Genomic DNA, 57,671 nt, shown 5'->3' on the forward strand with positions numbered 1-57,671 from the left:
GCCAGAGCCAGAGCCAGAACAATCAGACGTCACAACCCTGTCTCTAGGTCAAACCGTTACCATTAGTGGACAAGCCTACAGTGAGCACCTGTATCAAATTGACCTTACCCAACCTGCTAGCGCGCTGACATTTAGCCTTGAAGGACAGGGCAATGCCGATCTCTACGTGGCGAAAGATCGTCAAGCGCACTATTACGATTTTGACGCCACCGAGTGGAACCAGACGAGTAATGAAACCGTGACCCTTAACGATGTAGAGCCAGGCCGCTATACCTTAAGTGTCACCGGGCGTGGTGACTTTACCGATGTCACCGTCAAAGTGAATGCGGAAGGCCAAGTACAACCCGAGCCAACGCCAGAACCACAGCCTGAAACGCCAGCTGGCACCGATGACTTGCGCCCGATGCAACTTAACGTCGCCAGCCCCAACAGTATTAGCGTTTATCAACGTCGCTACCTATATGCCGATGTGCCTGAAGGCGCAACCAAAGCGCAAGTGTGGGTCATGGCGGACGGTGACGCGGGCGATCTGAGCGTATTCGCCGCCGAGGATTACTGGCCAACGCAAGCGCAAAATCAAGCCGTTTCAGACGTGCCGGGCAGCAACCAGTATATCGAGGTCGATTTACGTGATCAGCAACGTCTGCACCTACTGCTCACGGGCGATGGAAGCCGAAGCCAAACCGATGTGCGCGTTTACTTTCGCTGATCGCTAAGCACTAAGCACTAAGCACTAAGCACTAAAAAATGCTACCAAGCGCCACTGCCGAGTGGCGCTTTTTTGTTCGATTTCCATAGGAGGAGGAAAATAATAGAAAGAGGAAAAACGCTTAAGGAATGATTTCTGTTTTCACGCTCCCACAAACTGAGATAATGCCGCGATGACAGGCCTTGTATCACTGTTCACGATTAATAAGGAGAAACCATGACCGAATGGGAAAAGATGTGCCAAGGACTTGTCTTCGATGACAGTGATGGCTCTATTGATATCAGGCGAGACCATGCCACACGAACCTTACTGGCATTCAATCAAACAATAGAGGCGACGACAAGGCAGCAACTGCTGCGCGAGTTACTGAGTGCTATCGGCGAAGGTTCGGTGATCCAACCGCCGTTCTATTGCGAGTTTGGTGAGACCATTCGGGTTGGCAGCAATACCTTAATCAATATGAATGTCACTATGCTCGATGGCGCTCCGATCACGATTGGTCACCATGTGCTGATTGGCCCCAATACCCAGTTTTACACCCCTACCCACTCTCTCGATTATCAAAGCCGGCGCGCGTGGGAGACTTGGTGCAAACCCATCGTGGTGGAAGACGATGTGTGGATTGGCGGCAATGTGGTGATCTGTCAGGGCGTCACGATCGGGGCGCGCAGCGTCATCGCCGCCAACTCGGTGGTTAAGCACGACGTGCCGCCTGACAGTCTATACGGAGGGACACCTGCTCGCCACCTCAAAGCACTGAGCAGCAAGCAAGAGGCGTGAGCAAATTCAACGCGTCAATATTGCGCTAATGAATTAGTCTATGAAAGCACTGTTCTGCAACTATCGCACAAGTTCTTGAGGTCGGACGCCCCCCAACAGCCATCTGAAAAGAAAAGCCGCACCTCTTGGTGCGGCACGTTTGCTAACAGCTTGCTGCTTCGGCTTACTGAGCAGGCTTAATCGTCAACTCAGCATTGTCAAATCCGAGCGCGGCCAACTCATCCGAATCAAAGTTAGAAATAAGCTCCACCCCATTTACGCGATCATGGCTTGCCATGAGGGGCGCAGACCGCTTGCTACGCGTAGCGTGGTGAGAAGTAAACGATTTGGCTTGTCCAACTTCAATGGTGCCCGCATATTGAGATTCTGCATAGAAGTCGCCAGACACATACGAGTAGAAAGGACGCAAGCTCTTTCCTGTCGCCCACTGCATACTTTGCAGTCCGTATTTTTCAATGGCCCAGCTCCAGTCCCACCATTTGACTTCACCCGGGATATAGCGGTGGTGCCACTGGTAAGCAATATCGTGCTCAGGCTTACTGCTGCGTCCCATCGTAAAGGTATGTCGTGAAGTAGGACGATTTTCAGGGTGCGAATGCCATGCGTTGCCGTTCCAACGCAAGAAGCCGTCAAAAGTCACGTCATAACTAACATCGGCGCCAAAGCGATACGGATAAGAAATGCTTGAGCGATATAACTCAACGCGGATTGGGATCTCTGAGTGTGCTGGAACGAAAGGACGGGCTTGCAAGGTCACTTGCTCACTGCTCGAGCCACCATTGCTGTTAGCAAAACTTTGATTCGCCTCAAATGAAATAGTGAGCTTGGTGTCGCCGACCAATGGCCACTTAAATTCGTTTTCTGTCTGTACTTTTTGCGCAAACCCATAGGTGTTGGTTTTCTCCCAATTGGTGGCCTCATCGACTTTAAGATCAACGACAACCTGTTGATCAACATCGGTATTATTCCGTGCTACCGCTGAAACCGTTTTAACTAACTGGCGATCAGACTCGACCACATCACCATGCCAAAAATCGCTGTCATTTAAGGTGTAAGCAAAGTTATCCACTTTGATGGTGGTTTTATCGTCACAGCGGTAGCCATCACATCCACCATCATTGTTGCCGCGGATCAACCATTGATCGCCGGAACGCCAAACGTTCATGTCTTCACCAACGTAATCGCTGTGGTTACCACCTACCCATGCATAACCCAGGTAATGCGCGAGATAACTCAGCGGCTTGACAAATTCACTGCGGTTATTGACCAGTGAATATTGGACATCGAGCTCAGTCCCTTCTGGTACGCTTTGCGCGGCGTAATCCGGGATCTCGCCCTCATCATTGATGGGATAACACCATGTATCTTTCGTTTGGCCGTAGTGTTTGATTTCACCGTTATAGCCGCTACCCATGATCGCCCAATCGCCTTCGAGTCCAGCGATTTGCCATTTCCCCATGCGATCCATCAAAAAGTGGCGGTGGGTACTCGCCTCGTCTGCCGTTAATGGCCGATAGTTGGCCCGGCATTGATCCTCGCCTAAGGTATCGAGCACAATTTGATCAGGGTATATGTTTGCCTGCGCGAGCCCTGCATAAACCAGTATTGATAAGCTGGACAGCGTGAGCGCGGTTACATGTGTTTTATTCGCCATTTAACGTATTCCTTATCAAGCATTAATACGAGTTATTGTGCGACTGTCATGGTAGTCGCAGCTCTTACCCTTTCATAAAGAATCAATAAAAAATAATGAAAAACATTGAATTTAATTACCCTTAAATTTCATAATCTTATCGAGTTTAATTCAAAAGTATACGGGATATTCAATGTGATATTTATTCAATAATCGGAGAAGGTTATAGCGACAATAAAATAGAGTATAGGCTCTATTTTCAGAGCCATTAAAGGGCAAAAAAACCAAATACACCATTTAATTTAGCTAAAGCTAATTCAAACAAGGGCGCTATTTTTCCTGTTGGAGAAATTCATCTATTTTTTGTGTCGCATGAATAATATTGAGCGGAGAGTATCGAATAAACGTGCTTCGGTGTGTCTTCTTTGAAACAAAAAGAAGAGTGGCGTACTTATATTTTTTTTCAGTATAAACAAGGCAGTTACACTGGCTGTGTGTCAAAAATTGCTCTATGGAAAAACCAAGTTCACTGCCAGGCGGGTAAAACACGTAAAGCTCCCAATACGCTTTTGATTTAATCCTCCTCGCTGAACCAAATCACTCCACCGCCACCCATTGATTTTTCCAACCACGAACACGCTTGTCGCCACGCACAGCAGTAATGTCATCGCAATTAACAAACACTGCCGGTAGAGCGGCGCGTTGCGTCGTCCTTGACTGACCACTTGAGTTTGGGCGGGTTGTGTTTCTTTAGAAGATGCCGAGTGTTGCCCTGACGCATCATCGCTGCACACCAGATCAGCAGGAGGATAGGAGATCATACCTTCAGTTAACCGATAACCATACTTAGGAACAGTGATCACCAATGAGGCATCCGCACCGACTGCAAGCAGTGCACGCCGTAGTGCACTGATCGATTTTGCCAACGATGTCTGGCCAATGTATTCATTGCCCCAACCATAACAAATCAGTGTCTTCTTGCTCACCGACTGAGGTGAGTGTTTTAAAAGGCATTCGAGTATAAGTGTCTCGCGACATCCAATTCGTGTTGACTTGTGACCGTTGTGAAGTTTCCTTGCGACATTGTCGAAATAAATCATAGTGTTTTTCTTTTAATAATAAAACAATCAATTATTTAGTGCGATAAGCATCGTTTTATTTAGAAACAAGATCACATTTCAATAAATGATGTGATTAATCCGTTTATTTATAAAAACATTACCCCTTAACAATATAAGGTTAATGCTTGTTCCGGCTGATGCCTGTTTACACAAAATACGGTTGTTTACTATACAAAACAACGACGTGGATAGCGTGTTTTTTTCTTTTTACGTTTAAATGCTGTTTTATTGACCAATTTATCACTATGGCATTTATTGCATAATACGCTATATAATATTGAGTGTTTACTCAAAACAGGTTGGCAACAAATATGAAATATATTTATAAAGCACTCTGTATCGTCTCGTTATTGCTGTCTACGGCAAGCTTTTCAGCCATCGGTCCTTACAGCGTGGTGTTAATTCATGGTTTTCAACCCGATCAGCTACAAAGCCGTCCAGACCGTGATCAAGTTGCCGTGGATGGCTCAGACTACTGGCAAAACTACTGGTTACAGCATGCTGATGCCCGTATCGATTGGCCCGCCCACGAGCGCATCGAAGGAAAGATTGCCTCAGATTATCTATGGCCTGCATTAAAAACGCTTTCAGAGCAAGAAACCTGTCTGTCCGGCTGCCTTTTAGTCACCCACTCTACCGGCGACTTGGTAGCGCGCTACCTGTTAGATAATCAAGAAAACTGGCTGACCAACGCAGGGCTCCAGCCACTCAACATTGTCGGCACCTTTGACTTCGCCGGTGCGGGTGGCGGCGTTGAGTTGGCCAATATCGCGGTGAATGTTACCGAAGGCGGCGGTTGGCTCAATCATGCCATGAAAAAAGCCGTGTCACTATGGATGGGACAACTCCCCAGCAAGGGCAATATCGGCGTACTGAACGACTTGAAAGTGGCCAACGCGCGACAACTCGCGATGTGGCCTGATAACCGCGTACCGCGTATTCGTTTTGTCGGAAATGGTTCTGACTTCTTGGGGGCGACATCTCCCTTTATTCCAGGCAGTGATGATGGTGTGGTTGCCGCCCACTCCGCCTGTGGCGCTGCCGATGCCGATGCATTTGATAGCTGTTCGACCGCGATTGAGTTCGACGGCCAGTTAGATTATGTCCACAAAGGGGTTAGACGTTTTATGCCCTCGCACTATCCACTGTTGATGGGCGACAAATACAGCCACCTCACTATCTTTAACCCTTGGCACAAGGGGAAGGTGACGGCAACCGATCCAGAGCTTGTGCTCGGCGATCAGTCTCGTATCGCCGTCGAGACCGTTGACGAAGATGGCTGGTTCGGCAAGAAATACCGCTTTGTCCGTGATTCAGACCGTGACACCTTGTCAGAGCTGGTTCATGCTCTTCCACAATAATTTCGGATACACTGTGACGTCATTAACAAAGCTGCCCTTTCATCGATACAAGGGCAGTAGGACGACTGATTCGCTTTTCTTTCCTGTGCTACCGTGCCTGTAACACATTAATTAGGGATTGCTATGACTCGACTGCTACTCGCAGTAACCTTGGTCGTATCCATTGGCATTACTGCCTACCTATGGCTTGATACTCCCGGCGCGCCGCCCACCAAAATGACGGCTGAACAGAGCATTCAACAGCCATCGCCCGACGTTGCCGAATACGAGCCATCGACGCCAGCGTCTACCCCTCGAAATGCGCAATATCGTCCAGAAGAACCCGATATCGTACAAACCTCGATGGCACCGACACTGAGCTACATTGCGGCCGACTATGCAGAGCAAATCCAGCACCCCTCCTATTCGATCCCGATTCCATCGAAGCAAAGCCCTTATCTACACTGGAATCGATATGTCTCGACGCCGATGCCGATCCTCGATGGCTCGGTAAAAGCAGCATTAAAGCTCAACCAATACCGCTACTTTTATCCGGAAAACATTCAAGCCTCACTGATCACCCCGGCCTCTTTTAATCACGCGACTGTGTCAGTCATTGATGTCGAGGCTAATCGGGAATTGACCCGCCTTAATGTGACAGAGACACAGTGGAACATTGAGCCCAAAGCTGACTGGCCCATTGAGCTTCGCCTCAAAGCGGCTCTCAATTTTGATGGGGGCGACGACGTGCTCACTGCCGACTTTCGTCTTTATCAACCTATTGCGGAAGTGAAAGGGGTGAAGCCGGTTTTCGGCCGCGGGCCAGATATGGTGATACCGCTGGTTTTGGATATCGAAAAAAGCGGTATTTACCGAGTGCGTGCCAATCTATTTACTGCTGACGATCAACCCGTTGCGGCATTAACCAGTAAGACACGCCTCAGTGAAGGAGAGCAAACTCTGGCGCTACGCGCGTTCAAAGCCGCAATGCGTGGCTATGGTGATGAATGGCAACTGAAAGACGTGGTCATTGAGCGTATGTCCGGTTATCCCGGTGAACGGGCACAATTTGGCATCAGCCCACAAGACTATTATTCACTCGGTACTTTCGATACCGGACAATTATCCGACGAGCCCTATCAAATGAACGAGCAAGAGCGGATGCAATTGGAGTTTCTGCAACGCGCAGCGCAACAATCTTAGTCGCCCGCGACAGGCTCTGACGCCAAGCGTTCGATTTGTTCACGTGCGGTATGGATGCACTGGCGTACCACCCGAGCAGTATTGGTACGCTGCCACGCCAACACGACGTGACTCACCAAGGGCATGTCCTCAACGCTAACCACAGCAACATGGTCGCTCAGTTGCGTCGTCAATGATTCAGGCACTAGGGCAATCCCAAACCCCGCGGAAACCATCGCCGTTGCCGAATGCAATTGCGGCGCCAACGAAGCATTCGATGGCGTCAGTCCTGCCCCTTTTAACCCATCCACTAAGGCATCGTGTAATCCGGGGCCAATATCACGCGGAAACAGGATAATCGGATCATGTCCTAGTTGTGACAACGTCACGCTTTGCTGCTTGGCAAAAGCATGATGAGCAGGTACCACCAGCTTAAACGGATCAGAAAAAAGCGGCGTGTGCGCCACGTGTTCACTGGCATAACAAGGCAGGCGAAGAAAGGCGAGATCGACATCCTGCTGGCGCAAGGTTTCCACCAACGCTGGCATGGGTAACTCTATCGGTTGAAAATCAATGTCTGGATGGGATTGCTGTAACCGCCGAACAAGCTCTAACACCGCTTGGCTCACCACCGTCGAGCTGGCAAACCCAAGTCGCAGTTGATTTCGCTCGCCTCGCGCGACTTGTTTGACCCGCTGCACCGCATGATCTAACTGCGCCAAGATTTTCACCGCATCATCATAAAGCACCTGACCGGCGGGTGTTAATGCCACCCCGCGGGATAAGCGTTCAAACAAAGGCACACCCACCTCTTGCTCTAGCTTTTTAATTTGTTGACTCAGTGGTGGTTGCGCAATGCCCAGTTTTTCGGCTGCGCGGGTAAAGTGCTGGCACTCTGCCACCGTTACAAAATACCGTAAATACCTTAGCTCCATGACCTTACCTCTGAGAACTTTCTGGTATTCAGTATCTTAACACGTTTTTTATGTGCCATATCTTTTCGATATCAAAGCCAACCTTTTTTGTATTGGATGCTATCCAAGCCAGCTCGCATCATAGCCATAGGTATCACGCAACCAACCGTTTGGTTATCAGAACGGTTGTTAAATACGGTTAACGAGGACGCTTTATGAGCACCCAAACCTGCCACTGCGCCGAGCACATTGCGGCCGCCTATGTTGAACATCACCAACACACTGGAGAGGGCGAAATCTATCAAACCTCTTTGATGAGTGCCTTGATTGATGGCGTTTACGAAGGAGAAACCACCATGGCCGATCTCCTTAAACATGGCGACTTCGGGCTCGGCACATTCAACCAACTCGACGGTGAACTCATCGCCTTTGATAAAACCCTATTCCAACTGCGCAGTGATGGCTCGGCGCGTCATGCCGATCCGGAGCAAAAGACTCCCTTTGCGGTCATGACCTTTTTCAAGCCAGAGATCAGCCAGTCTTTTGATCACCCCATGTCGCGCCAAGAGCTGCATGATGTCATCGATAGCTGGGTGCCAAGCGACAATATTTTTTGTGCGGTTCGTATCGATGGGGCCTTTGAACATGTGCGCACCCGTACTGTGCCCAAACAAACTCCGCCGTACAAACCCATGCTTGAGGCTATCGCCGCGCAGCCTGAGTTTCGCTTTGACCATGTCAATGGCGTGATTGCTGGCTTTCGCAGCCCACAGTATACCCAGGGCATCAATGTCGCAGGCTATCACGAGCACTTTATCACTGACACACGCCAAGGCGGGGGGCATGTTCAAGACTACGAATTGGCCTGTGGCACCTTGCAAATTGGTCGGGTCTCAAAACTGGTCATTGATCTACCAACGAATGCCAGCTTCCTCGGCGCGAACTTAACCCCGGACAACATACACGCCGCTATCGAACAAGCAGAAAAATAATATCACCTCCCATAGGGAGCTAACCTCACGAGGAGCCCAAGATGACAAAAACAACACAGTGGGACACAGGCGCACAACTGGTCGCAAATCACCTAGAACGCCAAGGCGTCGATTATATCTTTGGTATTCCCGGGGCAAAAATTGATCGCCTTTTTGATGCGATTGAAGATACCAATATTAAAATGATCCCGGTCCGCCATGAGGCGAATGGCGCCTTTATGGCCGGTGTTATTGGCCGCTTAACCGGTAAAGCGGGCGTTACCATGGCAACATCCGGTCCGGGCTGCACGAACCTAGTGACTGGCGTGGCGACCGCCAATTCTGAAGGCGATCCTGTGGTTGCTTTAGGGGGGGCGGTGAAACGGGCCGATCAACAAAAACAAACCCACCAAAGCCTAGATACCGTCAGCATTTTCAATTCGGTGACCAAGTACAGTGCTGAAGTACAAGCAGCTTCAGCCACCTCTGAAATTCTTGCCAACGCTTTTCGTGCGGCAGAAAGCGGTCGCCCTGGCGCTGCCTTTGTCAGTCTACCGATGGATATTCTCAACCAACCCGTGGAGAGTGGCGTACTCGCCCCCTCATTTCCTGCCCCGCTAGGCGTGGCCGATACACGCTCTATCCGCGAAGCGGCAAACAAAATCAAAGGGGCGCGTAATCCAGTATTTTTACTCGGTTTGCAAGCCAGCCGTCCCGAAAATGCGGCAGCCATTCGCGCCCTACTCAATCGTACCCAGCTTCCGGTCATCGGGACCTACCAGGCCGCTGGCACCGTCGACATCACCTACTATCAGCGCTTTGCCGGTCGGGTCGGATTATTTAATAATCAACCGGGCGATCTTTTGTTAGCGAACGCTGATCTGATCGTCACCATTGGTTTTGGCCCGATTGAGTATGACCCGGAGCTTTGGAACACCCAACACACCGATATTGTCCATATTGATGTGGCCCCTGCAGAAATTGAGCACTATTACCGCCCCAGTGTCGAGCTTGTTGGCCAAATTGAGCCAACCCTTAATGCGCTTACCGAGCAGCTCGACCATCAGTGGTTAATGCCCGCCTCGACGGTCGATCTGCTGGAAGAAGTCGCCCACCAGCGCCAAGCCATTCGAGCATACAGTCGTTCACACCAAGATTTCGCCATGCATCCACTGCATTTGATCAAGGCAATGCAGGATGTGATCACGCCAGACACCACACTGTGTCTTGACATGGGCAGCTTCCATATCTGGATCGCCCGTTACCTCAACTGTTTCCGTTCCCGTCAATTACTGGTCTCGAACGGTCAACAAACCATGGGCGTCGCCCTTCCTTGGGGGATTGGTGCGAGCTTGCTCAACCCCGATCGCAAAGTGGTGTCCGTGTCCGGAGACGGTGGATTTATGCAATCGAGCATGGAGCTTGAAACCGCAGTCCGCCTCAAATGCAACTTGTTACACATTGTTTGGGTGGACAACGCCTACAACATGGTAGAGATGCAAGAAGTCAAAAAATATCAGCGCTTCTCCGGTGTGAAATTTGGCCCGATTGACTTTAAAGCCTACGCCGAGTCCTTTGGCGCTAAAGGCTTTGCGGTGACACGACAAGAAGATTTAGTCACTCAACTGAAACAAGCCATGGATACCCAAGGCCCAGCTGTTATCGCCATTCCCGTGGACTACAGCGACAACTTTAAGCTAATGGCCCCACGCGAGGCCGGCAGCATGGATCCGGTATTCGCCTGATCAAACAGACATAAAGGAGAACACAATGAAAGGTATTAACCAAAAAGTCGCATTGATTACCGGTGCCGCCAACGGTATTGGCGCCGCGATTACCGACCGCCTTTATCAAGAAGGCGCCAAAGTGGCCATTGCGGACTGGAACCAAGCGGCATTAAATGACACAGCTGCAAAATACGATGCTGATCGCGTCTTGAAGCTCTCTGTCGATGTTTCAGATCCAAAAGCGGTAGAAGCCATGATTCAAGAAGTGGTGTCTCACTTTGGTCAGTTAGATATGCTAATCAATAACGCTGGGGTGCATACACCTGGCTCGGTGATTGACGGCACATTGGACGACTGGGAAAAAGTATCAGGTGTCGATATTGATGGTGTGGTTTTTTGCGCTAAATACGCCATGCCTGAGTTAATAAAAACCAAAGGCTCGATGGTAAATACGGCGTCAGTATCAGGCCTGGGCGGTGATTGGGGCGCGGCTTTTTACTGTGCTGCAAAAGGCGCGGTTGCGAATCTAACACGTGCCATGGCACTCGATCACGGCCTTCAAGGGGTGCGTATTAATGCCGTTTGCCCGAGCTTAGTCAAAACCAATATGACTAATGGCTGGCCTGAATCGGTGCGGGAAAAGTTCAATGAACGTATCGCACTAGGTCGTCCAGCAGAGCCTGAAGAGGTTGCTTCTGCGGTAGCATTTCTTGTCAGTGACGATGCGTCATTTATTTCCGGTGTTAATCTCCCCGTCGACGGGGGTGCCACCGCCTCGGATGGTCAACCTAAAATCGTCTAATAAACCATCAAGCGTCCCAATGCGTCCGTGTTATCGGGCGCTTTTTATAGGCGAGCCACTCAGTAAAATAGCGGGTGTTTAAGCAAGGTGGAAATCAATCACAAACAACGGGGGACGCGCTGGGTAGATTTGCAAAATCAGCGCCTTCAAGTCGGAAAGTGACATCCCCTCTTGTTCAGCATGGCGGGCATTAATGTCCTCGAACGCTAACGGCGCAACGCTGTCGATCACAATGTCACACACATAATCATCAGTTTCTAGCTGATGCACCGCGACACGCGAACCAGGTTGATAGTGACTTTCGGACTCATCGCGAATGGTGATGGTTTTAACACCAGCGGCCACCATGGGCGTTAAGGTGGAGAAGAAGGTGATTTTGGTCGGGGCAGTCATGTTGTTTGCTTCCAAACTGTGTTGGTCAAGGGTGCGATGCGATTTAAAAAGCCCGCGAGCACCTGCACGCGGGCTTTACATGCCTTGCGACGTTACGCCATCATCGGCACCAATACAAGGGTGCCAATAATCACGGTAATTAATCCACAAAGCACCGGCACCGAGGTGCGTTTAACCACCTCAAACGGGCTGAGTTTTGCCATCCCTGAGGTCGCTACAATCACGCCTGATACCGGCGAAACCGTGCGGCCTAAATTAGATGCTTGCAACATGGGGATAATCAAAAAGGCTGGGTTAAGTCCCATCTTCGCGGCTAACGATGGCGCGAGTTCGACAAACGCATAGAAAGGCGCATTGCCTGACCCGGTCGCAATCGCTGCCGCCACAGTGAGCAGGGTTAGCAACAACATCAGCGCGATACCGCCTGCGCCCGCACTCTCCGCTAGGCCCAATAAGTTGTCAATCGCACCAATCGACATCAAGCCTTGGGCAAATACACCGGCAGCCACCAACAGCATCACGACGCCTTTGAAGGCATCCGCCATGCCTTCATAGCAGGCATCGAGATCTTCTAGCGTTCTTCTGCCATCAAATTTCTTGGTCGCAAAGTCCACCAATGCCCCTAAAAAGATCGACAAGACCACGATGGTATAAATATCAAGATACAGCCCCTCGATGGTTTTCCCATTGAATAGGAACACCCCGATAATGGGTAAAAACGGCAACACTGCGTAATAAGCAGGCGCGTGTGTTTCTATCTCAGAGACATCCACACGCTCCATCGGCGTGTTTTCTTTGTTATCCAGATATTTATTCCAAAAGTAAGCCGCGGCGGCCATCACGATGATCGCACAAATAGAGACCGGCAATACGGTTTCAACCGCAAACACGTGAAGCGGTAGGCCTGCTTTTTCCGCTGCAATCACCACATCGCCCGACGTGGGTGACAAGATAATAGCAGCAGGTGATGCACACACTGCGGTAGCGGCAGGACGAGAAATGCCCATCGCGGTCATCATCGGGAACAAGGTCGCCATCAGCAGGACCCCCAACCCAGTGGCAGAGCTGACCGCCAGCGACATCAAACATGCCACGATATAAGCCGCTACGAGCAGCACATAGGGTGACTTGATCACCGATAGCGGCTTAGAGAACTGTTTCACCACGACGTTGTTGGCACCAATGTGCGACATATAGGCAGCAAAGCCGCACAACAACATAATTTGCATCCCAAGGCCGCCACCTCGGTATTGCAGCATGTATTTCACGTATTCCAGCGAGTCAGTAAACAGATTCCCCGTTGACGTTAATTTATCCGGCAGCACACTGTGCCCGATTAACCCGGTGATAATCAGTAATAAAATCCCTGCGGTTAGCAAGGTGCTTGCAGCACGATAACCTTTGACAATGAAGTAGCCCACAGCCACTGTTACAACAAGCCCAATGAGCAGTTCTAGCATAATTCACTCCACCAGATGGTAAAAATAAAAGAATGGGATGGAATTTACTCAGCTCACTGTACTAAACCCCTGCCTGTAGCACGACAACAACCAACCCCGAGCTTGATTTAAGACAAATAAAAAGCCGCCTCTCAATAAAAGGCGGCTTGGCGATCATAGTTTGTCTTGATTCGGTTATCGGCTAGTGGTGGAGATCAAAGCGGTCCGCGTTCATCACTTTTACCCACGCCGCGACAAAATCATGCACAAACTTGGCTTGGTTATCATCTTGCGCGTAAAACTCAGCGTAAGCGCGCAATATAGAGTTTGAGCCAAACACGAGATCGACGCGACTTGCCGTCCACTTCACCGCGCCAGAATCGCGTGCAATGATTTCATAGCGGTTGCGGCCAACAGGTTTCCATTGGTACGCCATGTCCGTCAAATTGACGAAAAAGTCATGACTTAGCTGACCCACACGGTCAGTCAACACACCTTCCGACGCACCGCCATGATTGGTGCCAAGCACGCGCATCCCTCCCAGCAGTACCGTCATTTCTGGGGCTGTCAGTCCCATCAGTTGAGCACGGTCTAGCAGTAACTCTTCAGGCTGAACGGTGTAGTCTTTTTTCAGCCAGTTACGGAATCCATCTGCAATCGGTTCTAACACCTCAAACGAAGCAATATCGGTTTGCTCCATGGTCGCATCACCGCGGCCAGGTGCGAAGGGGACGTCGACGGGGACGCCAGCCGCTTTTGCCGCTTCTTCAATGCCTTGATTGCCTGCTAGCACGATGGTATCAGCCAGACTAACCTGATGCTTCTGGGCAATATTACTCAGCACGTTAATCACCTTCGCTAGACGCTCCGGCTCGTTCCCTTGCCAATCTTTTTGCGGCGCTAGGCGGATCCGCGCGCCGTTCGCCCCACCCCGCTTATCGGATTGGCGATAAGTCCGTGCGCTATCCCATGCGGTGGTCACTTTCTCTGCCAGCGTCAGGTCGCTGTTGGCAATATCTGCTTTTACCGCCGCGACGTCATAATCGGCACGCCCTGCCGGCACAGGATCTTGCCAAATCAAATCCTCACTCGGCACATCTGGGCCGATATAGCGCGATTTGGGTCCCATATCGCGGTGCGTGAGTTTAAACCAAGCTTTAGCAAAGGCATCCGCTAACTGTTCGGGATTTTGATAGAAACGCTCCGCAATTTTGCGATAAGTCGGATCCATTTTGAGTGCCATGTCGGCATCCGTCATCATCGGATTACGACGAATGGTGGGGTCTTCCACATCGACAGGTTTATCTTCTTCTTTGATGTCGATAGGCTCCCACTGCCACGCGCCTGCTGGGCTTTTCTTCAATTCCCACTCGTAGTTAAACAACAGATAAAAGTAGCCGTTATCCCATTGCGTGGGGTGGGTGGTCCAGGCTCCCTCAATACCACTGGTGACCGTATCACGACCAATGCCACGTGCTTGGTGGTTGTTCCAACCTAAGCCTTGCTCTTCAATCGCCGCGGCTTCCGGCTCAGGACCAAGTTGTTCCGCATCGCCATTGCCGTGACATTTACCGACAGTATGGCCACCCGCGGTGAGCGCAACAGTTTCTTCATCGTTCATCGCCATCCGCTCGAAGGTGACACGCATATCTTGCGCGGTTTTAAGCGGATCGGGGTGGCCATCTACCCCTTCTGGGTTGACATAAATCAGCCCCATCATCACCGCCGCCAATGGGTTTTCCAGATCGCGCTCGCCAGAGTAGCGGCTGTTCTCAGCATCACTTGGGGCCAACCATTCTTTTTCTGCGCCCCAGTAGGTATCTTTCTCAGGGTGCCAAATATCCTCGCGGCCAAATGCGAACCCATAGGTTTTTAAGCCCATCGATTCATAAGCCATCGTCCCCGCAAGTAACATTAAATCGGCCCAGCTAATTTTGTTGCCATATTTTTTCTTAATGGGCCACAACAGACGACGAGCCTTATCAAGGTTGGCGTTGTCCGGCCATGAGTTCAAAGGCGCAAAACGCTGGTTCCCTGTCGCACCGCCACCGCGGCCGTCGGCAATGCGATAGCTCCCCGCGGAGTGCCACGCCATGCGAATCATCAAACCGCCATAATGTCCCCAGTCGGCAGGCCACCATGACTGACTCTCGGTAAGTAGCGACTTAACGTCATTTTTAAGTGCGTCAATATTGAGTGTTTTTAGGGCTGACGGGTAATCAAAATCGTTATCAAAGGGGGAGGTTTTACTGTCGTGCTGATGAAGAATGTCGAGATTGAGTGCATTGGGCCACCAGGTTTTGTGTGCCATCTCTTCCGATGTTGCGCCACCATGCATCACGGGGCATTGACCGCCCGACGTTGAGCGTTGCTGAGACATTGCTTTCTCCTTATGTTTTATCCATCAGTGCGAACGCTAAAACACCTGACTAGGCCGCACTGACGCTATCATTAGTTATTGCTAACTAAACATGAGTAACGTTAATAGACAATCACACAAAGCGCTAATCTGTTATGCCAATAATGTTAATAGTTAATAACTTATGAGCGACGCGCTAACTCACATTTACCATGCCCATTCGCGATTTTGAAGCACCACACGATAACCGTCCAGATCTTCAAAGGTACGCCCGTCTTTATCCCAATAGCTATTGTAGCTCGGCACAGGTTTAAACCCAGCGGCTTCAATTTGTTGACAGGCCGCCTGCCATGCGGCGTGATCCGGCAAATAAAAAACCAGTAAATTCTCTTGTGAGGGCGCTGGACCGACATGCGTACCGCGATGATGGGTAAATTCAAGGTGATAGTTATGATGTGGGTGACCAATAATGGCGCCATCAAAATCATTATGGCCAGAAAACGTCGCCAATAGCTCAAACCCCAGCCCATCGCAATACATGTTGGTAATGTCGGCCAAATTGTCGGTGGGTCGTGCCACCCGCATCACGGTGTCTTTATCAATCATTGTGCTGGCTCCTCCGGCTCGCAATTCAATGTTTGCATCATGGTGATAGAGTCTGGGGTAAACCCCAGCGCATGGTAAAACGCCTGCGCATCCTGATTAAACGTCATCACTTCTAGTTTAATCACAGTGGCATGATTGTCTTTCGCCCATTGGGTACACGCAGCCATTAACGCTTTGCCCGCGCCGGTTCCACGCGCATCACGGTCAACCACAATGGTATTCACATGACACATGGGATCATCGACCAGATGAGGAATGTGTACAAACGATTCCAGCCTTGCCGACAAAAAGCCAATCACTTTGTTTTGATGCTCTGCCACCCAAAAGTACTTATCCTCTTCTTGCAGCGCTTGCTGCAAAAACGCCCGACCGCTTGGGCCAGGCGTTGCAAACAGATGCGGCGCATGTTGATGGTGCATGTCACCAATTTGTACATTTAGAGCGAAGATGGCATCCAAGTCCTCAACTGAGGCGCGTCTCACTTGCATCCTTGTGTCCTTTAAATCCTTTTGTGTATTAGGCGATAAAAATCTGCCCTAATACATAACCGAGCGCACAAGCGCTCACCACGCCAATTAAGCCGACCGCCATAAATGAATGGTTGAAATACCATTTACCAATTTTGGTGGTGCCGGATGCATCAAAATTCACTGTCGCAATATCAGAAGGATAGTTGGGAATAAAGAAGTACCCATACACGGCCGGCATAATACCGATAAGCAGCGCAGGATCGAGCCCTAACCCAAGACCCACCGGCAACATCATCCGTGCGGTCGCGGCTTGTGAATTAACAACCACTGACACGATAAACAAGGCAAGTGCAAAAGACCACGGATATTGAGTGACCATCTCCACAATTCCCGACTTAAATTGCGGCATCGCGTATTGAAAGTAAGTGTCTGACATCCAAGCAATCCCGAAGATAGCAATGGCCGCCACCATCCCAGATTTAAACACCACGCCATTCGGCACATTACGCGGATCCGTTTTAGTCGCCAGTAAGATGATCCCGCCAAAGCAGAGCATCATCATTTGAATAACCACCGACATGCTGATGGCCTTACTTGCCCCTGCTACTGTGCGAATTTCTGGCCACATCGCGATAATCACAATGGTAACGATGGCACTGATGAACAATAACACCGCATTGCGCGCGGAACGGGGTAATACCTCATCTAACGAGGTCGCGGTGGTATTTTCGATACGTTCGCGCCATTCGGGGTCTTGTAAGCGCGCTTGGTAATCCGGATCGTCATCCAGCTCTTTGCCGCGGCGCAAGCTATACAGAGACATCAGCAAGGTACCGAACAAGGTGGCGGGGACAGTCACCAACAAAATCGAGACTAACGTAATGTCATGTTGAATATCGGCAAGCTGTGCAAGGTAATACACCACCGCAGCAGAAATCGGCGAGGCCGTAATCGCGATTTGAGAGGCAACTGACGCCGCCGCCATTGGGCGTTCCGGACGAATACCATTTTTCAGCGCGACATCACCGATAATCGGCATAATGGAATACACCGCGTGACCGGTACCAAGCATAAAGGTCATGGCATAGGTGACAAACGGTGCTATCAAGGTGACGCGTTTTGGATTTTTACGCAATAATCGCTCGGCCACTTGCAGCATATACTTAAGGCCACCTGCCGCTTCCAAGATAGAGGCGCAGGTGACGACCGCAAGAATAATCAACATCACGGTCACGGGCGGTGACGTTGGCGGCATCTGGAAGATAAACACTTCGATGACCAAGCCAATCCCTGAAACCACGCCCAGCCCAATACCCCCGTATCGGGAGCCGATGTACAGCATTAGCAGTAAGAACAAGAACTCTAAATACAACATACCCTCACCTCTCTACCCGACTACGCAGGCTGTTTTTGTTATGCGTTTAGCCTAGAACTTGTGTCATGCCTGCCAAGTGGTGCCAATAGCCGTTGCAATCGTGGTTAAGCGGTTGCGGGTTATTGCCTGCTTGGTTAGCACGGAATTTGTCTACCCAGTGCAAGGTGTCAAGCGACAGTGGACTTAACCGCACCACATCCACCAGCCCTTGCATTGACGGTAAATCGTTAATGAGATTTGTGCACTGTCCGGACTGGGTTTGAATGCCGTTCAGCACAAATACCGCTTGACCCTCTTGTGACTCGGTTAACCGTCCATTGGGGTAGTTGAGGCAGCACAGCTCGCAGTCATCTTTGGCACGGTTTTCTGAGCGCGCGGTAAAACAGCGTGCCGAATAAGCCAGTGGTAAGTAACCATAGCCAGTCACCTCCACCTCAAACTGATCGCGAATACCCAGTGCATCGCAGCCGTTTAACATATTCACCAACCAATCGCGCGAAAGCTCCACCGGCATCACCCAGCGTGTCATACCTAGGTCGACAAATTGCTTTAATGTTTGTGGGTTATAGCAGTTGATAGCGGCCCCCACCACAAAGGGCTGCCGACGCTCACTTAAAAACTGCACCGCACTCACGTCATTCGCTTCAATGCGAATATCATCATTATCACAGTAGCGTTTTAGCATGCTCAGCTCTGAGGGCGCTTCAATCAGCGCCATGGTCGAGAGCACCACTTGTTTACCAGACTCAGCCAGCTCACGCGCGAGCCCGATCCAGTCTTTGGTTTTCAGCTCTCGCCGCTTGGCACAGACGGTTTCACCGAGATAAATTACATCGACTTGGCTGTCAGCCACTGCTTGATAAAAGGCTTCAACCTCAGCCTTAGGCCAGTAATACAGGATCGGCCCGAGAGAAAATTGCATCATAATTCCTTATTGCCACTTGCGATGGTAAGCACCCAAACTGGTTTGCACCCCTTCAGAAAGACTATCGAGCGAGTGCGCCCAATCCGGTGCAATATCAAACGCATCAGGGTTTGCGACACAGCGATCAATCGCTTGACGCCATACCCGTGCAACTTGCTCCACATACGCAGGGCTGCGCTGACGACCTTCGATTTTGACCGATTTGATCCCGGCGCGATAAAGCTCAGGCAGGACACTTAAAGTGTTCAAACTGGTGGGCTCTTCCAGTGCGTGATAGCGGTTGCCATCGACACAGAAACGACCTTTGCATAGGGTGGGATATCCCGCTTTTTCATCGGCTTGGTACCGATCAATCAAGACGCCGTTTAAGCGCGACTCCAACCCATGCTCAGTATCTTGCCAGCGCACGAATGCTGCCGGTGAGCAAGCGCCCACGGTATTGGGCGATTGGCCGGTAAGATAAGACGATAAATAACAGCGCCCTTCAGCCATAATGCACAGGCTGCCGAAGGCAAATACCTCTAAATCGACATCGGTATCGCGTGCCAGTTGTTTAACCTGATGAATAGACAGCACCCGCGGCAATACCACTCGCTTAACGCCATATTGCTGCTGATAGAAACGGATCGCCCCAGCGTTAGTGGCGGATGCTTGAACAGAAAGGTGTATATCCAAATCGGGATAGGTGTTGGCAGCATAGTCTAAACAGGCCATGTCAGCGAGGATCAGCGCATCTGCGCCATTTCCGGCGGCGCTATCAATCGCATATTGCCAACGGCGCCAACCATCAGGATGGGCAAAGGTATTAATGGCAACGTGCAAGTCTTTGCCGTGGTCATGTACATACTGACTGGCACGCTGCAATTTGCTATCGGTGAAGTTCAGCCCCGCAAAATGGCGCGCATTGGTATCGTCTTTTAAGCCGACATACACCGCATCGGCGCCATGTTCGATCGCTTTTTTAACCGCCGGAATATTGCCCGCCGGACAAAGGAGCTCCATAACATTGCATTCCATTTTATGATTGTCCGGCTAAGATAAGGGCGTTGCCAATGTGGGGGGTTGATGTGTATCAAGCTCACTTCTCCATGATGACAAAAATCGCGATAAATGACGCTGTTGGCTCAAAAAATCCTCTCATTTTTGACTCGGATCCAATGGCGTAGCATTCAACCTCGCTACTCTAGTGGCATTCAACCATTGGCACCAAAGGAAAGCCAAATGCTCGTTAACCCAATCACCCAACAACCCCTTAGTCTTCCAATGCCCCAACCAAACCTGATTACACCGGGGCTAAAAGCCATCACTCAGTTGCCACATGGGCTGCAAGCTCAGGTGCTGACCAAAGTCATGAATACCGCTTTTGCGGTGCCGCTGGCAGAGGACGAGTTCGACTTTCTTGCTGGCCGTACTATTCGCATTGGATTGCGTGATCTCAACGCGAATTGGTTCGTGTCGCTGAACGAAGACAACCAATTATTGGTGCGCTTGTCTGGGGAAGAAGACGCCAGTATCGAGGGAGATTGGTTAGCGTTTTTAAAAATGGCGACCCACTATTGCGATCCGGATACGCTGTTTTTCCAGCGCCAACTCAGTATCAGTGGTGATACCGAACTTGGGCTGCATGTGAAAAACCTGCTTGATAGCCTCGAAATCGACACCCTACCCAAGCCGCTGGCACGCTCACTGACGTTAAGCCATCAGTACCTCACTAAACTCGCGTTGTAGTTGTCATGCTTTTCAAGTATCTGACCCATCAATGGGAGCTTGGATATCATGCTGCCAGCAGCTTGCCAAGTGATCGATAAAGTGGCGCACGACAGGCTGTTGATAACTACGCGATAAATAGACCGCCCACAGTGCACTGGGCGGTAAGCGATAATCGGTCAGCAAAGGTATTAACTCCCCCTGCTCCACATAGGGATTGGCTAAATCACATGGCACACGGACAATCCCTTTTCCCATTCGCGCCGCATTGACCAGGGTGCCTAAGTCGTTGGCGTGAATCGGCCCACTCACTCTTATCTCTTCTCGGCGACTGTCTTTAATAAACTGCCAATGATCACCGCTGACATGAATCAAGCACGGGTGATCACTGAGATCGCTCGGGTGATTAGGCTGGGACGCCTGGGCTATATATGCCGGTGACGCACACACGATAGAATCGATAGCCATGAGTTTGCGGGCAATTAAATGCTCATCCGGCTGAGGTGTAAAGCGCAATGCAATATCGACCCGCTCATCCACTAAGGGCGTAAATTGGTCGGAGGCAATCACTTCAATCACGACCTCTGGATGCGCATCGGTAAATTGCGTTACTGGCGCAACAAGGATCCCTTGCGCTAAGCCGATTGGCGCAGCGACTCGAATACGACCGGTTAAGGCGCCGTGTAGTCGTCCAGTCGTCAACGTTAACGCCGCCGCTTCGTCCAAAATACGCTGGCAATGACCATAGGCTTGCTCTCCGGCATACGTTAAGCTGACTTTACGCGTTGTCCGATGCAACAGACGCTGCGCAAGCCATTGCTCGACCTCTTGAACATGCCTTGAAACCTGCAAACGCGTTAGCCCAAGTTGTTCGGCCGCCCGCGTAAAGCTTTTGCAATTGGCTACCTCTACAAAACTACGTATTGCCGTTAGCCTATCCATATTGTTTCTATAATTGATACAAATTGTATCTATTATGATTATTTATCCAATAAATGAAAGCTAATAAGCTACATCCATCCAAGCAATCACAGCATGAGGAAGACAATATGAAAATCGCAATTATTGGTGCAACAGGTTGGATCGGTAGCCAAATCGTCGAAGAAGCGCGTCATCGTGGGCATGAGGTTATCGCTCTTGTCCGTCAGCCAGAAAAAGTGACCCGCGACGATGTCGAGGTGCGTCAATTCGACTTGCTGAATAACCATCACTCTGTACAACAGGCCGTTGCTGACGCTGATGCAGTCATTGCCGCCGTGGGCGGGCGCGCTGCAGGCAACCATGAGATGGTGGCAAACAGCGCCAAGCGCTTAATTGACGAGTTACCCGCCGCTAACGTCAAACGTTTACTCTGGGTCGGCGGTGCTGGCTCACTAGAAGTTTCACCGGGAGTCGAGCTGGTCAGCCTGCCCGACTTCCCTGACGCTTATAAAGCAGAAGCGCTCGCTCAAGGCGACGCTCTGAAGGTATTCCGTGAACACGCCCATACCCTAGATTGGACGTTCGTCAGCCCTGCTGCGGAGATTTTCCCGGGCGACAAAATAGGCCGCTATCGCGTTGGCGCGGATACCTTGCTTACCGATGACCATGGTGACAGCAAAATCAGCGTTGCTGACTATGCTATCGCGATGATCGACGAACTGGAAAGTGGCGCCCACCGTCGCCAACGTATCGGTGTGGCTTACTAATCCAAGCTCATTGCCCAGCGTGCTCACCCGCCAACCAAGGTTGCGTGAGTGAGACCGTCTGGGCATCAAAATCAATACAGGCTTGGGCCCCCAAAGGTGTGGTTAACATCGGATGCGTATGGCAACTGTCAAAACCATCAACCACAGCGAGCGGCTTCCCATCGAGTATTTCTTCAAGAACGTTATAGGTTGAACGTCCCGTTCCTTTGTCATCAAACAGCTCGTGTTTACCAAGTAACACCGCGCCTACCGTATCAAACACCCCAGCCAGTTTTAGGTGTGCGAGTGAGCGCTCAACCGTGGCAATATCCAACAAAGAGTCCTCAATCAGCAGAATATCGCCTGTCTTAATCGCTGGCATATAAGGTGTTCCCCAGATCCCACTCAGCGTATTGAGATTGCCACCGAGAATGCGCCCATTTACCTGACCTTTACCCATAAATTGCCATGCATTCTCATAGGTCGGTTTTGCCTCTGTCTGTTCGCCCCAATCAATCATGACATCCGTCCATTGGGCAGGCATCTTATAGGTCATCGGCAGCGTTATATTCTCAGTTGTTACCGCGCGAAAGGCATCAAAGGTTTCATCAACCAGTGGCGGAAACTCCCCTAAAGACGCCACTAAGGCTGGGCCATAAAACGTGATTAATCCCGTTTTGGCATAGATACCGAGCAGTAAAGCAGTGAGGTCCGAATAACCCACGATAATCTTAGGATCATCAGCCAAGGCGGCATAATCGATATAGGGAAGTAAAGCATTGCTGTTCATTCCACCAATCGTCGACATGATGCAGCGCACATTCGGATCACGGATCAGCTGGTTAAGCTCTTCTGCACGCGCCTTGATCGAGCCTGAGCGATAGTGATCCGATTGTCCGGTCAATGCCCCCGCCTTCAGTTCAAAGCCTTGTGCTTTGACATAGTCCATCGCGCGTTCAAATCGTTGGGGCGCAAATACGGTGGCTGGTGATGATGGCGAGAAAAAGCCAATTGTCTCGCCTTTTTCAAGAGGTGGTGGCAATAACATCTTGTCTTCCTTGATTTTTAATCTCCCTAGCATTAAATCATCAGGACGAGATAGTCACAATACTCGCCGATTAATCGCTGGGGGGCGTACTGATAGTCTGACAAATGTGTTCGGCAATTGGCATGGCTGAAGTCGCGGCTGGCGATGGGGCGTTACACACATGGAGACTGCGTGCAGATCGAACGAAGAGGAAATCGCCCACCAGCTCACCGCTATTCAACACCGCTTGGGCACGAATACCGGCTGGATAAGGGTGTAAATCATCCAATTGAATTGACGGGCAATACTTACGAACCTGCTTGAGGTATCCCGGTTTATAATGCGCATTCCACCATTCTTTTATACCGGTGCGCAGATTCGCTGCAGTGACTCGCCAAAATCCGCGAAAACGCAGCATATCAAGCGTATCACGCCAACTAAAATTGTATGTGGCATACCCCTCGCGTTTCCAGCCCTGAACGGCATTTGGGCCTACCGTCAAACCACCATCAACCATCCGCGTGACATGGACACCCAAGAAAGGCAAATCTGGATCCGGTACTGGATAGATCAAATGCGACACTAACTCCCGATGCTTTTTCGCTAGTTGATAATATTCGCCGCGATAGGGGATGATTTGAAACGATGTCGCTAACCCTTGCAGCTTCGCCATGCGATCAGCCATCAAACCGGCACAAACAACTAAAAATTCCGCGTGATAACGGTGCGACTCTCCCTGTAATTGGGTATCAATCAGCACACCGTCGTGATCTTCGTGTAGCTTCGTCACTTGAGTATTTAGCACAAGGTGCCCACCAGCTGCGACAAAGCGTCCGGCCATTTTTTCTGTGACTTGAGCATAATCCACAACACTGGTCGCTTTGACATAGATCGCGCCTAAACCACGCACATTCGGCTCAGCGCTGGCGAGTTGTTGGGCATCCCAACACTCACACTCGATCTCATTGAGCAAACAACGTTGATACAAATCATGCATCCTCGCCAGCTCTGTCTCTGTGGTTGCGACGATTAACTTGCCACACTGCTTATAAGGAATGCCCTCTTGCTCACAAAACGCTTTGGTGGCAGCAGCGCCACGCTTACAAAAATCCGCTTTCAAACTACCGGGCGGATAATACACGCCAGCATGGATTACGCCGCTGTTATGGCCCGTTTGATGTTGGGCCAAAGCAGGCTCTTTTTCTATCAATAGAGTGCGTTTGTTTGGATATCGCTGTTGCAACTGCCAAGCGGTGGCTACGCCGACGATACCGCCCCCAACGACCACAAAATCGTACGCCATTAGCTACTCCTTTCGTCACCCGTTAATCGGTCACGTCCAGAAAATAATACTGGCTAACGTCGCAAATAAAACCAAAAGATTCAAAAAGATGATGAGCGGCATGGTTGCTTTGATGGGTTTGTAGCAATAAGTAAGCGGCTTGGCGGGCACGAGCCTCCTTGAGAGCGTGCGAGACTAATGCCCGTGCGATACCTTGTCGCCGTGAGTCCGGCTGCACGTACAAATCGTTAATAATTAAGCCACGGCGCGCCCTCGCGAGCGAATACAAAGGCGTTAGGTGGACAAATCCCACCAAGGACGATTGGTGATAAGCCATGAGTATACACGTGTCTTGCTCACACAACCGTTGCTCGGTAAACGCCCTTGTTTGACTGAGCGGCGGACGAATCGCGAGCCAGCGCTGGTATTGGTCGAATAACACCGTGAGGGCGTCTAGATCATTTAACTCCGCTTTCGCTATATGCAACATTCTTTCTCTATCGCAGCGCTATGGTTACCTTTCAGTGTAAGCGCCGTCGCGAGGTTCTGCTGCCAACACCTCAATAGACGAGCATAAAGAACAAAAAGTATCTCTTCACATAACGTTGAAACTGGCCACAGTATTTAAGTTGATATAAATGCCAATATAAAAAGTTATAGTGCATAAGATAATATCAATAAGGCGGCTAAACGCCGACTCAGTATATGCTGGCCCCTGCAAGGGTATAGGATCGTTTGGCTAGGTCCGCGTCGCGGCGAGTTCTGATTACGCCACTGAGCGGGTGCGATACCACTTCACTGTGACAGGCGCGAGCTCTTTTAACGCGTTACGCACCATGACAGATGGCACTTCGATAAAGAAAAACGACATCAACACCATCATCATAGGATCCGCATAAACCGCGTAATCCGACCAAGGAGAATGCGCGACTAGCCAAGCGCCTAAAAAGCCCAAGGTGACCGAGAGACTTAGTAAGGTATCCATTTGCCACTGGCGTGATTCAGCTTCCACCAATTGGCTTTGCCCTGCCCGGTTTTTACGTGCAATCATCCACCATCCATAACCACAACCCACCACATTGACAATACCAAACAGCACCGCCAATGACGGGTTCACCGCGCGTCCGCCCTCGACCAAGGACGAAACCGCTTCATACAGAGAATAACTCACCAGCAGCATAATCACGGCGCCTTTAATGGCGACAACAAGCGGTGTCAGCAGCGCACGTGTGATCGGCCTTGCGTAACGCGAGTGGATATACCATGACGCTCCCAGTGACAACAAAGTTAACACTAGACTAATCAAGGAGTAGATACCGTCGAACATAATCACTAAAGAGCCAGCAATCCATCCAACGGCAAGGCCGGCGATGGCAAACCCCAATGCGAGAAGGGCTGAAAACACTAATACTGACTTTTCATTGATCACGTTTTGAGGAGACATAAAACACCAAAAGTAGAAAACACGCACATATTCTTGGTGCTACTGCGCCGCTTTACAAACACGAACTTGCTGGCATTTTCATTTTTCCATTAGGCATGAACAAAAAGATGTTTATTTTCAATTGCTTATTAATTAACCTTTCTGTCAATTTTTTTGACGGTGAGCGTTATAAACAAGTTTTAGTTATGAGATAGCGCTAAATCGCATTTTGCTTGCATATAACGTTTGCGCATACTAAATCTAAATTTAGATTCTTTATGGACTAAGACGATGAGAAAAGGCGTGTTACTCGCGGCAATTAGCTTGCAGCTTTTCCTCGCGATGACCAGCACAGGATGGTGGCAGTTTGGTGCGGCACTCAGTGCGTTTCTGTTGGTCGCGGTATTACGTTTACCTCAGGACACGTCGCATGAGTGAACCTGAGGCAACGACAAAGACTAAGCAGCTAGCAGCAGCCAAGCAAGCGATGTACAGGAGATAATCACCCACAGCGCAACACCAAACAGTAAAGGCTTAGGGCCTGCCGTGCGTAGCTGGGTGACAGAAATACTGCAGCCGATTAAGAATAAACACACTACTAATACTTGCTTTGAGATGGCGAAAATCACCTCATAGATAGGTTGCGCTTGGACAAAGACATCACTGATACCAATCGTCAGACAATAAAAAACGATAAAGTACGGAATTGTGATTTTTTTAGCGTGACTGCGAAACATGAGTGCGCTGACAAATGCCACAGGTACAATCCATAATGCGCGCGCAAGTTTGAGGGTGGTAGCGGTGGTTAGTGCTTGCTCACCATAAGCGGACGCCGCGCCCACCACCGATGACGTATCATGAATCGCGATCGCCGCCCAAGTTCCAAACGTATGCTGATCGAGTCCTAGCGCATGCCCGACCATGGGAAACACAAACAGCGCCAATGAATTCAACACAAACACCGTGCCTAACGCCAAACCAATTTCTTTATCATCCGCGTTGATAGCGGGCGAGACGGCTGCGATTGCACTGCCGCCACAAATCGCAGTGCCTGAGGCAATCAGGTGACCCGTCTTTTTATCCAGCCCCATCAGTTTGGCCAGTAGTGTGCCAAAGACCAATGTGCCTGCAATGGTGGCAATAATCAGCCCAATCCCATCGCCTGTCACGGCGAGCGCCTCTTGTAGCGGGATGCCAAACCCTAGACCCACAATCGAATAGGCCAGCAATTTTTTGGTAATTTTGGTGAGGGAGATTGCGCTTGGCACCCAGCCCAAGGAGGTTAACAAAAAGCCTAGCACCAGAGCGATCGGCGAACTTACCCAAGGGGTTAAACAAGCTAACACAGCCAATGAAAAAGGAAGATAACGCGTGTATGCGGTCATAATGATGCTCAGTAAAAATCAGTGACAGCATTGTAGCGCTCGGTGGGTGTTCAGAAAATCTTAAACTTTTTAACCTAGGTTAAGATTTGCTTAACCTATATCGCAACGTCTTGAAAAACCACTTATCAAGCCACGTACTTAAAAATCAAACAAGTAGTTGGTAATGCTATCACTCAGCCATTGGATCCCAGGATGCTCGGCCATCCCTGAGGCGGTGAATAGACAATAGTCTTCTTGGGTTAAGCCATAGGTGTGTTTGATTACCGCTAAGCGCTGTTCTCGTAAGTATTGCCGGATCAGCGGCTCAGGCAACACGCCCCACGCTTCTTCTTGTAAGATGGTATTGAGCATATATTCAAAGCTCGAAAAGCCAATGTATCGGCGTGAGAAAGGTTGAAGCTCAGGATTGTCTTTTTCATTGAGATAGACCATCACCGCTTGCATGGCATTACGCAGTTGGTCATCACTGACCCGACGCAGCCGGCTCAACGGATGGTCACTGTTGCACACCGACATCATGCGAATTTTACCCAGCGGTTGATAGTTGATGCGCGGATCGTCAATCCGTTCGTAGTCTACTCCAAAGGCAAAATCGACTTGTTGCGTTTCAACCAAATTGGCCAGATCACCGCTCGACGCCAATACGAGGTTGAAGGACGTCGCCGTAAAGCGCTTGTTTAGCTGGTGCGCCCAGTCCTGCCAAAGTTGATCGGGGATCGCATCATCACGCGCGATCCACACTTCGGCATTAAAGCCCGCGTTCGCTTGCTCGCACGTGCGACGAATGCGGGCCGCGGTGACCGATATACTCTCGAAATCTTTGTAAACGGCTTTGCCGATTTCCGACAGTGTCAGACGGTTACCGGTGCGATAGAACAATTCAGCGTTAAGTGATTGCTCGAGCGCTTTAATCGCCATACTCAATCGTGAACGATTCACATCCAGCTGACGTGCAGCTTCAGACACTGAGCCAGTCTCTGCGACTGCACAAAACGCATCAATTTGGGTTAGATTCATGCCGCCCTCCTCACGCTATCCTACCGGAGCGCGGCAAAGACACAAAGCGCTATTACCGCTTGCCAGCATCCTTAAACTATCGGCGATTATGCAATTATTCGTAGCGACCTACTGCGTATCAGAAAACGCCAAGCTCTCTGTGTTTGAGGCGCGACAGAATGAGACTATTCTATTCGAGATGGAAAACAGATAGGGATAACGAAAGTGCTATGGTGCCCCGGGCCGGACTTGAACCGGCACAGCGCGAACGCCGAGGGATTTTAAATCCCTTGTGTCTACCAATTCCACCACCAGGGCAACGCAGTTATGCGTGGTAGCACCATGGTCCGCAGACTGCGCTGCGAACGAAAGTGTACTTTAATGAAATTTAACCTGAGGTCAATAGTCCTTTTGTTCTTTTTGACTCAAGTGGTTGAAAAGCAGGCAGAACGATAGAGGTGAATCATGCTGCACATGCGCCTTTAAAGTTCCACCAAACCCCCCTTTACAAAAGGAGCTTTTTGCTTGACATAGGCATCTTGATCACGCACACCTTGAGCGAGTATGGCGCGCTTTTTGTTTTCGTATTCAGTACGCACTTCAGGGTTACTAAGCAAATACTGTTTGTACGCCATTTGGCGACGATGCTCTTCACTGTTTTTTTCAATCACGTGAGCATGGATCAGAAACCGCTCACCTTGATAGGTTACAGAGGCATCTTTGCGAGGACGGTGTTCGGGAAAAGGCTGATCACTGTGCTGATCTTGAAAACCGAGTGCATAGAGATGAGCGACAGCATGGTCGCGTTCGCTAGCACGATAGAGAATGGATAAATCAATAATCCCCTTGCCTCCTACTTTGGCTGAGGTGGAGCCAAAATGCAGTACCTCAATATCAGGTGTCGAGATACGATCAGACAGGGCTTGAGCAACGTCTAAATAAATAGGACGCCACGGAGAAAAACTAGCGTCAATTAATTGGTAGGGCTCGAGTGTAATCATGTAGCACCTAAGTTGGAAAGAGGAATGCTGAAAAACCGAGTCACTCGCCATGAGCAGGCTGTCGACTGTCATCAAACTCGGTGTTTGTCGCACCAGCCGTTCTCATGCAAGCAAGTCACTCCATTGTGCTAAACACCTTCCGCAAGCTGGGGGTTAGAACCGTATTGGTTGCTATTTTGATCCCCTTCCAACGCGCAAAGCACCAGCAATACAAGCATTCCGAGAATAGGGATCAGTGAGATGAGCAACCACCATGCTGAGCGCCCGGTATCATGCAAACGTCTTGATGTCACCGCCAAGGTTGGCAGTAGTACCGCCAATGAATACACAATGCTCAGCAACACTAATCCCGTTGCTTCAGCGACAATATTAAGCGCCAACGAGATACAAAAGTTAATCAGAAAGAACATCCAATACTCGCGACGGTGGGCGCGCCCTGAAAAAGTGGCATAATTACGCAGCACTTTTAAATACCATTCCATACGTAACCCTGTTTTAGTTGAAAAGTGTTCGCGTTTATCATAGAACGAGGCTCCAGCCACTACTATTTCAACGATAAGACATCCGACCGCTTTATCATCAGCTTGAGAGCCTTATCACTGATTTCTTACACAATAGCAGGTGAAAGGCGATTAGCTTTGCAAGCCCGCAGCATGCATCAAAAGCCTAAACAGCCAAGAGACAACCCCCAATGCCGCTACACTGGCTCCCCAGATCGTGATTAACCAAAGCCAACGCTGCCAAGTCGGTTTTGTCATGCCAGCCATCAGTGATAGGCCTCATCCGGATTCACTTTGCCACTAAAGACACGGTAACTCCAATAGGTGTACATCAAAATAACCGGGATGATAAACACCGAGCCAATCAGCATAAATTGCAAGCTTTGCTGTGGTGAGGCCGCCTGCCAAATTGTGATGTTGGGTGGAATGATATGTGGCCAAATGCTGATGCCGAGGCCAATAAATCCGAGCAAGGTGACACACAACGCCATAATAAATGGACGGTGGTGAGCCTGATCAGGACGGGCACGCCAGAGCCGGAGCAAACAAAAAGCGGTCAATAATGGAACCGGAGAGAGAATGAGCAAGTTTGGCATACTAAACCAACGGTCGGCAATTCCCGGATACGCGAATGGCGTCCAAATACTGACTATCGCGATACTTACCGCCATCAACACGACAAGTCGACGACTCAGGTGGTACATACGCATTTGCAACGCATACTCCGTTTTCATGATCAGCCAAGTGGCCCCCAGTAAACCGTACGCAATGATCAGTCCTATTCCGCAAAAGAGAGGAAATGGTGCCAACCAATCGAGCCCGCCACCAGCAAAAGCGCGGCCCTCGACAGGAAAGCCTTCAATCACCGCACCCACAGTCACCCCTTGAAAAAAGGTGGCAAAAATAGACCCTGCCATAAAGGCGGTATCCCAAAAGCCATGATGCCCGGGCAACGCTTTGAAACGGAACTCAAACGCCACACCACGAAAAATAAGCGCCACCAACATCAAAGTAAGCGGAATTGTTAACGCATCGACAATCACGGCATATGCCAAGGGAAAAGCACCAAATAATGCCGCCCCTCCAAGGACTAACCAAGTTTCATTGCCATCCCATACTGGGGCGACACTGTTAACCATCAAGTCGCGCTCTTCGCGTTCAGTGATAAACGGCATCAGGATTCCGATCCCCAAGTCAAATCCGTCCATCACGATGTACATTAAAGTGGCAAACACGATGATGCCAAACCAAATCATTGCTAAATCCATGTTTCCCCCTTACACACGGCCAGAGACAGTTAACGGTTCATGCGGTGTATCATCATGCTGATCCGGACCTAATTTAATTTGATGGATCATATAGATGTACCCCAACCCAAAGACCAAGCCGTACACCACAAAGAAACTGATCAAGCTAATACTCATGTGCAAGTCACCGTGGGCAGACACCGCATCTTGGGTGCGTAAAAGGCCATGCACTACCCAAGGCTGGCGCCCTACCTCAGTGGTTACCCAGCCAGCAAGAATCGCGACCAACCCCGCCGGCCCCATATACAAAGCAAAACGGAGCAGCCCTTGGTGTTCAAACAGGCGTCCTTTATAGCGCTGCCACGCCGCCACTAGTCCAAGTGTGATCATCAATAGCCCTAAGCCTACCATCAGGCGGAACGACCAGAAAACCACAGGCGAATTGGGTCTGTCTTCCGCAGCAAATTCGTTTAGGGCTGGAATTTGCTCGGTCAGACTGTGTTTTAAGATCAGACTCCCCAAATAGGGGATCTCTACTTTGTAGCGGGTGGTTTCCGCCTCCATGTCCGGAAAGCCAAATAAAATAAGCGGCGTGGGCTCGCCATGGCTGTTGTCCCAATGCCCTTCCATCGCTGCTATTTTGGCAGGTTGATATTCCAAGGTGTTTAGGCCATGTAAATCACCAATAAACGCTTGAATGGGCGCGGTGAATAACAGCATCCACATCGACATCGAAAACATCCGCTTCACGGCTGGGCTGCGCTGCCCTTGGAGCAGATGCCACGCCGCCGACGCACCAACAAATAAGGCACTGGATAAAAACGCCGCGACTACCATGTGCGCTAAGCGATAAGGGAAAGAGGGATTGAACACCACCGCTAACCAATCCACAGGCACCACTTGACCACTGACCACTTCATGCCCTTGTGGCGTGTGCATCCAACTGTTGGAGGCTAAAATCCAAAAGGCAGAGATCACGGTGCCCAACGCGACCATGGACGTAGCGAAAAAGTGCAAGCGATCACCGACACGTTGCCAACCAAACAGCATGACCCCGAGAAATCCGGCTTCTAAAAAGAACGCCGTAAGTACCTCATAAGTCAGCAACGGGCCAGTGATACTGCCCGCAAACTCAGAAAAGCCACTCCAGTTGGTCCCAAATTGGTATGCCATCACCAACCCAGACACCACGCCCATCCCGAAGTTGACCGCAAAAATTTTCGACCAGAAAAGGTAGAGGGTTTTGTACTCCTGCTCGCGAGTTTTAAGCCATAGCCCCTCAAGCACCGCAAGGTAGCAGGCAAGGCCGATAGTAATTGCAGGAAAGATAATGTGAAAAGACACCGTAAACGCGAATTGGATACGGGCCAACATAAAGGCATCAAGACCAAACATACGTGAAGTCCACTTTAGTAATTAGACCAACGCGTATGGTAGAAGCCCATTTTTAATGTGCCCATACACAGACGACTCAGATTAACCTATAACAGTTTGATATTTTCAGTGTTATAGTCTGGTTCACTTAGCGGCGATTATGGTAGGAAGATGTCCAAGTATCAGCAGCTTAGCGAGCAGATCAAACAACAAATTCAAGCAGGCATTTGGCATGTGGGAGAAAAGCTCCCCTCGCTGAGAAAACAGGCCGCTTATTCAGGGTTGAGTGTCATGACGGTGCTTCAATCCTATCAACTGCTTGAAAGCCAAGGGTGGATTGTTTCTCAGTCCCGCTCAGGTTACCGTGTCGCTCCCCATGCCGAACTCGACGATAACAAGCCAGATAGTGCGATTCATCCTGCAGAATCTGTCGATATCAATGACTATATTTTCGATGTGTTGCAAGCCAGCCGCTCGCCGGGTATGGCGAGCTATGGGCATGCCTATGTTGATCCCCTGCTCGCCCCTCGCCATCAAGTAAACCGCTCGCTCACCACTGCGGTGCGCTTTATGTCGATTCATAGTGTGGTCGACAATCTTCCCCCGGGTAATGCTCAACTACGCCACCTGATTGCCCAACGCTATGCAGCGCAGGGGATGCAGGTTTCTCCCGATGAAATCGTGATCACCGCAGGCGGGTTGGATGCGCTTAACCTGAGCTTACGCGCGGTCACACAACCTGGGGATTGGGTCGCTGTTGAAAGTCCGGCGTTTTACGGTGCGCTACAAGCCCTTGAAAACCGGGGGCTCAAAGCGATGGCGATCCGAACACATCCGACGGAAGGGATTGATCTCGATGCGCTCGAACGCGCCTTGCAAACGCATCCAGTCCGCGCTTGTTGGCTGATGAGCAATCATCAAAATCCGTTGGGGTACTCACTGTCAGATGAAAAGAAAGCGCGTCTTGCCGAACTCGTCAAACGCTATCAAGTGTATTTAATCGAAGACGATGTCTATGGCGAACTCTATGATGGCGAACACAAACCGCACCCTACTAAAGCGTTCGATAACAGCGGTCATGTTTTGCACTGCTCGTCTTTCTCAAAAACCTTGGTCGATGCCTTTCGCCTCGGTTGGGTGGCAGCCGGTGATCAAGCCCAGAAACTACAAAAGCTGCAGCTAATGAGCACAGTGACCACCAGCGTCCCCATTCAACTTGCTGTTGCACATTATCTTCATAACCGAAATTATGAACACCATCTAAAGCAGCTGCGTCGCACATTGGCTGAACGAAAAAAGGCGACCTATCAGTTTCTGATCGCCCATTTACCGCAAGGCGTTAATGTCATTAACAGCCAAGGGGGGTATTTTCTATGGATAACTTTGCACAAAGGCAGTGATACCACCGCGCTCTACCACCTTGCGCTCAAACACCATATCAGTATCGCGCCGGGCAATATGTTCGCAACACACGCACAGTTTGCCCATTGCTTTCGGTTGAATGCCTCTTACCCACTGGACCATGCACATAAAAATGCCCTAGCAACCTTATGTGATTTGATTGCACAGCACATTAAAACCTTGGTGAAGCGCTAAGACTGGCTGAGTAACCAAGTGATAAACCGTAAAACTCAACAACGATTTATAGTTTTAGATCTTGGTCAGTCACCGCCCCTTCCGCTGCGGAAATCACAGTATTGGCATATTTTGCCAATACGCCGCGTTTGTATCGTGGCTCTGGCTGTTGCCACTGACTTAAACGCTGATTCATTTCGGCTTGCGTTAAATCGACATCAATCGACATATCATCAGCATTAATAGAAATGGTGTCACCATCTTCAAGAATGGCGATGGGGCCACCATCCATGGCTTCCGGTGTCACATGGCCTACGACAAAACCATGACTCCCCCCAGAGAAGCGACCATCCGTGATCAGCGCAACGTCGTTACCCAAGCCACGCCCCATCACGGCAGAAGTTGGACTCAACATTTCGCGCATGCCTGGGCCCCCTTTGGGTCCTTCGTAGCGAATAACAATCACATCCCCTTTTACGATCTTGCCATCTAAAATCGCTTGCAAGGCTTCTTCTTCAGAGTGGAATACGCGAGCACGACCAGTAAACTGCGTACCCTCTTTGCCCGAGATTTTTGCCACGGCCCCCGTCGGAGAGACATTGCCTTTCAATACCACCAAGTGACTGGTTTGCTTAATAGGATTATCAAACGGACGAATAATATCTTGGTGATCAGGATAGTCTTCAACCTCCTCTAAGTTCTCCGCCAAGGTTTTTCCTGTCACCGTTAAGCAATCACCATGCAATAGACCCGCGTCCAATAGACGCTTCATCAATGGTTGAATACCACCAATGGCCACAAGCTCTGACATCATGTACTGACCACTTGGACGCAAATCCGCAAGCACAGGGACTTTTTGCCCTAGGCGTGTAAAGTCATCCAAGCTTAAATCTACATTGACCGTATTCGCCATAGCCAACAAATGCAGCACCGCATTGGTTGAACCGCCAAGCGCAATGGTCACAGTGATGGCATTTTCAAATGCTTCCCGCGTCATAATGTCTGAGGGGCGAATGCCCTCTTCGATTAAACGTACCACCGCTTTACCCGCCGCTTCGCAATCCGCACGCTTATCTTGTGAGATCGCTTCTTGAGCTGAACTGCCCGGCAAACTTAATCCCAAGGCTTCAATAGCGGATGCCATCGTATTCGCGGTGTACATACCACCACAAGAACCTGCGCCAGGAATGGCCGTTTTCTCTATCTTTTCGACATCTATTAATTCAATATCGCCTTTAGCATGCTGACCCACTGCCTCGAATACAGACACGATATCGGTATGATTTGCACCCGGTTTGATCGTTCCGCCATAGACAAAAATAGAAGGCCGGTTAAGTCGGGCCATGGCAATAACGCAAGCGGGCATGTTTTTATCGCAACCACCAATGGTCACCAAGCCATCAAAACCTTGGCATGCCGCAACCGTTTCAATGGAGTCCGTGATCACTTCACGAGAGACCAAAGAATACTTCATACCTTCCGTACCATTGGCAATACCATCAGAAATGGTAATGGTATTAAAGATAACGCCCTTACCACCATCAGCGTCCACACCACTGCAGGCATGATCGGCCAGTTCGTTGATATGCATATTGCACGGTGTCACCATGCTCCAAGTCGAAGCAATGCCCACTTGCGGTTTTGAGAAATCCTGCTTTTCAAAGCCAGTCGCGCGCAACATGGCACGAGCCGGTGCTTTAGACACCCCATCAACCACTTCCGATGAATACCGGCGCTTCTTACTCATCATACCCTCTCTCATTAATTCAACGTTTTATTTGTTAGTGATTATAGGGTCACTTTACCAAGGCTGACCAATCTATCAATATGCTAGCGACATACTATGCTGTTAAGTGACTTTTTACTTGTTTTGTCATAGTGATTTTTGGTGGAAAGATAAAGGGCCGAATATTGTGTGGGCATTGCCAGTGATTAGCAGCATTTTGCCTTCAGAGCACGATTAACCAAAGCCAGTGATATTCACCCAAATGCGCTGGCAACCTGATGTAGTTTGATTGCACAGCACATTCAAGCCTTGGTAAGGCACTAAGACTGGTTGAGTAACCAAGTAAGGATGGCTTTACGCGAGGTAGGTGTCGCCTGCTGATACCAATATCCCATCATCTGCAAAGGCTGACTCTGAGTGGTTGGCATCACTCCACTACCGTCACGATGCGCAAACGCCCAATCCGCAAAAGCTCGACGGTCGGCGTCACTCGCTTGCTGATACCAATAGACCACCATCTCTTGTGGTTTCTCTTTCGTGTCTTTCACTGGGGTTGTCTGACTAGCGGATACAGTGGACTGGCTTTGTTGACCCAATACTCGCGAAGCCTCATCCTTGGCCGCTATAAAGTAAGCATTGGGAATCGATAATTGCACCCGATTTCCTCCTCCAGCACTATTCAAAGTATACGTAACTTGTGGTTCCGACCAAGTCGTGGCAGTGTCTGAGGATAACGCGAATGATACATATTGCGTCGTCACACAGTGCTCTGTGCACGTTTCGGACGTTATTTGAGTATTTTCAAGCGGCAGCGTCTCGCCATTGATGGTAACGGTTTCATACTCTTGATAATTCTTAAAATACGAGATCTCAGTCATCAATTTGGAAGGAGCCACGTCGGGGCCTGCTGACTTATCAACGGGATAATTCGCCACATAATTCGCACTTGCTTTAACGACATTCGCCCCAGACAAGACCTGAATGTCTGGCGTGATCGATTTCGTCACCACCTGCACATAGTGGCGACGCTCTTTCACTGAACTAGCAACATCATCAAACTGGCTCGACGAATCAAAGCTAGTGCAACCGACAATAAGTAGACAACTCGATACGGTCACAAGACGGAAAGTTGCTTTCATACAGCCCCCTTACAGGAAGTTAAAAAAGCCGGCCATCCTGGCCGGCAAAAAAAAATAGAAAGGCAAAGTGTTACTGTTAAAAGTTATATTCGATACCCAGACGGGCAAACGCTTTTTTGTCCTCTAGATTGCCCGCATCGTGTTGACCAATACGAAGATAAGGCAAGAAACCATTCTTCGAGTACATTAGCTGACCGGCAATAACTGAATCACTATCATCGACATCGGCATTGTTATCTAAGTCAGAATCGCCATTCGCAGCATAACCTAAGCGGTAACCCCACGGACCATTCCAGTACTCACCGACCACTGAGATTTGATCTTGCTCCGCCTCAGTCCCCTTGTTAGCGCCCGCGGTGTTGTACACGCCATCGTTATATTTATACGCGGCAGATACCTTAAATCCACCTGGGAGTGGAATTTCAACCCCAGCTAAATAGGCTTTGGTATCAATATCACCCTCATAATTTGAGTTATATTCGTACCCACCATGAAGAGTAAATGCGTCCGCTAACGTATAGTGCGCAGCGGCCCCAAAGTGGTTTGAGCCTTTGACATCTTTATCGCCGCGCCCCACTGACACGTCAAAACTAAAGCCATTTAAATCGGGTGAGTCATAACGCGCGATATCGCCTTTACGATCATAATGCGACTTCGTGTCCGCCCCCCAGTCAAAGACGCGGCCTAACCCTGGGTTCGAATAGGGCCAATCGACTACTTCATACATTGGCGTCAACATACGACCAAAACGCACTTGGCCCCAACCCCCTTTCATACCAATGAAAGTATCACGATTACCCAATGTCGCGCCTGTTCCATCTTCACCGACATACCCTGACTCGATTTGCATGAAGATATAAACGTCGTCATTGAACGCTTTACCGGCTCGAACCCCGACGCGAGATTCGTTCTCATAATCGTAGCCATTCCCATCTTCTTGGTTGAAGGCTGAAATAGCCGCAACACCATAAAGGTCGACATTGTAGTCAGTCAAAACACCAACCATACCTTCGTGGTCGGCGGCCATTGCGCCAGTTGATCCTAATGCAACCACTGCACTAATAAGCGAACGCTTAAAAATCTTATTCATGAAAGACTCCTGCTATCTGCAAGATACTGGCTTTGCCTCGTTGATTTATTAAGTTTTGTCGAGTGCAAAACCGATTTGAAAGCTGAGAAATATATTTCAGCTTTCCCCCGCTGCTTACACATTTCGTGTAACCACATCCTCAGACTAATTACGCAGAGAAAAATATCAATCACGACTTAATTTTTAATACGAATAATATGACATAGAGCATGTTTTTGACCGTTTTATGACATAGATCTTATTCATAAAAAACAAAAAGTGGTTTATAAACAATTATTTATACATTTATTTAGGAATGACAGCTTCCGGAGAAGCGTATTTTAATGTCAATAAAATGAAATAAAAATCATAGAGTACGAACACGACATCACGTCAAAAACGGCAAAAGTCGCCAATCTTATTTTTCTTACAAAATTAACGAGCAGAGAATGGATAGATGAGGGTATTTTTTTACGTAAAATACATTTTATTATCGTCAAAAACGGCAAAAAAATGCATGGAATTTGGGAGTTATGTAATTTTATTATGAAAAATAACCACGGCTACAACTGTGTTTACGTCATCGGAACTCCCCCGCGACAACGCCTTGTCTCGCGATCGAGGGCTTTTTACATCGCCGCACAACGATCGCTGTTGCATATTAAGCCGTACTCGCTGTTATAGAAAAACTGATGCGCATCAAAAGTTAGGTTGACCTGTCATTCAATCAACAGATTCGCGTGATAGATTAGTCAATGAAGCGTTAAGCTCACCCCATAGTGCAATATACCGCCACGCCATGGCGAAAAAGGATCCCGGCATCAATGAAAGGACTACGTTGGTTTTTACCTCTTATCATTCTCGGTCTTGGCTATCTGGGCTATACCGCCATCGCGGCAACAGAGTCCGCTCCCCAAGAAAATGCTGCGTCCCCACCACCACCGATTGTTGAAACACGCGTTGTTCACCCTACCCAACACCAAGTGGTTTTACGGGCGCACGGTGAGGTCATCCCTGTAGAGACCACACAGCTTTCTGCTCAAGTGTCCGGTGAAGTCGTCGCTTGGCATCCAAACTTTGTTGCTGGCGGCATTGTTAAACGTGGTGATGTGCTGTTTTCCATTGAGCCTGAGAACTATCAAGCCGCGGTACTAAATGCCGAAGCCGACCTTGCCAGTGCAAGAGCGGCCTTGATAGAAGAACAAGCCCAGGCCGCGGTGGCAAAACGTCAAGCAAAAAGCCTTCCTCCCTCACAAGTCACCGATCTTTACTTACGCAAGCCACAAGTCCTCAGTGCAAAAGCCCGCGTAAAATCAGCACAAGCAGCGTTAAAACGTGCACAACGCGACTTAGACAACTGCCAAGTGACTGCCCCTTACGATGCACTCGTCGTGTCGCGAGACGTCGGGGTTGGGCAGTACATCAACGCAGGAAGCCCGGTGGGGGTCCTTAATAGTATCGAGGCGGCGGAAGTGCATTTGCCTATTGCTGGCTTCGACACCCTCTTTCTCCCCACACCCTTAGCGGGGATCGAGGTTCAGCTTACTCGCAACGGCAGCGAACCGGCCCAACGCCAAGCGCGACTAGTGCGCGATCTCGGCATCGTAGAGCAAAGTACGCGCATGATGCGGGTAGTGGTGCGCCTTGATGATCCTTACGGCATCCAGTCGGCTAAACCTGCCCTACCTTTTGGTAGTTATATCGAGGCGACGTTCAAAGGGGCAACGTTGGAGAACGTCTTTAAGCTGCCGCAGTCCTTGATAAACAATCGTCAAGTTTGGGTAGTCAACCAAGCGGGAAAACTCACCCCGCGTACGCTACGCGTGGTGAGAACGGAGGGCCAGTATATCTACGCTGACCAAGGCTTAAGCGATGATGACCAAGTGGTTACCACGCTGCCTGAATTCCCCGAGCCTGGCATGACGGTTCGCGTCGCATCGCAGGTATCGCCGGAGGGTGAACATGAATAATGTTGACACGCCATCGCGTGGGCTCATTGCCTATTTTGCCCACAATCCGGTTGCGGCAAACCTGATCATGGTGTTTGTACTCATCATGGGGGTTGCCAGTTACTTTTTCATTCAGCGACAGATGTTCCCTAACATCGAAATCAACTATATCCATATCACAGCGGACTATCCTGGGGCGTCTCCACAGGAGGTCGAAGAAAGTATTCTGGTTAAAGTCGAAGAGGCGATTAAAGATGTCACCGGGATCGAATCGGTGGTTTCAACCGCGCGGCGCGGATTTGGTCAAGTCGAAATCGAAGTGGATGTTGGGGAAGATCTCAATCTCGTCCTGGATCGCGTAAAACAAGAGGTCGACGCTCTGTCTAACCTCCCCGCGTCGATGGAGCCGCTTAATGTCGCGCAAGTGGAGTTTCGCCAAACCGTTATTCAGATGGCAGTGGTAGGCAATAAGCCACTCACTGAGCTTAAACGCGCAGCACAGGACATTGAAGACGAACTCCTCCAACTCAAGGACGTCACCTTGGTGGAGCTCAGTGCCCCTACCTACGAAATTGCCATCGAAGTGGCCCCCCGTATTCTGCGCAAGTATAACCTCACGCTTAATCAGGTGAGTGACGCCATTGCCCGCTACTCCGCCAATTTCTCTGCCGGGGAGGTACGCACCGACAGCGGCATGATTGCAATTCGGGTCGAGAATCAACGCTACCGCGGTGATGAATTTCGCCAGATCCCAATCAAAATTGGCCCCAACGGCAGTCGATTATTGCTACAGGATATTGCCACCATTAAAGACGGCTTTACAGAGGGCGAACGCTATTTTAAATACTCAGGGCAAAACGCGATTTTTCTCTCGGTGAACGCCACGGCGTCGGAAAACATGGTCACTGTCGCCGACGCTGTCAAAGGTTACATCAGTGAAAAGAACGCGACATTGCCCGCCGGGCTGGCGCTCAAATCGGTGGTCGATATGACACACTACCTCAATGCCCGCCTTGATATGATGCTGAAAAACTTATTACAAGGGGCGGTACTGGTTGCGTTACTGCTGACACTATTCTTGCGCTTTAAACTTGCCCTCTGGGTGCTTATCGGTTTACCCGTATGCTTTCTTGGCGCGGTCATGTTAATGCCAGTGATTGGGGTCAGCATTAACATCGTTTCACTATTTGCGTTCATTATGGTGTTGGGGATTGTCGTCGATGACGCGATCGTTATCGGCGAAAGTGTTTATACCGAAGTGGAGCACAAGGGTGGCGGTGTCAATAACGTTGTCGCCGGGGCGCAGCGTGTTGCCACCCCCGCCACTTTTGGCGTGCTCACCACCATTGCCGTCTTTGCCCCTTTTATTATGTCGAGCGGCCCTGAACGCGCCTTTTTCTTTGGCATCGCGTCAATCGTGATCTTGTGTCTGATCTTTAGCTTGGTAGAGTCGAAGCTTATTTTGCCCGCTCACTTGGCGCACACCCACTTTTCCACGCCCAAATCAAATAGCTTTCGCCAGCGTTTTAATCGGCAATTCCATCGCTTTGTCAATGGGCCATACCGCCGCGCCGTCACCTTCGCCGTGCATTGGCGCTGGTCGGCTTTCGCATTATTTGGTGCCTTATTAGCTATCAGTGTTTCATTGGTGGTTGCCAGCCACGTGCGTATGGTGCCGACGCCCAAAGTCCCGCATGATTTTCCCAATATTCGTCTTGAGATGAACAATAACGCCTCCAGTGAGCAAACCATTGCCGCACTCAAAGCCATTGAAAGTATGGTCTACCGGGTCGATAACGCCACAGAAGCCGAAACGGGCCAAGCCATGGTGCAAGACACACTCGTATTTAATGAAGGGCGAACCTCGGGACAACTGGTGATCCCTTTAGTCGATGATACATTGCGCCCCTTTACCACCTTCGAATTGTCACGGCGCTGGCGCGAGGCGATGCCGGAGATCCCAGGGGTTAAAAAACTCACCATTCAAGATGACGTGAATGGTGGAGAGCAAGGTGATGAGTTTGGCTTCCTCCTTTTTGGGCCCAATATCGACACACTCAATGCGGCCGGACGTGCTTTAATGTCGCGCCTTAACCAGCAAACGGGCCTTTTTGATGTGTCCTCATCCATCGATTCCGGCAGCCAGGAAGTGCTTATTTCCCTCACGCCCGTGGCTCATGATCTAGGACTGGATCTCACCACCATTGCACAGCAAGTCGGTGGGAGTTTCTATGGCGGGGAAGCGCAGCGCCTGATCCGTGACGGTGAAGAAATAAGAGTCATGGTGCGTTATCCCAAATTAACCCGGGAGGCCTTTTCATCCTTACGTTATGCGGTGATCACCACCCCAACCGGTCAACAAGTTATGTTGGGCGATGTGGTTAAACTTGAACAGCAACCTGGGGTGAGTAGCCTGCGCCGTGAAGCTGGATTTAGAACGGTTTATGTCTATGGGGCGATTGATGAAGAGTTAGTGGAACCCAATCAAGTAGTGGAGACCATTCAGCAATCGGTGATACCTGAGGTATTGGCCGATTATCCGGAGGTTACCAGTGAACTCAGTGGTTCGATTGAAGAACAACAAGCCCAGCAAGATGAACAAAAGCTTTTCTTTGTTGCCGGGATGATTGTGGTCTATGCGTTGTTAGCCGTGCCCTTAAAAAGCTACACACAACCACTGATTATCATGTCTGTGATCCCTTTTAGCTTAACGGGGGCTATTTGGGGGCATTATTGGTTTGATATTGATTTAAGTATGATGTCGACCTTTGGTTTGATTGCCGCCGCAGGCGTGGTAGTCAACGATGCGCTGGTGATGACGGATTATATTAATCGAGCGCGCAACGCGGGTGTTGCGATCAAACAAGCAGTGATCGACGCAGGCTGTGCCCGTTTTCGGGCAATCACACTGACCTCTATCACCACCTTTGCGGGGGTACTCCCCATTATGTTTGAAACCAGCCTGCAAGCGCGTTTTGTGATCCCAATGGCTGTTGCTCTTGGCTTTGCGGTGATGTTTGCCACCTTGCTAACGCTGTTTTTGGTGCCGTGTTTATATCTGATGTTGCAAGATATTGGCCAACTGCTGCGTCGGCTAACTCCCGGCGTATCGTCCTCACAATCAGAGCCTAACGCGCAGTAAAAGCAGTACCGAGCGCGGTGCCTTGTGCGCCATGTTGGTCCAGCTGGTTAGCAATGGCGGTCATCGCTAACCAGCGGTTCTCGCACCATGAAGGGGCCAGTAACGTCGGTGGACGCGCGCTCGCAGACACGCGATGATATACCACCTCAGGGGGCGTTCGCTGGATCATCATAGTGGCGCTATCGACGTAGGCGTCTAATGTGATTTCGCTTTGACGCCCCGCCCGCCACGCTTTCGCCATGGTACTCCCCTCAACAATATGCAGCGGATGCAATTTGATGCCATCGGTGCCTGTGCTCACCACACGGTCAATCGTTGTTTGATGATCGGTGATGCCCTCTCCGGGCAGGCCAACAATCAAATGCGTGCATACTTTGATACCGAGCGCACGGGCTTGTTGAGTGATCCGCTCGTACACCGCCACATCATGGCCACGGTTAATGCGCTTTAACGTTTTATCATGGCCGGTTTGCAAACCCAGCTCTAACCAGACTTCAAACCCTTGTTGACGATAGTCCGCCAACAGCGTCAACACCTGCTCAGGCACACAATCTGGCCGAGTACCGACACATAACCCGACCATGTTTTCACGCGCGAGTGCTTGCTGGTACAAAGCCTTTAATCGCGCGACTTCACCATAAGTACTGGTATAGGCTTGAAAATACGCCAGATAACGACGTGCTCGGTCTACCTCTTTCGAGCGCAGGCGCAGTTGATCGCTAACGGTTTGGTGCTGCGCGGTTTCATCGGAAAATGAGGCGACATTGCAAAAGGTACAGCCGCCCCGTCCGAGCGTGCCATCACGATTGGGGCAACTAAAACCACCATGTAGCGTCAGCTTATGGACACGTTCACCATAACGGTGTTTTAAGTCTTGGCCTAGTGTATTAACAAGTTGATGCAGCTCCATGACGCCTCAGCGGTAAAAGACAAAGGCGGGATTTTAACAACTGTTGTCGAGGAGATATTGGTGCGGATCAAGCAAGGGCAAGCTTTCTCTAAAACAACAAACCCGCCTTAGCGGCGGGCTTAATCGTTGGCGCGTGCGCCTATTAGGCTTTGGCTTTCTTCTTGCGCTTATCAGTGACTTCCCACTGACCATCCACAAAGAAGGCTGACCAACCCGTTGGTTTACCGTTTTCTTCGCTGCGCACGTAATTCTCTTTAGTTTTACGCGCAAAACGAACCACAGTAGGACGCCCATCGGGATCTTCCTGCGGGGCATCGGCAAGGTATTTGAACTTGTCCGAAATGCGCTCTTTGAAGCGATGAAGCTCTTCCACCAGCGGTGCGCGTGTCTCGCGGGATTTGGGGAAGTTGCTCGCGGCCATAAACAAGCCTGAAGCGCCATCGCGTAGCACAAAGTAGGCGTCTGAATTTTCACATGGCAGTTCTGGAAAGTGCACCGGATCCTCTTTCGGTGGCGCCACGTCACCATTTTTGAGGATCTTACGCGTGTTCTTACACTCGTCATTGGTGCACCCCATGTATTTACCGAACCGGCCATTTTTCAGCACCATGTCGCTACCACATTTGTCGCACTCCACCACTGGGCCATCATAGCCTTTCGGCTTAAACTCACCTTTTTCAACCACGTAGCCTTCACAGCTCGGGTTATTACCACACACATGCAGCTTGCGATGCTGATCAATGAGGTAAGAGTCCATCGCCGTTTCACAAATCGGACAACGCTTCATCGCCCGAAGATCAGCGGTCTCAACGTCCTCTTCGAGCACATTAACAATGCCATCTTCATCCATCAGATTGATGGTGGTTTTACACCGCTCTTTCGGGGGTAATGCGTAACCCGAACAGCCGAGGAACACCCCAGTCGAAGCGGTACGAATCCCCATTTTACGCCCACAGGATGGACAGTCGATATCTGTCATCACCATGTTATTGGGCTTCATACCACCTTCGTCTTCATCCTGCTCGGCTTGTTCAAGCTCTGCGGTGAAATCCGCAAAGAAGTCGTCAAGGACCCCTTTCCAGTCAGCTTGACCTTCCGCGATTTTATCCAGTGATGCTTCCATGCGAGCGGTAAAGTCATAGTCCATCAAATCGGCAAAGCTTTGGTTGAGGCGGTCTGTGACAATCTCGCCCATTTTCTCAGCATAGAAGCGACGATTTTCGACCCGCACATAACCACGATCTTGAATGGTGGAAATAATAGACGCATACGTCGATGGACGACCAATGCCCGCTTTTTCCAACTCTTTGACCAAGGCCGCTTCGGTATAACGGGCGGGTGGCTTAGTAAAGTGCTGTTTGGGATCAAGCTTGTCGAGTGTCAGTGATTCACCGACTTCAACCGCTGGCAAGGTTTGATCTTCGTTTTTACCAGAAGGACGCTGTACCCGCGTCCAACCGTCAAAGCGCAGCGTACGGCCTTTGGCTCTCAAGGTGTAATCGCCCGCATCGACCGTCAAAGTGGTCGAATCGTATTTTGCCGGCACCATTTGGCAGGCCACAAACTGGCGCCAAATCAAGTCGTACAGACGATGCGCATCGGGGTCCATACCCTGCAAATCATCGGCCTTAACCCCTACGTCAGAAGGCCGGATCGCTTCGTGCGCTTCTTGTGCGTTGGCTTTAGCCCCGTAGACATTGGCCGACTCAGGTAAATATTTCTCACCGTATTCGCTGGCAATGTGGCCACGAGCCGCGTCGACCGCCTCTTTACTGAGGTTGGTCGAGTCGGTACGCATGTAAGTGATATAACCGGCTTCGTACAAACGTTGCGCCAGCATCATAGTTTTCTTCACCCCAAAGCCCAGGCGCGTACTTGCCGCCTGTTGCAATGTTGAGGTGATATAAGGCGCTGATGGTTTGCTGGTTGACGGGCGATCTTCGCGATCACGCACCACAAAACTAGCGTGCTCAAGCGCCGATACCGCCGCCATCGCTTCATCTTTGTTCTTCGGCTTAAAGGCCTTGCCGTTTTGCTGCGCCACGAGCAAACGCAGTGCTTGCTCTTTCGGTGTGAGCGTGTCGGCATGCACATCCCAAAACTCTTCGGGAATAAAGGCCTTTATTTGATGCTCTCGCTCAACAAGCAGCTTGACTGCGACCGACTGCACACGACCGGCCGATAGGCCACGCGCCACTTTCTTCCATAGCAGCGGCGAGACCATAAAGCCCACCACACGGTCTAGGAAACGACGCGCTTGCTGCGCATTAACACCGTCAATATTGACGTCACCCGGCGCTTCAAACGCTTGCGTAATCGCATTTTTGGTGATCTCATTAAAGACCACGCGCTTAAAGCGATCGTTGTCACCACCGATAAGTTCGCGCAAGTGCCAAGCAATGGCCTCCCCTTCGCGGTCCAAATCCGTTGCGAGATAAACGTGATCCGCTTTTTCCGCTAGCTGCTTGAGTTCGGCAACCACTTTCTCCTTACCCGGCAGGACTTGGTATTTCGCTTGCCAGCCATTGTAAGGATCAACGCCCATCTTATTGATGAGCGCCTTCTGTTCTTTTTCTTTTTTAATTCGCGCTTTTTCTTCGGCGCTGAGCCCTTTCGTGGACACAGGTGCGGCTTTTTTACCGCCTTGCGTCGCTCCAGTTGGCAAGTCACGAACATGCCCGACACTCGACTTCACCACGAAGTCTTTGCCGAGATATTTGTTGATCGTTTTCGCCTTTGCTGGGGACTCCACGATGACGAGAGATTTGCCCATAATGACCTAATTGACGCCCTTTGCGCTAAAACTGTCGAAAATTCGTTGCGTTGCACTTCCATGCGGAGTGCCGCTATCTGTTTACAATATTGAGCGAGTCTAGCCGAATATCAACTAAATTCGCAGCAAAACACGCTGATTGCTCGTCCCTTCCACAATTGTTACGCAATTGTGATGGTGATATCTCGATTATTCTTCATGCCGATTTCCGGCAAAAACGCGCTAATCATTACCATTGCCGCACGCAAAATAGCTAAGTGGATGCGGTAATCTTTGGCTTGGCTCACACTATTATCACTATTTCACTAATTATCGTGCGTCTGTTGCCGCTATTTCTCTCCGTTGTCTAACGTCTAGCGCCAACAGACAGCACACGGGATATGAATTAAACCAACGGACGCTGACCACGACTGATCCATTTTAGCAACACGCGATCGGCCACTTCCGCGGATGCGCCAGCCAGTTTTTCCGCAATGTTTTTCCGCTGCTGGTACGACACCGACAGCACTTTTCGTTCGTTATTCGCCGCCTGGAATAAATACTCGTCGCTGGTACAGACCTGGTCAATCAATCCTCGCTCCAATGCTTGGTTACCAAACCAGTGCTCACCGGTGGCAACATCATCGACATTGAGAGACGGGCGGTATTCGCTGATAAACGCTTTGAACAGACCATGGGTTTCTTCCAGCTCCGTTTTGAACTTCTCGCGTGCTTTGTCAGTGTTTTCACCAAACATGGTTAGCGTGCGCTTGAATTCACCGGCGGTCAGCTGCTCAAATTCAATATCGTTTTTCTTTAGCAACTTGTTAAAGTTAGGTAGTTGGGCAATCACCCCAATCGAGCCAATAATCGCAAACGGCGCTGCAATCAACTTATCCGCGACGCATGCCATCATATAACCGCCGCTCGCCGCCACTTTATCGACCGCCACGGTTAAGGGCACCCCTGCTTGACGGAAGCGTGCCAGCTGAGACGCTGCTAGGCCGTAGCCATGCACCATACCGCCACCACTCTCGACGTTGACCAAGACTTCGTCCTGTTCGGTTGCTACCGACAAAATCGCCGTCACCTCTTCGCGTAACGCCTCCACTTCGCGGGCATCAATGCTGCCTTTAAAGTGGATCACGAACAGTTGTGGATCTCGTTGAGCCGATGATTCGCTCTGCATTTTGGCTGCGGCTTTTTGCGCCTTTTCTTCCTTTTTCTTGGCTTTTTTCTCGTCTTTCTCTCGCGCTTTTAACGACGACTCATTGTACAAATGCTGCTCTAACGATTGACGATAGTTTTTAAACCGCTCAGTCAAGTCAGTGAGCTTCAGGCTACCTTTTTGCCCCCCTTTGTCGCTCGCGGCGCGCACTAAAGCGACCAACACAAATGCCGCCAATAAGAAAGTGACGACTTTGGCCAGAAAAAGCCCATAATCCGCAATGAAATCCAATGTTGTATCCTCTTTTTTATCGCTACGTTGGCAATGCCGTTAACCGTACATCACGCACTTGGTTGTCACACTTTACCTGCAACCTTACAATAATCTACGTTTAACAATAAATAAGGATTTATATCGTGGACTACCAAGTAAGCTCAAACGCGCTTGAAGGGCGTGTGATTTTGGTGACCGGTGCAGGCGCTGGCATTGGCCGCCAAGCCGCACTTAGCTATGCAGAGAAAGGGGCCACTGTCATCCTTCTCGGTCGCACCGTGAAAAAACTTGAAGCAGTATACGATGAAATTGATGCCATGGGCGCGCCACAGCCAGCGATTATCCCATTGGATATGCTGGGTGCCACGCGTCAGCATTATTTGGATATGGCAGACACCATTGAACAACAGTTCGGGCGCTTAGACGGCGTGTTGCACAACGCTGGCCTTCTCGGTGTGCTTAGCCCATTCGATCAAATTGATGAAAAGTCACATGACGATGTGATGCAAGTGAATGTCAAAGCGACCATGCTGATGACACAAGCCCTGTTGCCATTGTTGAAAAAGTCTGATGATGCCCGCGTGGTGTTTACCACATCGACTGTCGGCCACCAAGGGCGTGCTTATTGGGGCAGCTATGCGATTTCTAAGTTCGCGACCGAAGGCATGATGCAAGTACTGGCAGATGAAATGTCTGATACCAAGGTACGTGTCAACGCCATCAACCCAGGCGGTACCCGCACCAGTATGCGCGCGAGCGCGTTCCCAGGGGAAGATCCAGAAACACTGAAAACACCATTGGATATTATGCCACTCTACCTGTATCTGATGGCACCAGAAGGTATTGGTGAGCACGGACAATGTATCGATGCGCAACCTAAGCGCTAAGCACAGCGCCCCCATGGTTGGGGGCGCTCGTTTTAGCTCACCGATTTAAAAATCGATGCTGAGTTTAGCTTTGATATTGCGTTCGTCCCCATACCAACAGTTCAATTCATCAAAACAGCTGTAAGTGGTTTTATCGAACAAGTTTGTTGCAGATAGGGACAGTTTTGCGCCTGATAGCGACGATGACGCTTGCGAAAGATCGTAACTAATCGCAGTATCAAACACGGTATAGTCGGGCACCGTAAAGGTATTGGTGGCGTTACCCTGTGACTCACCCACATAACGTGCGCCCACACTCACGCGTGTCCCCGCACTGATCTGGTGATTCAGCCACGCACTGGCAGTCTGCTCTGGCACCCAAACTGGCGTCTTGCCCTCTAGGTTAGGGTCATCCGTGATCTCCATATCAATATAGCCATAAGTTAAGGCCACATCCGTCTCTACACTAAGTGCATGATTAAATTCGACCTCTATGCCACGAGAGCGGATTTCACCGGTTTGAATTTTCGCGTATGAGTCGTTGGGATCATTCACCAGCGCGTCTTGCTTTTTAAGCTCGAACAACGCCAAATTCAGCCCCGTGCTGCCGTCTAGCGACAAGTACTTGAGGCCGGTTTCCCATTGTTTGCCGGTGGAAGGGTCAAACACATTACCCCGATTATCCATATCGGTTGGTTCAAAGCTTTCTGAGTAACTCAGATAAGGGGAAATGCCGTTGTCAAACTGGTACATCGCACCGGCACGGAATGCCAGATTATAGTGACGAATGTTTTTCTCTGACGTACTCGGTGAGCCCGCATACAGTGTGTGCTGGTCATCTTTTAACTCGTACTCGTCGTAACGCGCGCCAGCGAGCAACACCCATTGGTTCCACAAAATCTGATCTTGGGCATAGAGGCCGGTCTGCGTTACCGAGATGTCATGCTGATCTTGGTAGATAAAGTCCAGAGAATCAGGGTCAACCTGGTTGTTGTCGGGGTCGAATATATCAATATCCGGCACCACATTCGCCAACGTATCGTCATAGTCAACGTCGGAAGACATATCTTGATAATCAATACCGAATAAGGTGTAGTGCTGTGCCGACCCCCAGTTCAAATCACCAGAAAGCTGCGTATCCACCACCCAAGCCGCCATTGTCTCATCGGTTAGGTAAGCGTTTCGCGGATAGTGGCGGCCGTCATCGCTTTTTTGGTGATACATGTTTTTTTGCAACAAATCAGCATCTGTGTAGCGTGCCGAGTGCAGCAACGACCAATTTGATGAGAGCTGGTGCTGCACCTTGTAACCCAGCATCAGAAACTCACGATCATAAGTATTCCAGTTGTTGTCACCGGAAAAGCTGTCGCTAGAAAGGCTGCCTTGGTCACTGTGCAATACCGAGCCTTTGGCCGGCAAAGAGGTATAAATCCCCGCTGCCGGATCCGCTTGGTAATAAAGGTTAATGTTCACCAAGGTATCTGGCGACACCCGCCAATCTAACGATGGAGCGACGACATAGCGCTCTTCTTCTGAATCGCCCGCTTGGCCATCTTTTTGTCGTGCCAGCGCCACCATCCGGTACGCCAATGGGGTGTCAGAAATCGCACCGGTACTGTCGACAGACACTTCACGCAGCGCATCAGAGTCGGTGCTCATCGTCACACGGTGCGCCGCCTCTTGTTGCGGCGTCTTGGCGATCATATTCACCATCCCACCCGGTGGAATATTCCCGTATAACACCGACGTCGGGCCTTTGAACACTTCCACTTGTTCAATCGCAATCGGATCGATTTGAGGCTGTAAATTCCAGGTGTTGTAAGGTACCGCTAGGCCATCAAAAAAGTTCTGATAGTTGATAAAACCACGAATATTAAAGAGATCAAGTCGCGTGACGGCCCCACCCCGCAGCTCAGTATTTACACCAGGCGTATAACGCACCACTTCACTCAATGAACTGGCTTGGCGCTGCTCGATGGCCTCCCGGTCGATGACGGTGACCGCTTGAGGCGTTTCTTCTGGTGCCAGTACTGTTTTAGTCGCCGTATTGCGGTAGGTGTCGCCTAAGACTTGTATGGTTTCCATCTCGGCGTGTTGCGACTCGGCATAAGCTGATGGCAGCATCAAGCTCCCCATGACCGCCATTGCTAACGGGGACAGTCGCCATCCACCAACCTGCTGCATGCGTGCACAACCCATATCCATGATGTTTTCCTCTCAATGCAAATTAAACGTAAAACGGAATCATTCGCATTTTAAAGAGGTACAAAATGAATACTGTTCATTTTGGTGCATGATGGCGACACTCGAGCGGGATCCAATACGTCATTTCTGCCGTTTCACGCTGTGGTTGATAACCCGACGGATAGACTTCAAGCTCAACCCCGTCAGTGCATCGATAGCCTGAGGCTGGCAACCAATGATAAATAAAGGTATGCAAAGTATTAGGTAGCTCAGTCACTGGCCCTAAATGTGTAATCACCGCATAGGTCGACTCAGGCACCGTCCATTTAGTCAAAGAAGCCGCCGGTAAGGTGTCGCCTTGTTGACCCGCCAAATACGGTAACGGCGTTTGAAGCGTATCGGCGCTGGCGACATCAATCGCACCAATGCTTGGCTGGCTGGCGTCAATAAATCCCGCCTCGTACGCATCACGCCACAGCTTAGGCACCACGTCCGTAAAATCGGGCTCAGGTGCGAACAAGCCTAATATCGGCGATGTCTGCCCCACCAAGGTGATCGATGATCGCGTTTGAATATGCACTGACAGCCATGAGGGTTTTGGGGTTGCCAGTGTGGTGACATGCAGTGGCATTCGGATGCCATCCATCACCCCTCGGCGACGATAGGTCCGAGGGCTCACTCCGAACTGCTGACGAAATGCGCGGGAAAAATTCGCCTCTGAGGTAAACCCAAACGACAGCGCAATATCAATCACTCTATCGGGTCGAGAGAGCAACTGTTTCGCAGCATAGCTAAGTCTCAGTTCACGCACGTAGTGCGCCACACTCACGCCCGTTTGTTCCGAGAACACGCGCTGCAATTGCCAGCGAGACCAGCAGCTATGGGCGGCCAACTCACTGACAGAAAGCGGTTGGTCAAGGTTTGCGTGAATAAAGTCTAGAACCCGCTCTATGCGATCAAAGCGTGCGGTTTGCTCTGGTGCTAATGCCGTTGTCATCACATCCGTTTGTCGACAAGTTTATAAATAAACCCAAAACTAACACAAACAATAATCATTATCACCACTAGCTTGCAATCGGCGAACCAATTAGAAGCATGAGATGGCTGCTATCAATAATAAAGAGCACGATGACAGCGAGCCCGTCACACAAAAATAAAAACCCGGCACATGGCCGGGCTTTAGCGAACATCACGCAGACTTACTTACGCGTTCTTGGTTTGCCTTTACCACGCGGCGCGCCCGAGCGCTGATTACCCTTTTTCGGGCTTCCGCCTTTCGGCCCTGCTGCGGGTCCATTACCCCGACGAGCCTGGCGTGTTTTTTTCGGCTTATCATTGCTGTCGATACGCTCCTCGTAGCGACGTACCGCACGGCGGATCTTCTGGCGCGATTTTTTACGCTTTTGATCTTCTGGCGTGATCACCGTCTGCGACTCTGGCTTCATCTCTACCATTTCGCGCAGATAGTTGACCTCTTTAAGGTCCATCTCACGCCAACCGCCACGCGGCAGGTCTTTTTCAAGGTAGATATCGCCGTAACGCACGCGCTTCAAACGGCTTACCGTCACACCTTGGGTTTCCCACAAACGACGCACTTCACGATTGCGTCCTTCAGTGATCACCACATAAAAGGTGTGATTCATGCCCTCGCCGCCCGCATAAACGACGTCTTCAAAGCGTGCCACGCCATCATCTAGTTCTACGCCGTGAACCAGGTTTTTCACCATATCTTCGTTCACGTCACCAAACACACGCACCATGTACTCACGTTGCACTTGGCGGCTTGGGTGCATCAAGCGATTCGCTAATTCACCGTCGGTCGTGAACAGCATTAAGCCTGAGGTGTTAGCATCCAAACGGCCAACCGCAACCCAACGCGCATCTTTCAATTTAGGTAAGCGATCAAATACGGTACGACGCCCCTCTGGGTCGCTTCGCGTACACAACTCACCCTCTGGCTTGTTATATGCAAGAACGCGACACACAGACTCAGAAGGCGCATTAAGCTGCACCGCGTGGCCATCAACACGTACCAACGCACTGGGATCATCAAGGCGGTCACCCAGTTTGGCAACAGCACCATTAACACTCACCCGACCGGCTTGGATATAGCCTTCCATCTCGCGGCGTGAACCTACGCCAGCACGCGCTAGCACCTTCTGTAATTTTTCGCTCATGTTTTCTTACCTTACTGTCGCCTTCACAGGCGTCATCACTGTCTCGGTTGGCATAAGAGCTAACGATAATAAGTTAGCCAGCCGTGCATGATACCAATAAGCGTAGAGATAGAGAAACAGTTTCACGCGTTCACGGCATATCAACTGTTGTGGCTGAGTCAATAGCAAAAACCTGGACAAAAAAACGCCCAGCAAGATGGCTGGGCGGGAATGGAAGGTCAACTACAGGTTGACGCAACATCAGAACAAGAACATTGCAAGGATAAGTACGCGCGACACGACGCGTTGGTTCACCTGTCATCTGACATTAATCAAACGGAGCGGGATCACCACTGCCATGACGGCGAATTTCAGGCAAGCCTTCGCTGAAATCGACTACTGTAGTGGGGTGCTCACCCAATACACCGCCGTGCATAATCAAATCCACACTGTGCTCTAACTGATCGCGAATCGCTTCGGGATCGGATTCGGTGAAATCATTACCGGGCAGAATCAGTGAGGTCGACATTAGCGGCTCACCCAGCGCCTCGAGCAAATCCAGGGCGATTTGGTTATCTGGAACACGAATGCCAATGGTTTTCCGTTTTGGATTCATCAAACGTTTTGGCACTTCTTTGGTCGCTTTGAAAATAAATGTATACGCGCCAGGTGTATTGTTGCGGATCAAGCGAAATGCAACGTTATCGACCCGTGCATACAGTGATAACTCAGACAGATCGCGACATAACAAGGTGAAGTTATGATCTTTATCGAGATCGCGAATACGGCAAATACGCTCTAACGCTTGTTTGTTCTCAAGCTGACAGCCAAGCGCATAGCCCGAATCGGTGGGGTAAATGATCACTCCACCGTTTCGGACAATTTCCACCGCTTGTTTGATCAGCCGCGCTTGCGGGTTCTCTGGGTGGACATAAAAAAACTGACTCATGGTTCCTCCTGCTGTAGCTTGCCCCCACCGGGATGCGCACCGCAAATCCAGCGTGAATGGTCTGCGCGCCGGATAATCCTTATCGCTATCAATATAACGTATCTCGTTATTGTAACGCGTCTGGCTTGTCGCTATCTAGTTGATTTGCTGATTGCCATTTTTGTTCCGCTGCGTCTAACCATGTCCAGTCATGCCAAACCGGCTGACTGTCTTTAGGTAGCCATAAATTGCGGCCCAACTCTGTCCACGGAGAGGGATAATGAAAATCCGATCCCAGCGAGGCCAACAAACCATAATCTCGCGCGTAATCGGCCAACAAGCGACGCTCTTGTTGCGACTGCTGAGGAAGCGCGACTTCGATAGCATCGCCATTGGCTTCAGAAAACGCAGTCAGTAATCGTTTCAACCACTTGGCTTTGAGTTTGTATCTGCCTGGGTGAGCAAGCACCGCCTGCCCACCAGCCTCATGGATCGCCGCAACCGCATCTGCAATCGAACACCAGTTCGGTGGTGCATAGCCGGTGTTCCCTCGAGTTAAAAAGCGCTTAAAACAGGCTTGCATGGTTTTCGCGTGACCTTGTTCAACCAACCAGCGCGCGAAATGGGCACGGGTGAGCGGTGCATCGCCAGCCAGTCCACGCGCACCCGCGAGCGCCCCTGTGTAATGCGAGCGCGCTAACCGCTCAGCAATCAGCTCAGCACGTTGTTGGCGTCGCTCAGCTTGTTCGGCAATTAATGCGGTTAATGCCGAGTGCTGGGGATCGACATTTAACCCTACAATGTGGATATCAAAATTCTGCCACAAGGTCGAAATTTCAATGCCATTGACCAGCGTAAGGGGCAAGTTTTGATGGTCGATTTCTGCTTGCGCCTCCATCAGCCCAGCGGTAGTGTCGTGGTCAGTAATCGCCAACACGCCCACGCGACGCTCGACGGCGCGCTGCACCAAGTCTTTTGGCGATAAGCGGCCGTCGGAGGCGGTGGTATGGCTATGTAAATCAATGATCATGGTGTATCGGGTTTCCTTAATGCGCTCGCGCCTTAGCACTGTCAGTTGGTGTCTTATCAGCCTGAGGCTGAGTATGCGCCATGCGGGCTCAGTCGATGCGAATGCGCCAAGTTAATCAGCGCTCGGCGGGCACGGTGACTATCTTTGTTCTTTATTATCGTGTGCTTATTCCGCACTTTTTCTGCATTCTTTTTGAATTCCCCGTTGACACAGAAGCAGAATATCAGTTTACTAGTACGCAAGTTAACGCGCACCACTTCTCAGTCTCGGGGAGCGATATGGCGCTAAGGGTAACAGTCACAACGGAGTCTCGCAGCATGTATTTCAACGCCGCGTCTAGATCACATTCGATTCACACTGCACCCACTGCCGCACAGGCCGTGAGTGTATTGGCGACATCTATGACCTCTGTTGCACTTATTTGGTGGCACGGCTCCTCACGGGCGGTGTGACGCGCTGTATAAACAGCTACCTTATTCACAACGCCCGCCACTGATGCGGGCGTTTTTGTCTCTCAGTTTTGCCATCACGCGTTATCGTGCCACTACGCATTTAGCTACTACGCATTCAGTCACGGTAACCGGCAACCATAGTTTAAAAGGATATTTGATGATTATTGTACTTAAGCCCCAAGCTACCGAGCAGGATGCCAACGTCCTCCTCAATCAAATCGAGCAATGCGGGTTAAAGCCGCTTTATATGCCGGGAGTGGAACGCATTGTATTGGGCGCACTGGGTGATGAACGTGTGTTGCAACAGTGTCATTTTGAGGCCAATCCGCTGGTTGAGGAAGTCAAACCGATTTTAACCAAGTACAAACGTGTGAGCCGTGATGTACAGCCTCATGACAGCGTGGTGCATATCGGCAATGTCCCTGTAGGCGGCCAACACTTCGTGGTCATGGCAGGCCCCTGCTCGGTGGAGTCAGAGTCTCAATTGCTATCCGTAGCAGAGCGCGTTAAAACCCATGGTGCACGAGTATTACGGGGCGGCGCCTTTAAACCACGCACTAGTCCTTATGATTTCCAAGGCATGGGAGTTGAGGGGCTAAAGCTACTCAAACAAGCCAGTGAACTGACTGGCATGCCAACCGTGTCTGAGGTGATGGAAATTAGCCAAGTCGACGCGGTGTGCGAGTACATTGATTGCTTGCAAATTGGCGCACGTAACATGCAAAACTATGGCTTGCTCAAAGCGGTAGGCGAAACGGGCAAACCTGTCTTGTTAAAACGGGGGCTTTCCGCCACTATCGAAGAGTGTTTGCTGGCAGCGGAATATATTGTCGATGCGGGTAACCCCAATGTGATTTTATGTGAACGCGGTATTCGCACTTACGAAACCGCCACACGTAACACCTTGGATTTGAACGCCGTGGCCTTGATGAAGCAGCGCAGCCATTTGCCAGTGTTGGTCGACCCAAGCCACGGGACGGGTGTGCGAGAGCTGGTGACGCCACTATCACGCGCCGCAGCGGCCGTGGGCGCGGATGGCATCATTGTGGAGAGCCACTTAAACCCAAGCGAAGCACTGTCAGACGGTCAACAAGCCTTAACCGGCGATATGTTCGCGCAGCTAATGCAAGAACTCACCCCCTTTGTGCAAGCGGCAGGGAGAAAGCTGTGAACACTCATGATCCCCAACATGGCGAGCTTGATACGCTCCAACTCTCGGTGCCTTATGTGGCCGACCCAACCGAGTTGTATGCCGCCGTGTGCCAAGATAAGCCTTATAGCATGCTGTTGGAGTCGGCAGAGATTGACTCCAAACGCAACCTTAAAAGCCTGATGCTGATCGATGCCGCGGTGCGCATTGAGTGCCGCGGGCAGCGCGTGACCTTACAAGCGCTCACCCATAATGGCAGTCATTTGCTGGAGAGCATCGCCCAGAGCACAGCGCTAAAAGCCCTCGCCTGTGAGGTAGCGCAGGCCAACGAAGGAGACTTCCCCGCCCTAACGTTGACGTTCCGCCATCCCAACGACAATGGCGCGCTATTGGATGAAGACGCCCGTCTGCGCCAAGCGTCGGTGTTTGATGCCCTGCGTGTCATCAAACAAAGTATCGCGTTGGATAACCAGCCTGACGATGCGCTCTTTATCGGTGGCCTTTTTGCCTATGATTTGGTGGCCAGCACTGAAACCCTGCCAGCGGTGGAGGGCACCGAGCACTGCCCCGACTACCTTTTTTATGTTGCAGAAAGCTTGCTGGTGATTGACCACCAGCATCGCCAAGCGCGCTTACAAGGCACCTTATTTGGGGGTGATAACGCCCGCGCCCACTATGTGGATTTATCGCGTCGTTTGCAAAGCATCAAAGAAGCCTGCTTATCGCCTGCGCCGCTTCCAGAAGCGCCCGTGGTGACCGATCACAGCGTCGCGGTTTCTGTCTCCGATTCAGACTTTTGTCAGCAGGTTGACGCGCTGAAAAAGCACGTGATTGCCGGTGATGTGTT

50 protein-coding genes, 1 tRNA gene, 1 pseudogene and 1 other annotated feature (1 of these 53 running past the window's edge) are annotated in these 57,671 nt (G+C 50.3%); of the genes and pseudogenes, 16 read left to right on the forward strand and 36 right to left on the reverse strand.

What is annotated here, in order from left to right; translation table 11 throughout:
• Positions 1–709 (forward strand): PPC domain-containing protein (locus tag BGL48_RS10320; RefSeq protein WP_176719655.1); only part of this gene is annotated, 709 nt, incomplete at its 5' end.
• A gap of 216 nt (positions 710–925) precedes the next feature.
• Positions 926–1,489 (forward strand): sugar O-acetyltransferase, encoded by a 564-nt coding sequence (locus BGL48_RS10325; protein ID WP_069362565.1) that lies wholly within the window; start codon positions 926–928, stop codon positions 1,487–1,489.
• A gap of 163 nt (positions 1,490–1,652) precedes the next feature.
• Here BGL48_RS10325 and BGL48_RS10330 read toward each other — a convergent pair whose 3' ends face one another.
• On the reverse strand, positions 1,653–3,143 hold the full coding sequence (locus tag BGL48_RS10330) for an aerolysin family beta-barrel pore-forming toxin (RefSeq protein WP_069362566.1): 1,491 nt from the start codon (positions 3,141–3,143) through the stop codon (positions 1,653–1,655).
• A gap of 488 nt (positions 3,144–3,631) precedes the next feature.
• A complete protein-coding gene (locus BGL48_RS10335; protein WP_083238536.1) occupies positions 3,632–4,222 on the reverse strand; it encodes a transcriptional regulator in 591 nt (196 codons plus the stop codon).
• Between the two features lie 332 nt (positions 4,223–4,554).
• Between BGL48_RS10335 and BGL48_RS10340 the strand changes: the two genes are divergently transcribed.
• Positions 4,555–5,604, forward strand: coding sequence for a hypothetical protein (locus BGL48_RS10340; protein WP_069362568.1), 1,050 nt, complete (start codon positions 4,555–4,557; stop codon positions 5,602–5,604).
• A gap of 123 nt (positions 5,605–5,727) precedes the next feature.
• A complete protein-coding gene (locus BGL48_RS10345; RefSeq protein ID WP_069362569.1) occupies positions 5,728–6,786 on the forward strand; it encodes a hypothetical protein in 1,059 nt (352 codons plus the stop codon).
• On the opposite strand, the gene BGL48_RS10350 is transcribed toward BGL48_RS10345, so the two are convergent.
• Positions 6,783–7,700 (reverse strand): LysR family transcriptional regulator, encoded by a 918-nt coding sequence (locus tag BGL48_RS10350; protein WP_069362570.1) that lies wholly within the window; start codon positions 7,698–7,700, stop codon positions 6,783–6,785. The genes BGL48_RS10345 and BGL48_RS10350 overlap by 4 nt on opposite strands.
• Before the next feature lie 194 nt (positions 7,701–7,894).
• Here BGL48_RS10350 and budA point away from each other — a divergent pair, with 194 nt between their 5' ends.
• Genes budA through BGL48_RS10365 form a run of 3 tightly spaced genes read left to right on the forward strand, consistent with a single transcriptional unit; the run spans position 7,895 to position 11,179 of the window.
• The gene (budA, locus tag BGL48_RS10355; protein ID WP_069362571.1) at positions 7,895–8,671 is read left to right on the forward strand and encodes an acetolactate decarboxylase; all 777 of its coding nucleotides are present in this window, start codon (positions 7,895–7,897) and stop codon (positions 8,669–8,671) included.
• 41 nt (positions 8,672–8,712) lie between these two features.
• On the forward strand, positions 8,713–10,395 hold the full coding sequence (gene alsS / locus BGL48_RS10360) for an acetolactate synthase AlsS (RefSeq protein WP_069362572.1): 1,683 nt from the start codon (positions 8,713–8,715) through the stop codon (positions 10,393–10,395).
• Between the two features lie 25 nt (positions 10,396–10,420).
• A complete protein-coding gene (locus BGL48_RS10365; protein WP_069362573.1) occupies positions 10,421–11,179 on the forward strand; it encodes an SDR family NAD(P)-dependent oxidoreductase in 759 nt (252 codons plus the stop codon).
• Between the two features lie 78 nt (positions 11,180–11,257).
• On the opposite strand, the gene yqfB is transcribed toward BGL48_RS10365, so the two are convergent.
• The 8 genes from yqfB to ubiU form a co-directional block, all read right to left on the reverse strand.
• Positions 11,258–11,572 (reverse strand): N(4)-acetylcytidine aminohydrolase, encoded by a 315-nt coding sequence (yqfB, locus tag BGL48_RS10370; protein WP_069362574.1) that lies wholly within the window; start codon positions 11,570–11,572, stop codon positions 11,258–11,260.
• A gap of 92 nt (positions 11,573–11,664) precedes the next feature.
• The gene (gene dcuC / locus BGL48_RS10375) at positions 11,665–13,032 is read right to left on the reverse strand and encodes an anaerobic C4-dicarboxylate transporter DcuC (RefSeq protein WP_069362575.1); all 1,368 of its coding nucleotides are present in this window, start codon (positions 13,030–13,032) and stop codon (positions 11,665–11,667) included.
• A gap of 181 nt (positions 13,033–13,213) precedes the next feature.
• The gene (gene katG / locus BGL48_RS10380; protein WP_069362576.1) at positions 13,214–15,391 is read right to left on the reverse strand and encodes a catalase/peroxidase HPI; all 2,178 of its coding nucleotides are present in this window, start codon (positions 15,389–15,391) and stop codon (positions 13,214–13,216) included.
• A gap of 186 nt (positions 15,392–15,577) precedes the next feature.
• On the reverse strand, positions 15,578–15,976 hold the full coding sequence (locus BGL48_RS10385; protein ID WP_069362577.1) for a VOC family protein: 399 nt from the start codon (positions 15,974–15,976) through the stop codon (positions 15,578–15,580).
• Positions 15,973–16,464, reverse strand: a complete 492-nt coding sequence (locus BGL48_RS10390; RefSeq protein WP_069362578.1) for a GNAT family N-acetyltransferase — start codon at positions 16,462–16,464, stop codon at positions 15,973–15,975. The genes BGL48_RS10385 and BGL48_RS10390 overlap by 4 nt, the downstream gene beginning before the upstream one ends.
• Before the next feature lie 28 nt (positions 16,465–16,492).
• Positions 16,493–17,821, reverse strand: a complete 1,329-nt coding sequence (locus BGL48_RS10395; RefSeq protein ID WP_069362579.1) for an anaerobic C4-dicarboxylate transporter — start codon at positions 17,819–17,821, stop codon at positions 16,493–16,495.
• A gap of 46 nt (positions 17,822–17,867) precedes the next feature.
• Positions 17,868–18,743, reverse strand: a complete 876-nt coding sequence (locus tag BGL48_RS10400; protein WP_069362580.1) for a U32 family peptidase — start codon at positions 18,741–18,743, stop codon at positions 17,868–17,870.
• 9 nt (positions 18,744–18,752) lie between these two features.
• On the reverse strand, positions 18,753–19,748 hold the full coding sequence (gene ubiU / locus BGL48_RS10405) for a ubiquinone anaerobic biosynthesis protein UbiU (protein ID WP_069362581.1): 996 nt from the start codon (positions 19,746–19,748) through the stop codon (positions 18,753–18,755).
• A 219-nt stretch (positions 19,749–19,967) separates the two neighbouring features.
• Here ubiU and ubiT point away from each other — a divergent pair, with 219 nt between their 5' ends.
• Positions 19,968–20,474 carry a ubiquinone anaerobic biosynthesis accessory factor UbiT gene (gene ubiT, locus BGL48_RS10410; RefSeq protein ID WP_176719656.1) on the forward strand — a complete coding sequence of 169 codons (507 nt, stop codon included), beginning with the start codon at positions 19,968–19,970 and terminating at the stop codon, positions 20,472–20,474.
• A 12-nt stretch (positions 20,475–20,486) separates the two neighbouring features.
• Here the strand turns inward: ubiT and BGL48_RS10415 are convergent, their stop codons facing one another.
• A complete protein-coding gene (locus BGL48_RS10415; RefSeq protein WP_069362582.1) occupies positions 20,487–21,395 on the reverse strand; it encodes a LysR family transcriptional regulator in 909 nt (302 codons plus the stop codon).
• 107 nt (positions 21,396–21,502) lie between these two features.
• Between BGL48_RS10415 and BGL48_RS10420 the strand changes: the two genes are divergently transcribed.
• Positions 21,503–22,141, forward strand: a complete 639-nt coding sequence (locus tag BGL48_RS10420) for an NAD(P)-dependent oxidoreductase (protein WP_069362583.1) — start codon at positions 21,503–21,505, stop codon at positions 22,139–22,141.
• 7 nt (positions 22,142–22,148) lie between these two features.
• Here the strand turns inward: BGL48_RS10420 and BGL48_RS10425 are convergent, their stop codons facing one another.
• The 4 genes and pseudogenes from BGL48_RS10425 to BGL48_RS10440 all read right to left on the reverse strand — a co-directional run.
• Positions 22,149–23,168 (reverse strand): S66 family peptidase, encoded by a 1,020-nt coding sequence (locus tag BGL48_RS10425; protein ID WP_069362584.1) that lies wholly within the window; start codon positions 23,166–23,168, stop codon positions 22,149–22,151.
• A 70-nt stretch (positions 23,169–23,238) separates the two neighbouring features.
• Positions 23,239–24,450, reverse strand: a complete 1,212-nt coding sequence (lhgO, locus tag BGL48_RS10430) for an L-2-hydroxyglutarate oxidase (RefSeq protein WP_069362585.1) — start codon at positions 24,448–24,450, stop codon at positions 23,239–23,241.
• A gap of 22 nt (positions 24,451–24,472) precedes the next feature.
• A complete protein-coding gene (locus BGL48_RS10435) occupies positions 24,473–24,919 on the reverse strand; it encodes a GNAT family N-acetyltransferase (protein WP_069362586.1) in 447 nt (148 codons plus the stop codon).
• Between the two features lie 321 nt (positions 24,920–25,240).
• Positions 25,241–25,873, reverse strand: a pseudogene (locus BGL48_RS10440) (cation transporter); the annotation flags it as partial.
• Between the two features lie 270 nt (positions 25,874–26,143).
• Between BGL48_RS10440 and BGL48_RS16240 the strand changes: the two are divergent.
• The gene (locus BGL48_RS16240; RefSeq protein ID WP_158012170.1) at positions 26,144–26,290 is read left to right on the forward strand and encodes a hypothetical protein; all 147 of its coding nucleotides are present in this window, start codon (positions 26,144–26,146) and stop codon (positions 26,288–26,290) included.
• A gap of 20 nt (positions 26,291–26,310) precedes the next feature.
• Here the strand turns inward: BGL48_RS16240 and BGL48_RS10445 are convergent, their stop codons facing one another.
• From BGL48_RS10445 to BGL48_RS10475, 8 genes are all read right to left on the reverse strand, one after another.
• Complete coding sequence (locus BGL48_RS10445; protein ID WP_069362588.1) at positions 26,311–27,237, reverse strand: YeiH family protein; 927 nt, start codon at positions 27,235–27,237, stop codon at positions 26,311–26,313.
• A gap of 138 nt (positions 27,238–27,375) precedes the next feature.
• Positions 27,376–28,254, reverse strand: a complete 879-nt coding sequence (locus BGL48_RS10450) for a LysR family transcriptional regulator (protein ID WP_069362589.1) — start codon at positions 28,252–28,254, stop codon at positions 27,376–27,378.
• Positions 28,255–28,464: 210 nt separating this feature from the next.
• Positions 28,465–28,551, reverse strand: a tRNA-Leu gene (locus BGL48_RS10455).
• 164 nt (positions 28,552–28,715) lie between these two features.
• Positions 28,716–29,234, reverse strand: coding sequence for a GrpB family protein (locus tag BGL48_RS10460; RefSeq protein WP_069362590.1), 519 nt, complete (start codon positions 29,232–29,234; stop codon positions 28,716–28,718).
• Positions 29,235–29,362: 128 nt separating this feature from the next.
• The gene (locus BGL48_RS10465) at positions 29,363–29,716 is read right to left on the reverse strand and encodes a DUF805 domain-containing protein (protein WP_069362591.1); all 354 of its coding nucleotides are present in this window, start codon (positions 29,714–29,716) and stop codon (positions 29,363–29,365) included.
• A gap of 150 nt (positions 29,717–29,866) precedes the next feature.
• The gene (locus BGL48_RS16025) at positions 29,867–30,001 is read right to left on the reverse strand and encodes a DUF2474 domain-containing protein (protein ID WP_077459159.1); all 135 of its coding nucleotides are present in this window, start codon (positions 29,999–30,001) and stop codon (positions 29,867–29,869) included.
• Positions 30,001–31,002 carry a cytochrome d ubiquinol oxidase subunit II gene (gene cydB, locus BGL48_RS10470; RefSeq protein WP_069362592.1) on the reverse strand — a complete coding sequence of 334 codons (1,002 nt, stop codon included), beginning with the start codon at positions 31,000–31,002 and terminating at the stop codon, positions 30,001–30,003. The genes BGL48_RS16025 and cydB overlap by 1 nt, the downstream gene beginning before the upstream one ends.
• A gap of 9 nt (positions 31,003–31,011) precedes the next feature.
• Positions 31,012–32,376 (reverse strand): cytochrome ubiquinol oxidase subunit I, encoded by a 1,365-nt coding sequence (locus tag BGL48_RS10475; RefSeq protein WP_069362593.1) that lies wholly within the window; start codon positions 32,374–32,376, stop codon positions 31,012–31,014.
• Between the two features lie 150 nt (positions 32,377–32,526).
• Between BGL48_RS10475 and BGL48_RS10480 the strand changes: the two genes are divergently transcribed.
• On the forward strand, positions 32,527–33,951 hold the full coding sequence (locus BGL48_RS10480) for a PLP-dependent aminotransferase family protein (RefSeq protein WP_069362594.1): 1,425 nt from the start codon (positions 32,527–32,529) through the stop codon (positions 33,949–33,951).
• Between the two features lie 46 nt (positions 33,952–33,997).
• On the opposite strand, the gene ilvD is transcribed toward BGL48_RS10480, so the two are convergent.
• The 3 genes from ilvD to BGL48_RS10495 form a co-directional block, all read right to left on the reverse strand.
• Positions 33,998–35,680 carry a dihydroxy-acid dehydratase gene (gene ilvD, locus BGL48_RS10485; protein ID WP_218089806.1) on the reverse strand — a complete coding sequence of 561 codons (1,683 nt, stop codon included), beginning with the start codon at positions 35,678–35,680 and terminating at the stop codon, positions 33,998–34,000.
• Between the two features lie 296 nt (positions 35,681–35,976).
• Positions 35,977–36,795 carry a DUF2057 family protein gene (locus BGL48_RS10490; protein ID WP_069362596.1) on the reverse strand — a complete coding sequence of 273 codons (819 nt, stop codon included), beginning with the start codon at positions 36,793–36,795 and terminating at the stop codon, positions 35,977–35,979.
• A gap of 76 nt (positions 36,796–36,871) precedes the next feature.
• Entirely contained in the window at positions 36,872–37,885 is a 1,014-nt protein-coding gene (locus tag BGL48_RS10495) for a porin (RefSeq protein ID WP_069362597.1), read from the reverse strand.
• Positions 37,886–38,688: 803 nt separating this feature from the next.
• On the opposite strand from BGL48_RS10495, the gene BGL48_RS10500 reads away from it, so the two are divergent.
• Together BGL48_RS10500 and BGL48_RS10505 are read left to right on the forward strand one after the other, a co-directional pair.
• Positions 38,689–39,834: an efflux RND transporter periplasmic adaptor subunit gene (locus tag BGL48_RS10500; protein WP_069362598.1), complete on the forward strand. Its 1,146-nt coding sequence runs from the start codon at positions 38,689–38,691 to the stop codon at positions 39,832–39,834.
• Positions 39,827–42,955, forward strand: a complete 3,129-nt coding sequence (locus BGL48_RS10505) for an efflux RND transporter permease subunit (RefSeq protein WP_069362599.1) — start codon at positions 39,827–39,829, stop codon at positions 42,953–42,955. The genes BGL48_RS10500 and BGL48_RS10505 overlap by 8 nt, the downstream gene beginning before the upstream one ends.
• Here BGL48_RS10505 and BGL48_RS10510 read toward each other — a convergent pair.
• The 4 genes from BGL48_RS10510 to sohB all read right to left on the reverse strand — a co-directional run bounded on the left by BGL48_RS10510 (position 42,942) and on the right by sohB (position 48,076).
• A complete protein-coding gene (locus BGL48_RS10510) occupies positions 42,942–43,865 on the reverse strand; it encodes a TIGR01212 family radical SAM protein (protein ID WP_069362600.1) in 924 nt (307 codons plus the stop codon). The genes BGL48_RS10505 and BGL48_RS10510 overlap by 14 nt on opposite strands.
• Positions 43,866–44,007: 142 nt before the next feature.
• Complete coding sequence (topA, locus tag BGL48_RS10515) at positions 44,008–46,638, reverse strand: type I DNA topoisomerase (RefSeq protein WP_069362601.1); 2,631 nt, start codon at positions 46,636–46,638, stop codon at positions 44,008–44,010.
• A gap of 161 nt (positions 46,639–46,799) precedes the next feature.
• Positions 46,800–46,925: a hypothetical protein gene (locus BGL48_RS16495; protein ID WP_255377389.1), complete on the reverse strand. Its 126-nt coding sequence runs from the start codon at positions 46,923–46,925 to the stop codon at positions 46,800–46,802.
• A gap of 98 nt (positions 46,926–47,023) precedes the next feature.
• Entirely contained in the window at positions 47,024–48,076 is a 1,053-nt protein-coding gene (gene sohB, locus BGL48_RS10520; protein WP_069362602.1) for a protease SohB, read from the reverse strand.
• 125 nt (positions 48,077–48,201) lie between these two features.
• On the opposite strand from sohB, the gene BGL48_RS10525 reads away from it, so the two are divergent.
• Positions 48,202–48,945 (forward strand): YciK family oxidoreductase, encoded by a 744-nt coding sequence (locus BGL48_RS10525; protein WP_069362603.1) that lies wholly within the window; start codon positions 48,202–48,204, stop codon positions 48,943–48,945.
• Between the two features lie 45 nt (positions 48,946–48,990).
• Here the strand turns inward: BGL48_RS10525 and BGL48_RS10530 are convergent, their stop codons facing one another.
• The 5 genes from BGL48_RS10530 to rnm form a co-directional block, all read right to left on the reverse strand.
• Entirely contained in the window at positions 48,991–51,129 is a 2,139-nt protein-coding gene (locus tag BGL48_RS10530) for a TonB-dependent siderophore receptor (RefSeq protein WP_255377390.1), read from the reverse strand.
• Positions 51,130–51,205: 76 nt separating this feature from the next.
• Positions 51,206–52,105: a helix-turn-helix domain-containing protein gene (locus BGL48_RS10535; RefSeq protein WP_069362604.1), complete on the reverse strand. Its 900-nt coding sequence runs from the start codon at positions 52,103–52,105 to the stop codon at positions 51,206–51,208.
• Between the two features lie 202 nt (positions 52,106–52,307).
• Complete coding sequence (gene rluB, locus BGL48_RS10540) at positions 52,308–53,285, reverse strand: 23S rRNA pseudouridine(2605) synthase RluB (RefSeq protein ID WP_069362605.1); 978 nt, start codon at positions 53,283–53,285, stop codon at positions 52,308–52,310.
• 307 nt (positions 53,286–53,592) lie between these two features.
• Positions 53,593–54,213 carry an L-threonylcarbamoyladenylate synthase gene (locus BGL48_RS10545; RefSeq protein WP_069362606.1) on the reverse strand — a complete coding sequence of 207 codons (621 nt, stop codon included), beginning with the start codon at positions 54,211–54,213 and terminating at the stop codon, positions 53,593–53,595.
• Between the two features lie 106 nt (positions 54,214–54,319).
• Positions 54,320–55,222, reverse strand: a complete 903-nt coding sequence (gene rnm, locus BGL48_RS10550) for an RNase RNM (RefSeq protein WP_069362607.1) — start codon at positions 55,220–55,222, stop codon at positions 54,320–54,322.
• 416 nt (positions 55,223–55,638) lie between these two features.
• Positions 55,639–55,733, forward strand: a sequence feature (Trp leader region).
• A 98-nt stretch (positions 55,734–55,831) separates the two neighbouring features.
• Between rnm and aroF the strand changes: the two genes are divergently transcribed.
• Together aroF and BGL48_RS10560 are read left to right on the forward strand one after the other, a co-directional pair.
• Positions 55,832–56,845: a 3-deoxy-7-phosphoheptulonate synthase gene (aroF, locus tag BGL48_RS10555; RefSeq protein WP_069362608.1), complete on the forward strand. Its 1,014-nt coding sequence runs from the start codon at positions 55,832–55,834 to the stop codon at positions 56,843–56,845.
• Positions 56,842–57,671: the 5' portion of an anthranilate synthase component 1 gene (locus tag BGL48_RS10560; RefSeq protein ID WP_069362609.1), read on the forward strand. Its footprint extends 775 nt past the window's final position; only the first 830 of its 1,605 coding nucleotides appear in the window; its start codon is at positions 56,842–56,844; its stop codon lies off the right edge, out of view. The genes aroF and BGL48_RS10560 overlap by 4 nt, the downstream gene beginning before the upstream one ends.

The sequence above is a fragment of the Salinivibrio sp. SS3 genome, from assembly GCF_001722105.1.
GTDB classification, from domain to species: domain Bacteria; phylum Pseudomonadota; class Gammaproteobacteria; order Enterobacterales; family Vibrionaceae; genus Salinivibrio; species Salinivibrio kushneri.

What these genes read in the sequence shown, in the direction of transcription:
- BGL48_RS10325 (WP_069362565.1), top strand. Translation starts at nt 926, where the DNA reads ATGACCGAATGGGAAAAGATGTGCCAAGGACTTGTCTTCGATGACAGT.
- BGL48_RS10330 (WP_069362566.1), bottom strand. Translation starts at nt 3,143, where the DNA reads ATGGCGAATAAAACACATGTAACCGCGCTCACGCTGTCCAGCTTATCA.
- BGL48_RS10335 (WP_083238536.1), bottom strand. Translation starts at nt 4,222, where the DNA reads ATGATTTATTTCGACAATGTCGCAAGGAAACTTCACAACGGTCACAAG.
- BGL48_RS10340 (WP_069362568.1), top strand. Translation starts at nt 4,555, where the DNA reads ATGAAATATATTTATAAAGCACTCTGTATCGTCTCGTTATTGCTGTCT.
- BGL48_RS10345 (WP_069362569.1), top strand. Translation starts at nt 5,728, where the DNA reads ATGACTCGACTGCTACTCGCAGTAACCTTGGTCGTATCCATTGGCATT.
- BGL48_RS10350 (WP_069362570.1), bottom strand. Translation starts at nt 7,700, where the DNA reads ATGGAGCTAAGGTATTTACGGTATTTTGTAACGGTGGCAGAGTGCCAG.
- budA (WP_069362571.1), top strand. Translation starts at nt 7,895, where the DNA reads ATGAGCACCCAAACCTGCCACTGCGCCGAGCACATTGCGGCCGCCTAT.
- alsS (WP_069362572.1), top strand. Translation starts at nt 8,713, where the DNA reads ATGACAAAAACAACACAGTGGGACACAGGCGCACAACTGGTCGCAAAT.
- BGL48_RS10365 (WP_069362573.1), top strand. Translation starts at nt 10,421, where the DNA reads ATGAAAGGTATTAACCAAAAAGTCGCATTGATTACCGGTGCCGCCAAC.
- yqfB (WP_069362574.1), bottom strand. Translation starts at nt 11,572, where the DNA reads ATGACTGCCCCGACCAAAATCACCTTCTTCTCCACCTTAACGCCCATG.
- dcuC (WP_069362575.1), bottom strand. Translation starts at nt 13,032, where the DNA reads ATGCTAGAACTGCTCATTGGGCTTGTTGTAACAGTGGCTGTGGGCTAC.
- katG (WP_069362576.1), bottom strand. Translation starts at nt 15,391, where the DNA reads ATGTCTCAGCAACGCTCAACGTCGGGCGGTCAATGCCCCGTGATGCAT.
- BGL48_RS10385 (WP_069362577.1), bottom strand. Translation starts at nt 15,976, where the DNA reads ATGATTGATAAAGACACCGTGATGCGGGTGGCACGACCCACCGACAAT.
- BGL48_RS10390 (WP_069362578.1), bottom strand. Translation starts at nt 16,464, where the DNA reads ATGCAAGTGAGACGCGCCTCAGTTGAGGACTTGGATGCCATCTTCGCT.
- BGL48_RS10395 (WP_069362579.1), bottom strand. Translation starts at nt 17,821, where the DNA reads ATGTTGTATTTAGAGTTCTTGTTCTTACTGCTAATGCTGTACATCGGC.
- BGL48_RS10400 (WP_069362580.1), bottom strand. Translation starts at nt 18,743, where the DNA reads ATGCAATTTTCTCTCGGGCCGATCCTGTATTACTGGCCTAAGGCTGAG.
- ubiU (WP_069362581.1), bottom strand. Translation starts at nt 19,748, where the DNA reads ATGGAGCTCCTTTGTCCGGCGGGCAATATTCCGGCGGTTAAAAAAGCG.
- ubiT (WP_176719656.1), top strand. Translation starts at nt 19,968, where the DNA reads ATGCTCGTTAACCCAATCACCCAACAACCCCTTAGTCTTCCAATGCCC.
- BGL48_RS10415 (WP_069362582.1), bottom strand. Translation starts at nt 21,395, where the DNA reads ATGGATAGGCTAACGGCAATACGTAGTTTTGTAGAGGTAGCCAATTGC.
- BGL48_RS10420 (WP_069362583.1), top strand. Translation starts at nt 21,503, where the DNA reads ATGAAAATCGCAATTATTGGTGCAACAGGTTGGATCGGTAGCCAAATC.
- BGL48_RS10425 (WP_069362584.1), bottom strand. Translation starts at nt 23,168, where the DNA reads ATGTTATTGCCACCACCTCTTGAAAAAGGCGAGACAATTGGCTTTTTC.
- lhgO (WP_069362585.1), bottom strand. Translation starts at nt 24,450, where the DNA reads ATGGCGTACGATTTTGTGGTCGTTGGGGGCGGTATCGTCGGCGTAGCC.
- BGL48_RS10435 (WP_069362586.1), bottom strand. Translation starts at nt 24,919, where the DNA reads ATGTTGCATATAGCGAAAGCGGAGTTAAATGATCTAGACGCCCTCACG.
- BGL48_RS16240 (WP_158012170.1), top strand. Translation starts at nt 26,144, where the DNA reads ATGAGAAAAGGCGTGTTACTCGCGGCAATTAGCTTGCAGCTTTTCCTC.
- BGL48_RS10445 (WP_069362588.1), bottom strand. Translation starts at nt 27,237, where the DNA reads ATGACCGCATACACGCGTTATCTTCCTTTTTCATTGGCTGTGTTAGCT.
- BGL48_RS10450 (WP_069362589.1), bottom strand. Translation starts at nt 28,254, where the DNA reads ATGAATCTAACCCAAATTGATGCGTTTTGTGCAGTCGCAGAGACTGGC.
- BGL48_RS10460 (WP_069362590.1), bottom strand. Translation starts at nt 29,234, where the DNA reads ATGATTACACTCGAGCCCTACCAATTAATTGACGCTAGTTTTTCTCCG.
- BGL48_RS10465 (WP_069362591.1), bottom strand. Translation starts at nt 29,716, where the DNA reads ATGGAATGGTATTTAAAAGTGCTGCGTAATTATGCCACTTTTTCAGGG.
- BGL48_RS16025 (WP_077459159.1), bottom strand. Translation starts at nt 30,001, where the DNA reads ATGGCTGGCATGACAAAACCGACTTGGCAGCGTTGGCTTTGGTTAATC.
- cydB (WP_069362592.1), bottom strand. Translation starts at nt 31,002, where the DNA reads ATGGATTTAGCAATGATTTGGTTTGGCATCATCGTGTTTGCCACTTTA.
- BGL48_RS10475 (WP_069362593.1), bottom strand. Translation starts at nt 32,376, where the DNA reads ATGTTTGGTCTTGATGCCTTTATGTTGGCCCGTATCCAATTCGCGTTT.
- BGL48_RS10480 (WP_069362594.1), top strand. Translation starts at nt 32,527, where the DNA reads ATGTCCAAGTATCAGCAGCTTAGCGAGCAGATCAAACAACAAATTCAA.
- ilvD (WP_218089806.1), bottom strand. Translation starts at nt 35,680, where the DNA reads ATGATGAGTAAGAAGCGCCGGTATTCATCGGAAGTGGTTGATGGGGTG.
- BGL48_RS10490 (WP_069362596.1), bottom strand. Translation starts at nt 36,795, where the DNA reads ATGAAAGCAACTTTCCGTCTTGTGACCGTATCGAGTTGTCTACTTATT.
- BGL48_RS10495 (WP_069362597.1), bottom strand. Translation starts at nt 37,885, where the DNA reads ATGAATAAGATTTTTAAGCGTTCGCTTATTAGTGCAGTGGTTGCATTA.
- BGL48_RS10500 (WP_069362598.1), top strand. Translation starts at nt 38,689, where the DNA reads ATGAAAGGACTACGTTGGTTTTTACCTCTTATCATTCTCGGTCTTGGC.
- BGL48_RS10505 (WP_069362599.1), top strand. Translation starts at nt 39,827, where the DNA reads ATGAATAATGTTGACACGCCATCGCGTGGGCTCATTGCCTATTTTGCC.
- BGL48_RS10510 (WP_069362600.1), bottom strand. Translation starts at nt 43,865, where the DNA reads ATGGAGCTGCATCAACTTGTTAATACACTAGGCCAAGACTTAAAACAC.
- topA (WP_069362601.1), bottom strand. Translation starts at nt 46,638, where the DNA reads ATGGGCAAATCTCTCGTCATCGTGGAGTCCCCAGCAAAGGCGAAAACG.
- BGL48_RS10530 (WP_255377390.1), bottom strand. Translation starts at nt 51,129, where the DNA reads ATGGATATGGGTTGTGCACGCATGCAGCAGGTTGGTGGATGGCGACTG.
- BGL48_RS10535 (WP_069362604.1), bottom strand. Translation starts at nt 52,105, where the DNA reads ATGACAACGGCATTAGCACCAGAGCAAACCGCACGCTTTGATCGCATA.
- rluB (WP_069362605.1), bottom strand. Translation starts at nt 53,285, where the DNA reads ATGAGCGAAAAATTACAGAAGGTGCTAGCGCGTGCTGGCGTAGGTTCA.
- BGL48_RS10545 (WP_069362606.1), bottom strand. Translation starts at nt 54,213, where the DNA reads ATGAGTCAGTTTTTTTATGTCCACCCAGAGAACCCGCAAGCGCGGCTG.
- rnm (WP_069362607.1), bottom strand. Translation starts at nt 55,222, where the DNA reads ATGATCATTGATTTACATAGCCATACCACCGCCTCCGACGGCCGCTTA.
- aroF (WP_069362608.1), top strand. Translation starts at nt 55,832, where the DNA reads ATGATTATTGTACTTAAGCCCCAAGCTACCGAGCAGGATGCCAACGTC.